At 63.0% G+C, this 56235-nt stretch carries 52 protein-coding genes, 2 tRNA genes and 1 pseudogene (2 of these 55 running past the window's edge); 21 read left to right on the top strand and 34 right to left on the bottom strand.

From position 1 onward, the window contains the following. On the top strand, window positions 1-383 hold the 3' portion of the coding sequence (locus tag HHL08_RS11990; RefSeq protein WP_169573405.1) for an SPOR domain-containing protein. It extends 979 nt beyond the left edge of the window; only the last 383 of its 1362 coding nucleotides appear in the window; the start codon falls outside the window, past its left edge; its stop codon occupies window positions 381-383. A gap of 132 nt (window positions 384-515) precedes the next feature. On the opposite strand, the gene HHL08_RS11985 is transcribed toward HHL08_RS11990, so the two are convergent. The 4 genes from HHL08_RS11985 to moaA form a co-directional block, all read right to left on the bottom strand. Then, a tRNA-Asn gene (locus tag HHL08_RS11985) sits at window positions 516-590 on the bottom strand. A 188-nt stretch (window positions 591-778) separates the two neighbouring features. Beyond that, a tRNA-Asn gene (locus HHL08_RS11980) sits at window positions 779-853 on the bottom strand. Window positions 854-929: 76 nt separating this feature from the next. Further along, window positions 930-1706 carry an NAD kinase gene (locus tag HHL08_RS11975; protein ID WP_169573404.1) on the bottom strand — a complete coding sequence of 259 codons (777 nt, stop codon included), beginning with the start codon at window positions 1704-1706 and terminating at the stop codon, window positions 930-932. Beyond that, window positions 1703-2713, bottom strand: a complete 1011-nt coding sequence (gene moaA / locus HHL08_RS11970) for a GTP 3',8-cyclase MoaA (RefSeq protein WP_169573403.1) — start codon at window positions 2711-2713, stop codon at window positions 1703-1705. Before moaA ends, HHL08_RS11975 begins: the two co-directional genes overlap by 4 nt. Before the next feature lie 130 nt (window positions 2714-2843). Between moaA and HHL08_RS11965 the strand changes: the two genes are divergently transcribed. After that, window positions 2844-4859, top strand: coding sequence for a putative bifunctional diguanylate cyclase/phosphodiesterase (locus HHL08_RS11965; RefSeq protein WP_408021774.1), 2016 nt, complete (start codon window positions 2844-2846; stop codon window positions 4857-4859). Here HHL08_RS11965 and HHL08_RS11960 read toward each other — a convergent pair. The 4 genes and pseudogenes from HHL08_RS11960 to HHL08_RS11945 form a co-directional block, all read right to left on the bottom strand. Next, window positions 4856-5251: an MAPEG family protein gene (locus tag HHL08_RS11960; RefSeq protein WP_169573401.1), complete on the bottom strand. Its 396-nt coding sequence runs from the start codon at window positions 5249-5251 to the stop codon at window positions 4856-4858. The two genes, HHL08_RS11965 and HHL08_RS11960, sit on opposite strands and share 4 nt — an antisense overlap. 471 nt (window positions 5252-5722) lie before the next feature. Then, window positions 5723-5986, bottom strand: a pseudogene (locus HHL08_RS25630) (GIY-YIG nuclease family protein). A gap of 99 nt (window positions 5987-6085) precedes the next feature. Further along, window positions 6086-9559, bottom strand: coding sequence for a transcription-repair coupling factor (mfd, locus tag HHL08_RS11950; RefSeq protein ID WP_169573400.1), 3474 nt, complete (start codon window positions 9557-9559; stop codon window positions 6086-6088). 153 nt (window positions 9560-9712) lie between these two features. Next, the gene (locus HHL08_RS11945) at window positions 9713-9979 is read right to left on the bottom strand and encodes a succinate dehydrogenase assembly factor 2 (RefSeq protein WP_169573399.1); all 267 of its coding nucleotides are present in this window, start codon (window positions 9977-9979) and stop codon (window positions 9713-9715) included. A 146-nt stretch (window positions 9980-10125) separates the two neighbouring features. Between HHL08_RS11945 and recG the strand changes: the two genes are divergently transcribed. From recG to HHL08_RS11930, 3 genes are all read left to right on the top strand, one after another. After that, window positions 10126-12186, top strand: coding sequence for an ATP-dependent DNA helicase RecG (recG, locus tag HHL08_RS11940; protein WP_169573398.1), 2061 nt, complete (start codon window positions 10126-10128; stop codon window positions 12184-12186). A 114-nt stretch (window positions 12187-12300) separates the two neighbouring features. Beyond that, the gene (locus HHL08_RS11935; protein ID WP_169573397.1) at window positions 12301-12864 is read left to right on the top strand and encodes a hypothetical protein; all 564 of its coding nucleotides are present in this window, start codon (window positions 12301-12303) and stop codon (window positions 12862-12864) included. Between the two features lie 241 nt (window positions 12865-13105). Next, complete coding sequence (locus HHL08_RS11930) at window positions 13106-14209, top strand: mechanosensitive ion channel family protein (protein WP_169573396.1); 1104 nt, start codon at window positions 13106-13108, stop codon at window positions 14207-14209. On the opposite strand, the gene HHL08_RS11925 is transcribed toward HHL08_RS11930, so the two are convergent. Next, the gene (locus tag HHL08_RS11925) at window positions 14181-14537 is read right to left on the bottom strand and encodes a PilZ domain-containing protein (RefSeq protein ID WP_169573395.1); all 357 of its coding nucleotides are present in this window, start codon (window positions 14535-14537) and stop codon (window positions 14181-14183) included. The two genes, HHL08_RS11930 and HHL08_RS11925, sit on opposite strands and share 29 nt — an antisense overlap. A 168-nt stretch (window positions 14538-14705) precedes the next feature. After that, entirely contained in the window at window positions 14706-15923 is a 1218-nt protein-coding gene (gene tyrS / locus HHL08_RS11920) for a tyrosine--tRNA ligase (RefSeq protein WP_169573394.1), read from the bottom strand. 55 nt (window positions 15924-15978) lie between these two features. Between tyrS and HHL08_RS11915 the strand changes: the two genes are divergently transcribed. Then, window positions 15979-17064, top strand: a complete 1086-nt coding sequence (locus tag HHL08_RS11915) for an anhydro-N-acetylmuramic acid kinase (protein ID WP_169573393.1) — start codon at window positions 15979-15981, stop codon at window positions 17062-17064. 139 nt (window positions 17065-17203) lie between these two features. Here the strand turns inward: HHL08_RS11915 and HHL08_RS11910 are convergent, their stop codons facing one another. Continuing rightward, the gene (locus tag HHL08_RS11910) at window positions 17204-18379 is read right to left on the bottom strand and encodes a vWA domain-containing protein (RefSeq protein WP_169573392.1); all 1176 of its coding nucleotides are present in this window, start codon (window positions 18377-18379) and stop codon (window positions 17204-17206) included. A 145-nt stretch (window positions 18380-18524) separates the two neighbouring features. Between HHL08_RS11910 and HHL08_RS11905 the strand changes: the two genes are divergently transcribed. Continuing rightward, window positions 18525-19889, top strand: coding sequence for a methyl-accepting chemotaxis protein (locus HHL08_RS11905; protein ID WP_206377840.1), 1365 nt, complete (start codon window positions 18525-18527; stop codon window positions 19887-19889). A gap of 106 nt (window positions 19890-19995) precedes the next feature. On the opposite strand, the gene HHL08_RS11900 is transcribed toward HHL08_RS11905, so the two are convergent. The 8 genes from HHL08_RS11900 to HHL08_RS11865 form a co-directional block, all read right to left on the bottom strand. Beyond that, a complete protein-coding gene (locus tag HHL08_RS11900; RefSeq protein ID WP_408021776.1) occupies window positions 19996-21063 on the bottom strand; it encodes a hypothetical protein in 1068 nt (355 codons plus the stop codon). 92 nt (window positions 21064-21155) lie between these two features. After that, window positions 21156-21569, bottom strand: coding sequence for a GFA family protein (locus HHL08_RS11895; protein ID WP_169573389.1), 414 nt, complete (start codon window positions 21567-21569; stop codon window positions 21156-21158). 112 nt (window positions 21570-21681) lie between these two features. Further along, on the bottom strand, window positions 21682-22527 hold the full coding sequence (locus HHL08_RS11890) for an AAA family ATPase (RefSeq protein ID WP_169573388.1): 846 nt from the start codon (window positions 22525-22527) through the stop codon (window positions 21682-21684). Window positions 22528-22621: 94 nt separating this feature from the next. Beyond that, the gene (locus HHL08_RS11885; RefSeq protein ID WP_169573387.1) at window positions 22622-23302 is read right to left on the bottom strand and encodes a DUF6975 family protein; all 681 of its coding nucleotides are present in this window, start codon (window positions 23300-23302) and stop codon (window positions 22622-22624) included. A 156-nt stretch (window positions 23303-23458) separates the two neighbouring features. Continuing rightward, the gene (gene rpoD / locus HHL08_RS11880; protein ID WP_169573386.1) at window positions 23459-25513 is read right to left on the bottom strand and encodes an RNA polymerase sigma factor RpoD; all 2055 of its coding nucleotides are present in this window, start codon (window positions 25511-25513) and stop codon (window positions 23459-23461) included. Window positions 25514-25554: 41 nt separating this feature from the next. Next, on the bottom strand, window positions 25555-27453 hold the full coding sequence (gene dnaG, locus HHL08_RS11875) for a DNA primase (protein ID WP_169573385.1): 1899 nt from the start codon (window positions 27451-27453) through the stop codon (window positions 25555-25557). Further along, complete coding sequence (locus HHL08_RS11870) at window positions 27450-27833, bottom strand: endonuclease domain-containing protein (RefSeq protein WP_169573384.1); 384 nt, start codon at window positions 27831-27833, stop codon at window positions 27450-27452. The genes dnaG and HHL08_RS11870 overlap by 4 nt, the downstream gene beginning before the upstream one ends. Before the next feature lie 63 nt (window positions 27834-27896). Further along, window positions 27897-28349, bottom strand: a complete 453-nt coding sequence (locus HHL08_RS11865) for a GatB/YqeY domain-containing protein (protein ID WP_169573383.1) — start codon at window positions 28347-28349, stop codon at window positions 27897-27899. A gap of 156 nt (window positions 28350-28505) precedes the next feature. On the opposite strand from HHL08_RS11865, the gene carA reads away from it, so the two are divergent. The 6 genes from carA to HHL08_RS11835 all read left to right on the top strand — a co-directional run bounded on the left by carA (window position 28506) and on the right by HHL08_RS11835 (window position 35018). Beyond that, window positions 28506-29771 (top strand): glutamine-hydrolyzing carbamoyl-phosphate synthase small subunit, encoded by a 1266-nt coding sequence (gene carA, locus HHL08_RS11860; RefSeq protein ID WP_169573382.1) that lies wholly within the window; start codon window positions 28506-28508, stop codon window positions 29769-29771. Next, on the top strand, window positions 29768-30136 hold the full coding sequence (locus HHL08_RS11855; RefSeq protein ID WP_169573381.1) for a ribonuclease E inhibitor RraB: 369 nt from the start codon (window positions 29768-29770) through the stop codon (window positions 30134-30136). Before carA ends, HHL08_RS11855 begins: the two co-directional genes overlap by 4 nt. After that, window positions 30136-30456 carry a hypothetical protein gene (locus tag HHL08_RS11850; RefSeq protein ID WP_169573380.1) on the top strand — a complete coding sequence of 107 codons (321 nt, stop codon included), beginning with the start codon at window positions 30136-30138 and terminating at the stop codon, window positions 30454-30456. The genes HHL08_RS11855 and HHL08_RS11850 overlap by 1 nt, the downstream gene beginning before the upstream one ends. Window positions 30457-30465: 9 nt before the next feature. Beyond that, a complete protein-coding gene (gene carB / locus HHL08_RS11845) occupies window positions 30466-33801 on the top strand; it encodes a carbamoyl-phosphate synthase large subunit (protein WP_169573379.1) in 3336 nt (1111 codons plus the stop codon). 78 nt (window positions 33802-33879) lie between these two features. Beyond that, window positions 33880-34356, top strand: a complete 477-nt coding sequence (greA, locus tag HHL08_RS11840; RefSeq protein WP_169573378.1) for a transcription elongation factor GreA — start codon at window positions 33880-33882, stop codon at window positions 34354-34356. 2 nt (window positions 34357-34358) lie between these two features. Further along, a complete protein-coding gene (locus HHL08_RS11835; RefSeq protein ID WP_169573377.1) occupies window positions 34359-35018 on the top strand; it encodes a rhomboid family intramembrane serine protease in 660 nt (219 codons plus the stop codon). Between the two features lie 102 nt (window positions 35019-35120). Here HHL08_RS11835 and HHL08_RS11830 read toward each other — a convergent pair whose 3' ends face one another. The 5 genes from HHL08_RS11830 to HHL08_RS11810 form a co-directional block, all read right to left on the bottom strand. Beyond that, the gene (locus HHL08_RS11830; protein ID WP_169573376.1) at window positions 35121-35342 is read right to left on the bottom strand and encodes a DUF4170 domain-containing protein; all 222 of its coding nucleotides are present in this window, start codon (window positions 35340-35342) and stop codon (window positions 35121-35123) included. A gap of 105 nt (window positions 35343-35447) precedes the next feature. Then, on the bottom strand, window positions 35448-36023 hold the full coding sequence (locus HHL08_RS11825; protein ID WP_169573375.1) for a DUF883 family protein: 576 nt from the start codon (window positions 36021-36023) through the stop codon (window positions 35448-35450). Continuing rightward, window positions 36016-36339 carry a hypothetical protein gene (locus tag HHL08_RS11820; protein WP_169573374.1) on the bottom strand — a complete coding sequence of 108 codons (324 nt, stop codon included), beginning with the start codon at window positions 36337-36339 and terminating at the stop codon, window positions 36016-36018. The genes HHL08_RS11825 and HHL08_RS11820 overlap by 8 nt, the downstream gene beginning before the upstream one ends. Next, entirely contained in the window at window positions 36336-36725 is a 390-nt protein-coding gene (locus HHL08_RS11815) for a hypothetical protein (RefSeq protein WP_169573373.1), read from the bottom strand. Before HHL08_RS11815 ends, HHL08_RS11820 begins: the two co-directional genes overlap by 4 nt. Window positions 36726-36782: 57 nt before the next feature. Next, window positions 36783-37412, bottom strand: a complete 630-nt coding sequence (locus tag HHL08_RS11810) for a hypothetical protein (protein WP_169573372.1) — start codon at window positions 37410-37412, stop codon at window positions 36783-36785. Window positions 37413-37641: 229 nt separating this feature from the next. Here HHL08_RS11810 and eno point away from each other — a divergent pair, with 229 nt between their 5' ends. The 4 genes from eno (at window position 37642) to HHL08_RS11790 (ending at window position 41986) form a co-directional block, all read left to right on the top strand. Then, window positions 37642-38916: a phosphopyruvate hydratase gene (eno, locus tag HHL08_RS11805; RefSeq protein ID WP_169573371.1), complete on the top strand. Its 1275-nt coding sequence runs from the start codon at window positions 37642-37644 to the stop codon at window positions 38914-38916. Between the two features lie 77 nt (window positions 38917-38993). Next, entirely contained in the window at window positions 38994-39305 is a 312-nt protein-coding gene (locus HHL08_RS11800) for an FtsB family cell division protein (RefSeq protein ID WP_169573370.1), read from the top strand. A 234-nt stretch (window positions 39306-39539) separates the two neighbouring features. Next, on the top strand, window positions 39540-40616 hold the full coding sequence (gene pdhA / locus HHL08_RS11795) for a pyruvate dehydrogenase (acetyl-transferring) E1 component subunit alpha (protein WP_169573369.1): 1077 nt from the start codon (window positions 39540-39542) through the stop codon (window positions 40614-40616). Beyond that, window positions 40616-41986, top strand: coding sequence for a pyruvate dehydrogenase complex E1 component subunit beta (locus tag HHL08_RS11790; protein ID WP_169573368.1), 1371 nt, complete (start codon window positions 40616-40618; stop codon window positions 41984-41986). The genes pdhA and HHL08_RS11790 overlap by 1 nt, the downstream gene beginning before the upstream one ends. Before the next feature lie 36 nt (window positions 41987-42022). On the opposite strand, the gene HHL08_RS11785 is transcribed toward HHL08_RS11790, so the two are convergent. From HHL08_RS11785 to HHL08_RS11775, 3 genes are read right to left on the bottom strand one after another with little or no spacing between them, the layout of a single operon-like run. Beyond that, complete coding sequence (locus HHL08_RS11785) at window positions 42023-42688, bottom strand: TadE/TadG family type IV pilus assembly protein (RefSeq protein ID WP_169573367.1); 666 nt, start codon at window positions 42686-42688, stop codon at window positions 42023-42025. Then, complete coding sequence (locus tag HHL08_RS11780; RefSeq protein WP_169573366.1) at window positions 42685-43281, bottom strand: TadE/TadG family type IV pilus assembly protein; 597 nt, start codon at window positions 43279-43281, stop codon at window positions 42685-42687. The genes HHL08_RS11785 and HHL08_RS11780 overlap by 4 nt, the downstream gene beginning before the upstream one ends. Next, window positions 43278-45218, bottom strand: a complete 1941-nt coding sequence (locus HHL08_RS11775; protein ID WP_169573365.1) for a TadE/TadG family type IV pilus assembly protein — start codon at window positions 45216-45218, stop codon at window positions 43278-43280. Before HHL08_RS11775 ends, HHL08_RS11780 begins: the two co-directional genes overlap by 4 nt. A gap of 153 nt (window positions 45219-45371) precedes the next feature. Between HHL08_RS11775 and HHL08_RS11770 the strand changes: the two genes are divergently transcribed. Both HHL08_RS11770 and HHL08_RS11765 read left to right on the top strand, forming a co-directional pair. Next, the gene (locus HHL08_RS11770; RefSeq protein ID WP_206377839.1) at window positions 45372-46034 is read left to right on the top strand and encodes a hypothetical protein; all 663 of its coding nucleotides are present in this window, start codon (window positions 45372-45374) and stop codon (window positions 46032-46034) included. Window positions 46035-46078: 44 nt separating this feature from the next. Further along, the gene (locus HHL08_RS11765) at window positions 46079-46543 is read left to right on the top strand and encodes an EF-hand domain-containing protein (protein WP_169573364.1); all 465 of its coding nucleotides are present in this window, start codon (window positions 46079-46081) and stop codon (window positions 46541-46543) included. 124 nt (window positions 46544-46667) lie between these two features. On the opposite strand, the gene trmFO is transcribed toward HHL08_RS11765, so the two are convergent. Beyond that, window positions 46668-48011: a methylenetetrahydrofolate--tRNA-(uracil(54)-C(5))-methyltransferase (FADH(2)-oxidizing) TrmFO gene (trmFO, locus tag HHL08_RS11760; protein WP_169573363.1), complete on the bottom strand. Its 1344-nt coding sequence runs from the start codon at window positions 48009-48011 to the stop codon at window positions 46668-46670. A 496-nt stretch (window positions 48012-48507) separates the two neighbouring features. Here trmFO and HHL08_RS11755 point away from each other — a divergent pair, with 496 nt between their 5' ends. Then, entirely contained in the window at window positions 48508-49575 is a 1068-nt protein-coding gene (locus HHL08_RS11755) for a PD-(D/E)XK nuclease family protein (RefSeq protein WP_169573362.1), read from the top strand. Between the two features lie 266 nt (window positions 49576-49841). On the opposite strand, the gene HHL08_RS11750 is transcribed toward HHL08_RS11755, so the two are convergent. Genes HHL08_RS11750 through HHL08_RS11740 form a run of 3 tightly spaced genes read right to left on the bottom strand, consistent with a single transcriptional unit; the run spans window position 49842 to window position 51773 of the window. Continuing rightward, window positions 49842-50129, bottom strand: a complete 288-nt coding sequence (locus HHL08_RS11750; RefSeq protein ID WP_206377838.1) for a HigA family addiction module antitoxin — start codon at window positions 50127-50129, stop codon at window positions 49842-49844. 7 nt (window positions 50130-50136) lie between these two features. Further along, the gene (locus HHL08_RS11745) at window positions 50137-50415 is read right to left on the bottom strand and encodes a type II toxin-antitoxin system RelE/ParE family toxin (RefSeq protein ID WP_169573361.1); all 279 of its coding nucleotides are present in this window, start codon (window positions 50413-50415) and stop codon (window positions 50137-50139) included. 56 nt (window positions 50416-50471) lie between these two features. Further along, entirely contained in the window at window positions 50472-51773 is a 1302-nt protein-coding gene (locus HHL08_RS11740; protein WP_169573360.1) for a dicarboxylate/amino acid:cation symporter, read from the bottom strand. Between the two features lie 187 nt (window positions 51774-51960). Between HHL08_RS11740 and HHL08_RS11735 the strand changes: the two genes are divergently transcribed. After that, the gene (locus HHL08_RS11735) at window positions 51961-53328 is read left to right on the top strand and encodes a M20/M25/M40 family metallo-hydrolase (RefSeq protein ID WP_408021773.1); all 1368 of its coding nucleotides are present in this window, start codon (window positions 51961-51963) and stop codon (window positions 53326-53328) included. 147 nt (window positions 53329-53475) lie between these two features. On the opposite strand, the gene leuA is transcribed toward HHL08_RS11735, so the two are convergent. The 3 genes from leuA to ilvC all read right to left on the bottom strand — a co-directional run. Next, window positions 53476-55149 carry a 2-isopropylmalate synthase gene (gene leuA / locus HHL08_RS11730; protein ID WP_169573359.1) on the bottom strand — a complete coding sequence of 558 codons (1674 nt, stop codon included), beginning with the start codon at window positions 55147-55149 and terminating at the stop codon, window positions 53476-53478. Between the two features lie 262 nt (window positions 55150-55411). Beyond that, a complete protein-coding gene (locus HHL08_RS11725; RefSeq protein ID WP_169573358.1) occupies window positions 55412-56032 on the bottom strand; it encodes a YceI family protein in 621 nt (206 codons plus the stop codon). Between the two features lie 173 nt (window positions 56033-56205). Then, window positions 56206-56235, bottom strand: the 3' end of a protein-coding gene (gene ilvC, locus HHL08_RS11720; RefSeq protein WP_088183528.1) for a ketol-acid reductoisomerase. 990 nt of this gene lie beyond the right edge of the window; the window shows 30 of its 1020 coding nt (coding positions 991-1020); the start codon falls outside the window, past its right edge; it ends in the stop codon at window positions 56206-56208.

Here is a 56235-nt window from a genome sequence, read left to right as displayed (position 1 = left end):
AGGCACAGCCAGCCATCGCCATGCCGGTCGCACGGATGCAGCAGGCCGCCTTCATCAAGCCGGTCGCCAATGGCGCCAGCAACTGGGTGGTGCAGCTGGGCGCTTATGACAATGCCGCGATCGCCAAGGAAAAATGGATGAGCATGGCCGGGCGCAGCAATGCTCTGGCCGCCTTCCCGGTGCTGACCAGCCAGGCGACCGTCAAGGGCAAGCCCTATTATCGCCTTGCCATCAGTGGCTTTGGCAGCCGGGCGGACGCCATGACGGCGTGCCGGACGATCCGCGCAAAGAGCGGCCAGTGTTTTGTGCGCGAAGGCGCGCCGGGCGCGACGCCGCAGCGTTGGGCGATCGCCACTAAGGGCCGCCAATACGCATCGCGCTGAACCGTTTCTTCCCCCAAGCGTGACCTTGAACGCGCGAAGCTTACCGGCTTCGCGCGTTTTTTCCTGGGCGAAGCAGGGCGCGGCGCGACGGAGCATCGAGCTGGACGAAGGTGCTGAAGATGTTGGTAAAAATGGCTCCCCGAGTAGGATTCGAACCTACGGCCATTCGATTAACAGTCGAATGCTCTACCGCTGAGCTATCGGGGAACGACCGGCTTTCGCCAGGCAGGCCGCGCCTATGCATCGGCGAAATGGAAATGGCAAGAGCGTCGATCGCCTGACAACCGAAAAATCAGGTCAATTCATGTCAGACATTCGCGACTAGGCAGGAGGCCTGTGAGGCGGCGCGAAAACGCTATTTCTGAGAAAATTCCGGGCCTGCCGGCCTGAAAATGTGGCTCCCCGAGTAGGATTCGAACCTACGGCCATTCGATTAACAGTCGAATGCTCTACCGCTGAGCTATCGGGGAGCAACCCGCTTTCGCTGGGCAGGACGCGCCTATAGCAGCGGCTTTCACGCCATGGCAAGCGCCAAATGACGGAAATTTATGCGATGAATTGTTCGGCGGCGATGCGGTCGTCCAGCGTATGTTCGGGGTCGAACAACAATGTCAGTGGGGTCGCACGGTCGATGCCGATCTCCACCTGCGCAATGTCGCGGACTTCGCGCTGATCGGCGACGGCGCTGACCGGGCGCTTGACGGGATCGAGGACGATGAAACGGATGACCGTGTTTTCAGGCAGGATGGCGCCGCGCCAGCGCCGGGGACGGAATGGACTGATCGGGGTCAGGGCGACGAGCGCGGACCCCAGCGGCAGGATGGGACCATGGGCGGACAGATTATAGGCGGTCGAGCCGGCCGGGGTCGCCACCAGTACGCCATCGCACACCAGTTCGGGCAGCACGGTGCGGCCGTTCACCTGCACCTCCAGCTTGGCGGTCTGGCGGGTTTCGCGCAGCAGCGAGACTTCGTTGATGGCGGGGATGGAGAAACGCTCGCCATCGACCGTGTCCACCGTCATGCGCAACGGATTGACCTTGAAGCTCTTGGCCTTCTCCAGCCGCTGGTCGAGCCGTTCCAGCCGCCATTCGTTCATCAGGAAACCGACCGTGCCCAGGTTCATCCCGAAGATCGGGACGATCCGGCGCGCTTCCAGCATGGAATGGAGCGTCTGAAGCATGAAGCCGTCGCCGCCCAGCGCGATGATCATGTCGGCCTGCTCGACGGGCACGAAGTCATAAGCGGCGCGCAGCCGCTCCTCAGCCGCTCGCGCGGCTTGGGTGGGGGACGCGACCAGAGCGCGCCGCGGCTCGCTGCTCATCCGCCGGTGACGCTCATATGGCGGCGTGTGGCCGCGCCTTCGCCCGCGCCGATACGGAAGTCGTGGGCGGCAGGCTTAAGCCGCAGCGCCTGGTCTATCAGCGGCTCAACGGCGGGCAGGCCGCCTTCGCGCAGGGCCGACTTGAAATCGACATGATCCTCATGGCCCAGGCACATGAAAATCTTGCCCTCGCACGTCATGCGGATGCGGTTGCAGTCGGCGCAGAAATTTTGCGTGAGCGGCGTGATGAGGCCCAGCTTGATCCCCATCCCCTCGACCGCATGATAGCGGGCCGGGCCGCCGGTCCGGTGCGAGAGTGGAGTGAGCGCATGATCGGCGCGAATCAGGTCGGCGACATGGGTCAGCGGCAGATAATGATCTGTGCGATCCTCGCCGGTGTCGCCCAGCGGCATGGTTTCGATCAGGGTAAGGTCGAAACCCTCCTCCCCGCACCAGCGCAGCATCGACAGGATTTCATCGTCATTGACGCCCTTGAGCGCCACCATGTTGATCTTGACCGCAAGGCCCGCAGCACGGGCGGTGTCCAGTCCGGCGAAAACCTGCTCGATCTTGCCGCCGCGGGTCACATGGGCGAAGCGTTCGGGATCGCGGCTGTCCAGGCTGACATTGATCCGCCGCACGCCCGCATCCGCCAGCATCTCCGCATGGTCGGCGAGGCGAGTGCCGTTGGTGGTGAGGGTCAGTTCCTCCAGGCCCGCGCCGATATGCCGTCCGATGCGGCGAACCAGATCGCCGATATCGCGCCGCACCAATGGCTCGCCACCGGTCAGGCGGATTTTACGGATGCCGCGGGCAATGAACAGATCGGCCAGCAGGGCGATCTCTTCCAGCGTCAGCACCTGATTTTTGGGCAGGAACTGCATCTTTTCCGCCATGCAATAGCGGCAGCGCAGGTCGCAGCGGTCGGTCACCGAAATGCGCAGATAGCTGATCCGGCGGCCAAGACCGTCGGTCATCAAAGGGCGTGAGGGATCGGCCATGGCCATGCCGACTAGCTAGGCGATGGACATGGCCCGCGCAAGCGAAGTTGCAGGCGGGGCAACAGGTCGGTAACGGCTTGATGCTAAGGCGTGGTAACAGGACGGGGCGATGCGCCATGCCGGGGGACAGATATACGTGAGCGGGGATCATACCGCAGTCGGCCATCGCAGCCTTTTCATCCTGTCGCCGGGCGATCGCGACGGGCTGTGCCATGCCGCGCAAAGGATCGGCTGGCGCGCGATCGGCGCACGGCGGGCCAAGGACGCCCCGCAGCGCTATCTGCATAGCGAGGCGCAGGTCGCGCTGGTCGACCTTCGGGCGGGCGGGCAGGCGCAGCGGTTGCTGTCGCCGCTGGTGCCGCCGATGGAGGCGGGTGGCGGCGCGTTGCTGGTGCTGGTCGATCCGCAGGACCAGGGGCAGTTGCCCGCCCTGATGGCTGCGGGGGCGACCCATTATCTGGTGGGGCCGGTGACCGACGCTGCGCTCAATGCCGCGCTGGCGTCTGCGCACCGACTGGTGGAGCGTGTGGGCGGCGGCGTGGCGCATAACCAGCGCGCCCAGCGGATCAGGCGGGGCGACGCGCTCTATTGGGAACTGGCGCGTGCCGGGTCGCTGCTGCGGTTGAGCGACAGCCTGGCGCAGCATCTGGACCTGGCCGATTCGCATATCGCCCCTTCGGCATTGCTGCGCCGGTTGCCGCGGTCGGAACGACGCGCGGTGCTGGTCGCGTTGAAGGCGATGATCCGCGCCGGACGCCCCGCTGCGCTGGCGCATAGCTTGCCCGGACGCCCTGGCCAGCGGCTGGTGCATCATCTGCGGCTGTCGGACGGCGGGCTGGCCGCCGACGTCGAATGGCTGTCCGAAGGGCATGAACGGGAAGGCGAGATGCGCGATTTCCTGACCGGCCTGCGATCGCGGCAGGCGGCGCTGGACTGGCTGGACCGGCGGGCGGGCTTGGCCACCAGTATCTTGTTACTGTCGATCAGCCAGTTCGACCGCATGAACGCCGCCTATGGTCAGGTGGTCGGCGACGCGCTGTTGGGCCGCATCGCCCGGCGGATCGAGCGGATGGTGGACGATGTTGCGCCCGGCGCAATGGTCGCGCGCATTGCGGGCACCGAATTTCTGGTCGGTCTGACCGGCGAGGCGGCGGGGAGCGACCGGGCGACCTTCCTGGCGCGCCAATTGATCGGTGCGGTCGGGCAACCGTTCAGCGCGGGCGATCACCTGATCCGCCTGACGGCGCGGTGCGGCATTGCGCAGGCGCGGGCGGAGGATGACGTGACCCATCTGCTGCGCCGCGCGGGCACGGCGCTGGCCGATGCGCGGCAGGGGGGCGGTGAGGGCATCCGCATCCTTTCGGCCGAAAAGCACAGCCGCCAGGTGGATGCCGACCGGTTGGAGACGGACCTGCGCCTGGCGCTGGACCGGGGCGAGATCGGCATTGTGTTCCAGCCGCAATATCCGGTCGACAGCGACAAGATCAGCGGCGTGGAGGCGCTGGCGCGGTGGAATCACCCCCATTATGGCCCGCTGGGCGCGGGCATATTGTTCGCCACGGCGGAGCGATCCGACTATATGCTGCCGCTGTCGGCGCATATCCAGGCAGAGGCGTTGCGGCAGGCGGCTGCCTGGCCGCGGGCCTTGTCCGACTTGCGCCTGTCGATCAACGTCACCGCGGCGGACATCGCCCAACCCGGTTTCATGCCCGGCCTGCTGGGGCTGGTCGATCGCAGCGGCTTTCCGCGGTCCCGGCTGACGGTGGAGATCACCGAGAGCGGCTTGATCGAGGATGTGGACGCCGCCGCCGCGCTGTTGACGGCGCTGCGGACCGAAGGACTGGCGGTCGCGATCGACGATTTCGGCACGGGCTATTCCAGCCTCGCCTATCTCAAGAGCCTGCCGCTCGATTTCCTGAAGATCGACAGTGGTCTGGCACAGGATATTGCGGGCACGGCGCGGGACCGGATCATCGTGCGTGGGGTCATCCACATGGCCAAGTCGCTGGGGTTGAAGGTCATCGCCGAGGGGGTAGAGACGGAGGAGCAACTGGGCCTGCTCGCTCGTGAGGGCTGCGATTATTATCAGGGCTTCCTGCGGTCGGCGGGAGTGTCGTCCGCCGACCTTATCAATCTGGTGCTGAAGGGTTAAACAGTCAGCAGCGGCCAGAGGACGATCAATATGCCAACCAGGCTGGCCAGGAAGATGATGGTGCGGACCACCGGGATGCCGGCCGCATAGAGCGGCAGATAGACGATCCGCGCGCCCAGCCAAATCCAGCCGCCCATGGCGGTCCATTCGCTGGTCTTCCCCGCCACGACCACGCCGATCAGCGCGACGATGGCGATGGGCAGAGTTTCCTTGAAATTGGCCTCCGCCCGGACCAGGCGCCCGGCGAGCGGATGGAGCGGCGGCAGTTTTTCGTCGCGCGCGCCCATATTCCATTTGGGGCCATATTGCTTCGTCTTCACATGCGCCGCGGCAAAGATGTGGACCAGCAGCAGGACCATGGACCAGGCGAGGATCGTGATTTCGACGGGCATGATAATATTCTCCCCTTTTGTCGGACCGTTTTAGCGCATCTGGATCAGGTAGGACAGAGTGCGCATGGGTCACAGCAACGCGCCACAGCGAAGTTCACACCGTCATGGCAAAAATTATCGCCCGATTTCGGGGCTTTTGTGTGGGCAAAGTGCGTCTTAGGTAACAACTGCGTATCTTTGACGCGACACCAGGGTCATCGTGACGCGCCGGTTACGCGCCATCCGGGTCACTAGAGCGGTTTGCGATCCGATTGTATCGGATCGACCGCTCTAGATTATTGGCTTTACGCGATTTCCGAGTCATCAGATGATTCCATCTGATTAGAAATCGCTCTCGTGACGGATTGCGGGCGGCGCGTCGGTCGGGCTGTTCCATCCCGCAGGATAGACCAGAAATGCGCCGAGTAGGAAAGGGCGAGCATATGTTCTCCCATCGTCACCCCGGCCTTGAGCCGGGGTCCCGCTGTTGTTTCAAGCCAGCGCGCCGAACATGTCTCGCCATTCGGGATTGTCATTCTCGATCAGTTCGAATTTCCATTGCCGCCGCCAACGCTTGAGCCGCTTTTCGCGCTCGATGCAGGTGACGATGTCGTCACCGCGTTCGGCCCAGACGAGGCGGTGGAGTTGATAAAGCGCGCAAAAATCAGAGCCTTCATTTGAACGATGCTAATGGACGCGCTGGGTCAGGTTTGACGTAACGCCGACATAGAGCGTGCCGCGATAGCGATCCGCCATGATGTAGACCCATCCGCCTTGTCGCGCTTTTTCCGTCGAGGGAGGATCGAAAAAGCGGGACCCCGGGTCAAGCCCGGGGTGACGATCATGTAATGCCTCCTACCCCGCCGCCTTCGCCAGGCCTTTCGACAATTGCAGCGCGCCGTTCAGGCGGGCCTGGGGATCGGGCCAGGCGCGGTTGACGACGATCTTGCTGTCGGGGCGCAGGCGGGCGACGCCATCCAGGCGCTGGACATAGGCGATGAGGCCCGCGGGATTGGGGAAGCTGTCTTCGAAGAAGCTGACCAATGCGCCTTTCGCGCCCATGTCGATTTTCGAGATATTCGCGGTCACGCAATTTTGCTTGATCTCGATGATCTTGAGCAGGTTTTGCGTGGGGAGCGGCAGCTTGCCGAAACGGTCGATCAGTTCGGCGGCGAAGGATTCCAGGCCATTGCGGTCCTCCAACTCATTGATGCGGCGATAGAGGCCCATGCGGAGGTCAAGGTCGAGCACATAGTCGTCGGGGATGAGGATGGGCGCATCGACGCTGATCTGGGGGGAGAAGCTGTCGCTGCGCTTTTCGATGCCGACCCCGCCCGCCTTGGCGTCCATGATCGCCTCTTCCAGCATCGACTGGTAGAGTTCGAAGCCGACTTCCTTGATATGGCCCGACTGTTCGTCGCCGACCAGATTGCCCGCGCCGCGAATGTCGAGATCGTGGGAGGCGAGCTGGAAGCCTGCGCCCAGCGTGTCGAGGTCGGACAAGACCTTCAATCGCTTTTCCGCCGTTTCAGTGATGATGCGGTTGGCGGGCGTCGTCATATAGGCATAAGCGCGCGTCTTGGATCGGCCGACGCGGCCGCGTAGCTGGTAGAGTTGCGCGAGGCCGAAACGGTCGGCGCGGTGGATGATGAGCGTGTTTGCGCTGGGGATGTCGAGGCCCGATTCCACGATGGTCGTGGAGAGCAGCACGTCGTAGCGCTTGTCGTAGAAGGCGGACATGCGTTCCTCGACATCGGTGGCGCTCATCTGGCCATGGGCGACGATGGCCTTGATTTCCGGCACTTCGTTGCGCAGGAACTCCTCGATTTCGGTCAGGTCCGCGATGCGGGGCACGACGAAGAAGCTCTGGCCGCCGCGATAATGTTCGCGCAGCAGGGCTTCGCGGATGACGACGCCGTCCCAGGGCATGATGTAGGTGCGGACCGCCAGGCGATCGACCGGCGGCGTCTGGATGACCGACAGTTCGCGCAGGCCCGACATCGCCATTTGCAGCGTGCGCGGGATCGGCGTGGCGGTGAGCGTCAGGACATGGACGTCGGTCTTGAGCGACTTCAGCCGTTCCTTGTGGGTGACGCCGAACCGCTGTTCCTCATCCACGATGACGAGGCCGAGGCGCTTGAATTCCAGCCCCTTGGCCAGCAGCGCATGAGTGCCCACGACGATGTCGATCGTGCCGTCGGCCAGGCCCGCCTTGGTCGCCTTCGCCTCCTTGTCGGGGACCAGCCGGGACAGGCGGCCGATATTGACGGGGAAGCCGCGGAAGCGTTCCTCGAACTGCATGTGGTGCTGGCGCGCAAGGAGCGTGGTGGGGCAGATCACGACAACCTGCATGCCCGCCATCGCCGCGACGAAGGCGGCGCGCAGGGCCACTTCGGTCTTGCCGAAGCCGACGTCGCCGCAGACGAGGCGGTCCATCGGCTTGCCCGACCCCAAATCCTCGACCACATCGCTGATCGCGCGATCCTGATCCTCTGTTTCCTGATAGGGGAAGCGGTCGACGAAGGCGGGGTAGCCGGCCTGATCCGGTTCGGCCACGGTGGCCGTCCGCAACGCTCGCACGGCAGCGGTCTTGAGCAGTTCGCCCGCGATTTCGCGGATGCGATCCTTCATCTTGGCCTTGCGCCGCTGCCACGCTTCGCCGCCCAGCCTGTCGAGGCTGACGCCTTCATTCTCGCTGCCGTAGCGGGAGAGGACTTCGAGATTTTCGACGGGGACATAAAGCTTGTCGCCGCCTGCATAGGTCAGCGCGACGCAATCATGCGCGGCCTTGCTGACCGGGATTTGCGTCAACCCTTCGTAGCGGCCGATGCCATGGTCCATATGGACGACGAGATCGCCGGGGGAGAGGGTGGCGAGTTCCTGAAGGAAGGCGTCGGCGCTCTTCTTGCGCTTGGCCCGGCGGACGAGGCGGTCGCCCAGCATATCCTGTTCGGTGAGGACGGCGACGTCGGGCGCGGTGAAGCCGTGGTCTAGCGGCAGGACGGTGAGCGTGACGCTGCCATTGGCGGCGGTGCCCAGCGCTTCCTGCCAGTTGTCGGCGGTAGCGAGGCGGGTGACGTCATGATCGGCGAGCAGGCCCGACAGGCGCTCGCGCGCGCCGACCGAATAGCTGGCGATGATGACTTTCTTTTTCTCACGGCGCAGGGCGGCGATGTGCTTGCCGACGGCTTCGTAGATGTTGCTATTCTGCGCGCGTTCGGGGGCGAAATCGCGCGGGCCATCGACCGCGAAGTCGAGGACGGTCGCGCTTGCCGGTTCATGGAAAGGCGTGGTGCCGTGCATCGGCATCGTCGCGACGGCGGCGTCCCATTCGGCCGTGTCAAGATAGAGGGATTCGGGTTTGAGCGGGCGGTAGGCGCCGGGGTCGGACGTCTTCGCCTGGATGCGGTTGGCGTGATAGTCACGGATCGATTCGAACCGGCTTTCCGCCGCGCCTGCGACGCCGGGGTCGCGGATCAGGACGGCATCGTCGCCAAGGTGATCGGCGAGGGGGACCAGCTTCTCCTCGAACAGCGGGAGCCAATGTTCCATGCCGGCGAGGCGGCGACCGTCGCTGACCGCCTGATAGAGCGGGTCGCCGGTCGCGGTCGCGCCGAAGGTTTCGCGGTAGCGGCCGCGGAAGCGCTTGATCGTTTCCTCATCCAGCAAGGCTTCGGACGCGGGGAGAAGGGTGAAGCCATCGACATTTTCGATCGTGCGCTGGTCGGACGGATCGAAGCGGCGGACCGTCTCGATCTCGTCGCCGAAAAAGTCGAGGCGTAGCGGCATATCCTCACCGCCGGGGAAGAGATCGACGATACCGCCGCGGATCGCAAATTCGCCGCGGTCGTGGACCGTGTCGGTGCGGACATAGCCGTTCGCCTGGAGCATGGCGGCCAGCGCCTGGATCGCAATCCGTTCCTTGGGCGCGAGTTTGGCGACCAGCTGCCGGACGCGGAAGGGCGTGAGCGTGCGCTGGGTCATGGCGGCCAGCGTGGTGAGGACCAGTTGCGGGCCTTTGGGCTTGGCTTGCAGCGCGTAGAGGCCGGCAAGGCGAGCCGATGCTGCGCGCAGCGAGGGGCTTGCCCGGTCGTAGGGCAGGCAGTCCCAGGCGGGGATTTCGATGATCTCAATCTCTGGCGCGAAATAATGCGCCGTGTCCGCGACCGCGCGCATCAACTGCTCGTCGGAGGCGATGAAGACGGCGCGGCCCCCCGCAGCCCCGGCGGCGCGCGCGATGTCGGCCAGCAGCCAGGGCTGGAACCCCGCAGGGACGCCCGACAGGGTGAGCGGCGCCTTGGCGTTCAGGATTTTTTGGAGATCGGTCATTGTCGTTGTCGTTATCCAATGATCCTCCCCGGTACGGGGAGGTGGCAGGGCGAAGCCCTGACGGAGGGGGGGATCGTCCGGGCGTGGTGCGGGAGGTGCTCCCCCTCCACCACTCGCTTCGCGAACGGTCCCACTCCTCGTGCCGGGAAGGATTTAGTTTTCGATCTTCACGAAATCGAGCTTCAGGAACTTGTCCATCATCGGGCCTTTCCATTCGTCCGGCACGGGGATGGTGCCGAGCGCCCAGCCGATGATGTCAGCGTCCTGCTCGTCCATGAAGCGTTCGAACCAGGCGATCTCTTCGGCATTCCATGTCTCATGATAGCGTTCGAAAAAGCCGCCGACCGTGTAATCCGATTCGCGGGTGCCGCGGTGCCAGGCCCGGAATTTCAGGCGGCGCATCAGGGGATCGTCGTTCACAATTTGTTCCTTTTGCGGGCATGGCAAAAACACCGATAGGGCATTTGTATGGCCGTCGCGGCTGGAGCGTTTTTTGTTCGTCGCATTTTCCAAGCCGCTGGCCGTTCCGGCCGCCTCGAAAATGCTCTAGAGCGCGTCAGATAGACATGCGACCCGATATTCTCAATCCGCTCTTTGCCGAAATATCCCTGTTCAAGGGAATCGGTCCCGCTCTGGCCCGTCCGCTGGAGCGGCTGGGGCTGGCGCGCGCGGTCGATGTGGCCTTTCATCTGCCGGTCAGTTGGGTGGACCGGCATCTGACCGACAGGCTCGACATGGCGGACGCCGGGCGGGTGGTGGGCATCGAACTGACGCCGGTGGACTATCGCGCCAGCGGCAGCGCGCGTGCGCCGTTTCGCGTGGATATGGTGGATCGTTACGGCAATCATGTGGCGCTGGTCTATTTCGGGAAGAATAGCGGATGGCCGCGCAAGCTGCTGCCACTGAACGAGCCGAAATATATCTCCGGCAAGCTGGAGGCCTATGGCGACACGCTCCAGATCGTTCATCCCGACGTGCTGGCTCCCGACGAGGCGAACACGCTACCGGCGCGCGAATCGGTCTATGGCCTGTCCGAAGGGCTGACCAACAACCGGATGCGCGACATCGTGGCGCAGGCGCTGAGCCGCGCGCCGGAGTTGCCGGAGTGGATCGAGCCGAGCCTGCTGGCGCGCAAGGATTGGCCCGCGTGGCGCGAGGCCTTGGCGCGGGTTCATGCCGATCCGTCCGACGCGATGGCCCGCGCGCGGCTGGCCTATGACGAGATTTTTGCAGGGCAGCTGGCGCTGATGCTGGTGCGGCAATCGTCGCGGCGGCGGCGGGGCGTGCCGATCCAGGGGGACGGGCGGCTGCGCGCCATGCTGAAACTGCCCTTTGCCCCTACTGGCGCGCAGCGGCGGGCCTTTGGCGAGATTGAGGGCGACATGGCGCAGGGGACGCCGATGCTGCGGCTGCTCCAGGGCGATGTGGGGTCGGGCAAGACGCTGGTGGCACTGATGGCGCTGCTCAATGCGGTCGAGGCGGGGATGCAGGGCGCGATGCTGGCGCCGACCGAGATATTGGCGCGGCAACATTATGAGACGCTGCGCAAGATGGCGTCGGGCCTGCCCGTCGAAATCGCGATCCTGACCGGGCGCGACAAGGGCAAGGTGCGCGAAGCCACGCTGATGGGGCTGGCGGATGGGAGCATCGACATATTGGTCGGCACCCACGCGATCTTTCAGGAGGCGGTGCAGTATAAGGCGCTGGGGCTGGCGGTGATCGACGAGCAGCATCGCTTCGGCGTGGCGCAGCGGATGATGCTGGCGAGCAAGGCGGAGCGGTCGCCGCATCTGCTGGTGATGACGGCGACGCCGATCCCGCGCACGCTGACTTTGACCTATTATGGCGAAATGGAAGTGTCCCGCCTGGACGAGATGCCGCCGGGGCGTCAGCCGATCCAGACTTTAGTGATGGCGGCGAGCCGGCTGGACGAGGTGGTGGAGGCGCTGGCCCGCCATGTCGAGGGGGGAGGCCAAGCCTATTGGGTGTGCCCGCTGGTCGAGGAAAGCGAGACGAGCGACCAGGCGGCGGCGGAAATGCGGGCGGAGACGCTGCGCGAACGGTTCGGGAACCGGGTGGGGCTGGTCCATGGCCGGATGAAGGGACCGGACAAGGACGCCGCGATGGCAGCCTTTGCCGCCAATCGCACGCAGATATTGGTGGCGACCACGGTGATCGAAGTGGGGGTGGATGTGCCCAACTCCAGCCTCATCATCATCGAGGGGGCGGATCGGTTCGGGTTGGCGCAGTTGCACCAGTTGCGCGGGCGTGTGGGGCGCGGGGACAAGCCGTCGACCTGCCTGCTGCTGCGCGGTAATGCGCTGGGCGAAACGTCGCGGGCGCGGCTGGCGCTGATGCGGGAGACGAATGACGGGTTTCGGATCGCGGAAGAGGATTTGAAGCTAAGGGGGGCGGGCGAAGTGCTGGGCACGCGCCAGTCGGGCGAGGCGGCGTTGAAGGTCGCTAGCCCTGAGCATGTGGCGGCGCTGGTGGACAGCGCGCGGGACGACGCGCATCTGCTGATCGAGCGGGACGGCGGGCTGGATAGCGCGCGCGGGCAGGCAGCGCGGGTGTGCCTGTACCTGTTCGAGAAGGATGCGGCTGTGGGGTTGCTCAGGGGGGGGTAGGTGGAAGCGGATGGTGTCGGGAAACGACCATTTGCACACGTTAACCCGTTTTGATGGGCACCTATTATCTGCCGCCCGCATGTCGGCAAGCTTGAAAAGTGGGAGCACTATGTCTTGAGCATGCCATCGAACAGGTTGCAGTCGTTAGCCACCACTCTTAATTTAAGCCTCTCTGTTAACTGGATCGCATTGCCAATAATTGTTGCGCTTTTCAACGCCGTTATTGCTCCGCAAACCGATGATGCAAATATATATTATATTATAAAAGATACTTCGACGTTCAATGTCCGAGGAACGCTAAATGCCAAGGGATTTAAGCAATATTCACTTGTGATTGCTAATCAGACACAAAAATATGGCGTTGCTTGCAACTTATTCCGGCGCAATTATTCCTGCGTTACAAATAACTTGAAACTTCCTGCGAACGTCGAAGTAGGACTATATCATTATAAATCTCGATACATAGTTGCCTATGTCAAGGATATTTCAGGCAATATATTGATATCTAAAGATAAAAGACTAAGTGAAATAAAATATCACGGCGAAGCTTTAAAGAGAATGGATGCTCTATACTGGGCTAAATATGGTTTGGCGGTTGGATTTTTGATATCATTCATCAGGTGGGCGTTTTACCTTCGTAGGATTAGGAACAAAGAGCGGCACTATCATCAGTCGTAACCGTGACAGCTTTTTTGCAAAGTTCTGCCCAAACGTGACAGTCCCCTTCCCACCCTTTTCTGTCATTCCCGCGAAGGTGGGAATCCATCTCCTGATCTCGCGCCAATCACCAAGCTGGTGAGATGGATCCCCGCCTGCGCGGGGATGACGGTGCGGAGGGGGAGGCGCTAAGCGCCTTACAAGACCTTCAGATCATCTCGCACCTGCGAAACAAATGCCCGCGCCGTCGCGTTGCCCCCGCATGACTGACATCAGCCTGACCCATATCACATCGACCGCCGCGTTCTCGATCATCGCGGCGGTGCTGTCCGCGTTCCTGATCCACTGGGCGCTCTATGCCATTGCGCTGCGGGTCGTGCGGCGGCGGATGGACCCGGTTTTGCTGCCGGCGATCTTTCAGCCGACGCGGTGGCTGGTGGTGTTGCTGGCGCTGGGGGCGGGGTTGCAGCCGCTGGATATGGGGGCGCGGATCGAAGGTCTTTGGTCGATCGGGTCGAAGATGGTCTTTGCGCTGCTGTTCGGCTGGCTGTTGCTGCGGCTGATGCGCGCGACGCGGGTGATGATCGAGCGCGGCGCGGACATCAGTGCGGAAGATAATCTCAAGGCGCGCAAACGGCATACGCGGGTGCGCATCCTTTATCGCATCGCGCAGAGCATCGTCGCGGTGCTGGTGATCGCGATGATGCTGATGGCGATTCCTGGCGTGCGGGCGATCGGCGTGACGCTGGCGGCGTCGGCGGGTCTGGTCGGCCTGGCGGTCGGTGCGGCGGCGCAACCGGCGCTCAAAAATCTGATCGCGGGCATCCAGATGGCCTTTTCCGAGCCGATCCGGCTGGACGATGTGGTGATCGTGGAGGGGGAATGGGGGCGTATCGAGGATATCACGCTGACCTATGTGATCGTGCGGATCTGGGACGACCGGCGGATGGTGGTGCCGGTATCCTATTTTCTGGAAAAGCCGTTCCAGAACTGGACCACCAAAACGTCCGACCTGCTGGGCACGGTGTTCCTCTATGTCGATCCGACCGCCGACGTGACGCGCATCCGTGAGAGACTGGTCGAGGTGACGACCGCGAACGCGCGTTGGGATGGGCGGGTGGTGCTGTTGCAGGTGACCGATCATCGCGCCGATGCGTTGGAATTGCGGTGCCTCTTGTCGGCGCGTAATGCGGGCGTGGCGTTCGACCTGCGGTGCGACGTGCGGGAGGCTATGCTGGATTTCCTGCGCACGGAGATGCCTGAAGCGCTGGTGCGCGGGCGTCAGCGGGTGGAGGCGGGGGAGGGTTTTACCCCGATGCGGGTCACCGGGCTGGACGTTACCACGCCGTCCGGCGCGGCGGGATGATCGACAGCATCGCGTCGTAGATTTTTGGGGAAATCGGCTCGTAAAATTCCATGCCGACCCGGCCATCCTCCACCCAGCGGATTTCCGCGGGATAGTCTTTCAGGATCGGCAGCCAGATGCTGACCCGTTCGCCCTGCGACAAGGGGCTGTCGCTGCGGCACATGAGGCCCAGCGCGGAGATGTTGATGATCCGCGCGCCATGGCTGCGGCCGTGCGCCGTGATATGGCTGACCATGTCGACCAGTTCGCGTTGCGCACGGCGTTGATCGACCGAAGGGTCGCGTGAGCGCAGCACATGGCCAAGATTGGCGAAGACCGAGGTGGACATGGTCCGCAGCCTAAGCGGCTGAAAATGTACGAGTCGATAGGAAGGAGCGTTAATGATGGGCTAACGCTGTTTTGATTCGCGTAGATGGTGCGTGTTCCCGCGCAGGCGGGAACCCAGTCCCGCCGTTTGAACTGGGTTCCCGCCTGCGCGGGAACACATGGGTATGACCTACACGACGACCAGCCCGTGCTTTTTCGCGCCGAAGCTCAGCTTGTCGCCGGGCGCGAGCGTGACGGCGGGGTCGGTAACGACGTCGCCATTCACCCGGATCGCACCTTCGGTCAGCTTGCGGCGCACTTCCTTGTTGGAGGTGGCGAAGCCGAGGCCGGTTATGGCCTGCACGACGGTCAGGCCGTCCGCGCCGAGGCGGACGGTCGGCAGGTTGGCGTCCGACGCGCCTTCCTCGAAAGTTTTGCGCGCAGTTTCGGCGGCAGCGGTCGCAGCCTCCTCGCCATGGGCCATGGCGGTGGCGGCATGGGCCAGGATCTTCTTCGCCTCGTTGATCTCCGCGCCTTCCAGCGCTTCCAGCCGGGCGATCTCGTCCAGCGGCAGGTCGGTGAACAGCGCCAAGAAGCGGCCGACATCGGCATCCTGCGTGTTGCGCCAGAATTGCCAATAATCATAGGGCGGCAGCGCGTCGGCGTTCAGCCATACCGCGCCGTTCATGGTCTTGCCCATCTTGCCGCCATCGGCGGTGGTGATGAGGGGGCTGGTCAGGCCGAAGACCTGCGTGCCGTCCACGCGCCGCGAGAGTTCGATGCCGTTGACGATATTGCCCCACTGGTCGGAGCCGCCCATTTGCAGGCGACAGGCCGATCGGCGCGACAGTTCGAGAAAGTCGTAGGCCTGCAAGATCATGTAATTAAATTCGAGGAAGCTGAGCGACTGTTCGCGGTCGAGGCGGGTCTTCACCGAATCGAAGCTGAGCATCCGGTTGACCGAAAAATGCTGGCCGATGTCGCGCAGGAACGGGATATATTCCAGAGCGTCGAGCCAATCGGCATTATCGACCATCACCGCGTCGGTCGGGCCGTCCCCGAAGGTCAGGAAGCGTTCGAACACCCGCTTGATGCTGGCGACGTTGGACGCGATCGTGTCGCCGGTCATCAGCTTGCGGGCTTCATCCTTGAAGCTGGGGTCGCCGATCTTGCCGGTGCCCCCGCCCATCAGCACGATCGGCTTGTGGCCCGCCTGCTGCATCCGGCGTAGCATCATGATCTGCACCAGGCTGCCGACGTGGAGCGACGGGGCGGTCGGATCGAACCCGATATAGCCGGGCACCACCTGGCTTTTGGCCAAGGCGTCCAGCCCCTCCGCATCGGTCAGCTGGTGGATGTAGCCGCGCGTGTCGAGCAGGCGCAAGAGATCGGACTGATAGTTGCTCATGGCGCGCGCCTGTAGCATTGCGGGTGCGACTGTTAAAGAGGCGGAGTTTTCGATCATGTTGGCAATCGGCCTGATGTCCGGCACATCGCGCGACGGAATCGACGCGGCGCTGATCGAAACGGACGGCGAGGGGCTGAGCCAGCCGATCGAATTTCACGCCATGGCCTATGATGACGGCTTTCGGGTGCGGCTCGCCGAAGCGTGCCAGCGGGCGATGGCGATGGAGAAGCCTGGCTTCGAACCGTTGATCGCATCGGTCGAGGCGGAATTGACCGAGCGGCATGTGCAGGCGATCGCTGACATGCTGGGGCGCAGCGGGCATATCGCCGAGGATGTGGCGGTGATCGGATTTCACGGCCATACCGTCGCGCATCAGCCCGACCGGGGCTGGACCTGGCAGATTGGCGACGGCGCGGGTCTGGCGGGGGCGTTCGGCATAGCGGTGGTCGCCGACCTGCGCCAAGCCGATGTGGCGGCGGGCGGGCAAGGCGCGCCGCTGATGCCGGTCTATCACCGGGCGCTGGCCGCGGGGCTGGACAAGCCGGCGGCGGTGCTGAACCTGGGCGGGGTGGCGAACATCACCTTCATCGGGTCGGACGGGACGTTGATCGCGTTTGACACCGGCATGGCGAGCGGGCTGATCGACAATTGGATGCAGACACATGAAGACGCCGCCTATGATGCGGGCGGGGCCTGCGCCGCGCGCGGGCGGGTGGATGACGCGCGGCTGGCGGCGATGATGGCCGACCCCTGGTTCGACGCGCCGCCGCCCAAGAGCATCGATCGCGAGCAGTTCAGCATCGATGCGGTGCGGGGGCTTTCATTGGAGGATGGCGCGGCGACGCTGACGGCGTTCACGGCGGCGGCGGTCGCGCGCGCGGTCGATCATCTGCCGGAGCGGCCGACGGCGATCCATGTCGCGGGCGGCGGACGGCATAATGATACATTGATGGCGATGCTGGCCGAGCGGACCGGCGCGACTGTGTTGTCGGTCGATGGATTGGGATGGGATGGCGACGCGCTGGAGGCGCAGGGTTTCGCCTATATGGCGGTGCGGCACCTGAAAGGGCTGCCGATCAGCTTTCCGGGTACGACGGGAGTGGCGGAGGCGATGACGGGCGGGGTGTTGTTCCAAGTGTGAGGGGCGCATTTACGGGAATGGGGAAGAGGGGGGAATTGGGGACCAGCCGCTTCCAAGCAATGAGGCACCATATTCTGAGAGCAAGTTCTGCTGGATTCCAGATCATGATCCGGCTCCCCGCAAAACTGCGACCGATGGATCACCGCTTGCGCGTCAGTTCGCGCATCGCCGTATCAATGCCCTGGATCGTCAGTGGGTACATGCGATCGTTCATCAGGTCGCGGATCATCTTGGTCGATTGGCTATAGCCCCAATGGGCTTCCGCCGCCGGATTGAGCCACACGCAGGCGGGATAGGTATGGGCGACGCGGTGGAGCCAGACGGCACCGGCTTCCGCATTCATATGTTCGACCGACCCGCCCGGCTGGGCGATCTCATAAGGGCTCATCGCCGCGTCGCCGACGAAGATGACCTTATAATCATGGCCATATTTGTGGAGGATATCCCAGGTCGGAATCCGCTCGGCAAAGCGGCGGCGATTATCCTTCCACACGCCTTCGTAGAGGCAGTTATGGAAGTAGAAAAATTCCATATTCTTAAATTCGCCGGTCGCGGCGGAGAACAGCTCCTCGCACAGCGTCACGAACGGGTCCATCGATCCGCCCACGTCCAGAAACAGCAGCAGCTTGACCGCATTATGCCGTTCGGGCCGCATCCGAATGTCGAGCCAACCCTGGCGCGCGGTGCCGCGGATGGTTTCATCCAGGTCCAGTTCGTCTGCCGCCCCTTCCCGCGCGAAGCGGCGCAGGCGGCGCAGCGCGACCTTGATATTGCGGGTACCCAATTGCTTGGCGTTATCGAGATTGGCGAATTCGCGCTTTTCCCACACCTTGATCGCGCGCTTGTGCCGGGATTCGCCGCCGATGCGCACGCCTTCCGGGTTATAGCCGCCATTGCCGAAGGGGGATGTGCCGCCGGTGCCGATCCACTTGCTGCCGCCCTGATGCCGGCCCTGCTGTTCCTCCAGCCGCTCTTTCAGCGTCTTCATGATGGCGTCCCAGTCGCCCAGGGATTTGATCTTCTCCATCTCCTCGGCACTAAGATATTTTTCGGCGACCAAGCGCAGCCAGTCCTCCGGTATCTCCGCTTCGACCCCGTCCTGCCCCAACACACCCTTGAAGACCTTGGCGAACACCTGGTCGAACCGGTCGAGCAGCCCTTCGTCCTTCACATAGGTCGCGCGGGCGAGATAATAGAAATCCTCCGGCCGCCGCGCGATGACGTCGCGGTCGAGCGCTTCGAGCAGCAGAAGATGCTCCTTGATGCTGGCCTTGATGCCGGCGGCGCGGAGTGCGTCGAGAAAGTTGAGCAACATGGCCATGCTTGTCGGCCAGTGCGCGCGACGATGCAAGCTGCCGTCACCACCCGGATTGTCCGAATATTAAGTGTTGCGGTGCATGGTTAATCCGTCACTATCCACAACACATATTGGACGCGGGGCGCGCTTGGAAAACAGGGATTTGTTGGCTGACCTGGGGGAACGGTCGGGCGACATTGCATTGCAGTGCAGCGAGACGGCTGGATATTTGAGCGAGTTGAACCGCCGTATCCAGGGCGATTCAGCGCATCTGGCGAACCTGCAGGCCAATATGGAAACACTGGCCGCCAGTCAGAATGAGAGCGTCGCTGCGGCGCAGGAATTGAGCCTGACCGCACGACGCGCCGGCCGGATCATCGCCGACGGGCATGAGGTGATCGGCCTGTCGCTGGGCGAGGTGGCGGCGCTGGTGGAGCATGTCACCGGGCTGGAGGGGCATTTGCGCCAGTTCCTGACCGTGATCGAGGCGGTAGGCGATATCAGCGAGGAATTGGGCGCGATCGCGCGCCAGACCCGGATGCTGGGGATCAATGCCGCGATCGAGGCGGCGCGCGGCGGCGCGGCGACCCAGGGCTTTGCCGTGGTCGCGGACGAGATCAGACGGTTGGCAGGGCAGGCGGGGGAATCCGCCGCGTCGGCCGGCGACAAGCTGACCCAGTTGGACCGTGACGCGCGCCACCTGATCGGTGGGGTGGAAGCCAACATCGTGCGCGGCCGGGGGGCGGGCGCGCATATCGACCGGCTGCGGTTGAGCATGGCGGAGATCGCTTCGCTGGTCACTCAGTTTGGCGAACGGTCGGGCGCCATCGTCACCTGCACCGACGCGGCCGATGGCGACGTCAATGCGCTGCGTCATGGGCTGGCGGCGTTCAGCCGGTCGGCGAGCGACAGCGCGGCGCGGGTCGATGTCGCGCGCGAGCAGTTGGAAGGGTTGGAGGGCATGGCCAACGCCATGCTTAATACCGCGGCGCATGGGCCGCAGAAGACGCGCAACAGCCGCTATATCGCTTTGGCCGAGGATGGTGCGGAAGAGGTCGGCGCGCTGATCGAGCGGGCGCTGGAGAAGGGGGATATCAGCCTGTCCCAACTGTTCGACACCGATTACCGCCCGATCGGCGGCTCCGCGCCAGTCCAATATCTCAACGGCTTCACCAATTTTGCGGACGGCATATTGCGGCCGGTGCTGGACCGCCGCACCAGCGAAGACAGCGCGATCGTCGGCTGTTGCCTGCTCGACATGAATGGCTATCTTCCGACCCATATCAGCGCGCGTTGCCAGCTGCAGCGGCGCGGCGCGCATGATTGGAACATGGAGAACGCCCGCAACCGGCAGATTTTCATGGATAGCCAGACCCGTCGCGCCTTGCAGGAGGAAGGCGATTTCTTCCTCTACACCTATCGGCAGGATCTGGGCGAGGGTCGCTATCGCGCGCTGCGCAGCGTGTTCGTGCCGCTGGTGTTCGGCGGGCGGCGCTGGGGGCTATATGAGGTGGGTTATCTGATCTGAGGATTGAACAGCGTGTCCCCGCGTGGGCGGGAGCCCAGTTCATATGGCGGGACTAGGCTCCCGCCTTCGCGGGAGCACGTGACGTTTTAGTCGATAGGGTGCGCCTTCAGCGCCCCTTTTGCGCCAGACGGCTGACCGTCACCTCGCCATTGGCGGCATAGGTGGCGACGGCCTGTGCTTCGGCGGTCTGGGTGTCCTTGCCGTCGATAATCGCGGCTATCTGATGCGGGCTTGGCACTTTGTCATAGACCCCATAGAGGTCGGTTTGACCGACCATGTGGATCGACAACTTATAGCCTGCGCCGTTGGCGGCGGGATCGAAGGCCAGCACGGTGCCGCTGTCGTCCACCGGCACGATGATCGCGCCGTCGCTGCGCCCAGCCTGTTGCAGCATGTCGTAGTGGCCCTCGGCGGTGGCCACGGTGCCGCGGATGCAAAGTGCATCCTTGCCATCGCGCGGGATGCGAACATCCTGCGGCGCGGCTTCCTGTGCGGGTTTGGCCGGGGTCAGCCGGGCGTCGGCGGTCGGCGCGGCGGGACAGGCGGCGAAGCTGGCGGGAGCGGTGGCGTGCAGGCTGGCGGTATCATCGACCGACAGGTTGGCGAGCATGCCGTCCAGGCCGGCCAGCACTTCGCCGCGACGCTCGGTCGGGCCGGTCACGCGGATCTTGACGATCCAGCGCCCGGCATGGACGAACCCGGCGGCCGTGGTCAGCGCGCCGTCGGCGGCATCGTCATAGACGGCGCGGATCGCGCTGTCCGCTCGGCCGGCGACGGGGGCGCTGGCATAGGCGGTGCGGCGGGTCTTCGCGCCGAACCGCTCCATCACCGCCTTGTCGGTCATATAGGCGGCGAGCGAGGCGTCGGCATAGGTCGGCAGATAGACGTAGAGGGTCGCCTGGATGGCGCCATCTTCCGACAGATATTGCGCATAATTATCGACTGCGCGGCCACCATTGGAGGCTTCGCCGCTCTTGCTGAGCGAAAGACCGGCGACGGTCTGGGGCAGGGCGATGCCTGCGGATACGGCGCGGATGGCGCTGTCGGTCGGGGTCCAGGCTTCGGCGTCGGCGGCGTGGGCGATCGACGGGATGGCAATGCACAGCGCCGCGGCAGAAAGAAGCGCCGTGGCGGAGGCTATGGTGGCCATGAGTCCTTGGGCGCGCTTCGGCATCGTCATCACTCTCCAGGTCGATACCGTCTTTGCGCGGCATTGAACTATGACAGGGAGGCTACAGACTAAACCGGGGTACGCAAGCGCCGATTTCAGGCAATAGGCGGGATTTGCGCCGGATAGTGGGGCAGATCGGGATCATGATGCGCCCAGTCGGGTGCGGCATCGGTCCAGATCACCGCCTGCGGGCCGATCAGCGAAGGATCGTCAAGCGCGCCGGCACGGATGAAGGTCAGATGCGGGCGCGATTCGGCCAGGCTGAACAGCGGCGTGCCGCAGTTCGGGCAGAAGCCGCGCTTCATCGCGTTGCCGCTGTCGGCGACGCTGTCATGCCAACGGACGTCGCCGGTCGTGACAATATGGTCGGTCGGGAAGCAGACGTTCACGGTCGCCGATCCGCCGCCCAGATATTGGCACAGGCGGCACCAGCACATGCGCGCGGCGATGGGGTCTGCGTCGATGGTAATGCGGACAGCGCCGCAGAGGCATCCGGCGGAATGGGGCATAGATATTCCTTAGAACAAGATCCGTTCGTTTCGAGCGACGTCGAGAAACGCTGGCAACGCTCTGCCCGCTTCTCGACACGCTCGAAGCGAACGGATGTAGGGTTATCCTGCCCTACCGCCCCTGTCGCCGCGCCATGAAGGCGAGGCGTTCGAACATCATGATGTCCTGCTCGTTTTTGAGCAGCGCGCCGTGGAGCGGCGGGATCGCCTTTGTCGGGTCGCTATTCTGGAGCACATCAAGCGGCATATCCTCGTTCAGCAGCAGCTTGAGCCAGTCGAGCAGTTCGGAGGTCGAAGGCTTTTTCTTGAGGCCGGGCACGTCGCGTATCTCGTAAAAGATATCCATTGCCTTGCTGACCAGGATTTTCTGGATGCCGGGAAAATGTACATCAACGATTTTCGCCAGTGTGTCGCGGTCGGGGAATTTAATATAGTGGAAGAAACAACGGCGCAGGAAGGCGTCGGGCAGTTCCTTCTCGTTGTTGGACGTGATGATGACGACCGGGCGATCGACCGCAGCGACGGTTTGCCCCGTTTCATAGACGTGGAAAGCCATGCGATCGAGTTCCTGCAACAGGTCGTTGGGAAATTCGATGTCGGCCTTGTCGATCTCGTCGATCAGCAGGACGGGCAGCTTGGGCGAGGTGAAGGCCTCCCACAGCTTGCCCTTGCGGATATAATTGGCGATGTCGTGGACGCGCTCATCGCCCAACTGGCCATCGCGCAGGCGGGCGACGGCGTCATATTCATACAGGCCCTGATGTGCCTTGGTCGTGGACTTGACGTTCCATTCGATGAGTGGCGCGTCCAGCGCCTTGGCGATTTCCTGGGCCAGGACGGTCTTGCCGGTGCCCGGTTCGCCCTTCACCAGCAGCGGACGGCGCAGCAATACGGCGGCGTTGACCGCGACCTTCAGGTCGTCGGTGGCGACATAATCCTGCGTGCCTTCAAAGCGCATCTTGCTGGTCCATTCCGTTGCCTATGGCAACCGGACTAGGCAAAGCCGCGTGCAGGCGCAATCTCGAAAGGGGAATTAGGCGTTAAAGGGCTGGTCAGGCTTGCCGCGCGCGCACGTCGGCGCGGGCGGCGAGCAGATCCCACAGGCCGCGATGCTGGTTCAGTAACTGGCGCGCGCCGAATTGAATCGCCCGGTCGATGCCATCGTCGCCGCCAATGGCGCGGGCAACGTCCAGCGTCACATTGCGATCGGGCAGGGTGCAGGCATGGGGTTCCAGCCCTGCGCGCAGCGCCGCCATGTCGAGCACATGACGCACGGCGCGCCAGTCGAGCACCAGCGCCATCGCCGCGCCCATGGCGCAGCCGCGCCGGTCGGACTGGGCCAGCATGTCGAGTGCGTGGCGTTGCTGGCTGACGGCGGTTTCGCAATCGGCCTGGCCCGCCGTGCTGGGGGCGGGGCCGACGGCGACCGTGACCTGGGCGAGGTAGGCGCGTTCGCGGGCGAAGGCGTCGCCGGTTTCGATCAACCACTGGCGTGCCGCATTGTCGGCGGAGCGGGTCGCGGCATGATCGATCACGCCGGGATGACGGCCGTGGAGCATGCAGAGATAATAGGCAGCGTCGGCGAGGTCGGAGAGCGAGGGCAGGGCATCGCGCGCGACGCCGGTGCTGGCGCGGTGGGCATAGGCGTGAGCGGCCGTTCCATCGGCGGCGACCAGCGCCTCCAGGACTCGCGCTATGTCGCCAAATTGATAGCGCGGTGCCGCTTCGCTCATGCCCAAATCCCTGTGATGCCCCGCATGCGCAGGCTGTAATCCCAAGGCATAGTGCGCCGGAGTAAACGTCCGGTTTACGGAATCAGAAAGGGCGACCGTGAAAGCCGCCCTTTTCCGTCAACGATGGTTAATTTACATTTACCGATGCGTTTTAATTTACTGGTCCAGGAACGACCGCATTTTGCGCGAGCGCGATGGATGCTTGAGCTTGCGCAGCGCCTTCGCCTCGATCTGGCGGATGCGTTCGCGGGTCACGCTGAACTGCTGGCCCACTTCCTCCAGCGTATGATCGGTGTTCATGCCGATGCCAAAGCGCATGCGCAGCACGCGCTCCTCACGCGGGGTGAGCGAGGCAAGGACGCGGGTGACCGTTTCCTTGAGGTTCGCTTGGATCGCGGCGTCGACCGGGATGATCGCATTCTTGTCCTCGATGAAGTCGCCCAGATGGCTGTCTTCCTCGTCGCCGATCGGCGTTTCAAGGGAGATCGGCTCCTTGGCGATCTTCATCACCTTGCGGACCTTTTCGAGCGGCATCGACAGACGCTCGGCCATTTCTTCCGGCGTGGGCTCGCGGCCCTGCTCGTGCAGGAACTGGCGGCTGGTGCGGACCAGCTTGTTGATCGTTTCGATCATGTGGACCGGAATACGGATGGTCCGCGCCTGATCCGCGATCGAACGGGTGATCGCCTGCCTGATCCACCAAGTCGCATAGGTGCTGAACTTGTAGCCGCGGCGATATTCGAACTTATCGACCGCCTTCATCAAGCCGATATTGCCTTCCTGAATAAGATCAAGGAATTGCAGGCCACGGTTCGTATATTTTTTAGCGATGGAGATGACGAGGCGAAGATTCGCCTCGACCATTTCCTTCTTGGCGAGGCGCGCTTCGCGTTCGCCCTTTTGCACCATGTTGACGATGCGGCGGAACTCGCTGAGCGACATGCCGGTCGCCTGGGCGATTTCGCCGACCTCGTTACGGATGCGGTCGACCGCGCGCCCTTCGGCGGCGACGAAGGCGGTCCATTTCTTGTCCAGACCGCCGACCTTGTCGAGCCAGCCATCGTCCAACTCATGATTCACATAACGGTCGAGGAAATCCTTGCGCGGAACCTTGTGCCGTTCGGCCAGGCGCAGCATCTGGCCGCCCAGCGCGGTCAGCCGCCGGTTATAGGCATAGAGCTGATCGACCAGATATTCGATCTTCTGCTGGTGGAACTGCACGCTTTCGACCTGCGCGGTGAGTTGTTCGCGCAGATCATGATAATCATCCTCGGCCTTCTGGCTCAGCACTTCGCCGACCGCCATGGCGACCATGCGAGCTGACTGGGCAGCGGAGAAGGCGCGGAAGATTTCGGTGATGGTCGCAAACTTCTCAAGCGCCATTGGCTTGAGCGTTTCCTCCATCTGGGCGAGGGACAGGGTGTTGTCCTCTTCCTCTTCTTCCTCAACGCGGCGAGCGCGGGGCGCGCCGTCCTCATCCTCGTCGGCGTCGGCGGATTCCTCCTCCGGCTCTTCTTCTTCCTTGAAGCTGGGGCCAGCGGTCTTCTCGCTGATCTCGCCATCGTCATCCTCGGCGCCTTCCTCCAGGCTTTCCGGAGCAGGGTCTTTCGAGAGCATGGCGTCGAGATCGAGAATCTCGCGCAGCTGCATTTCGCCGTTGTTGAGCGCGGTCGACCATTCGATGATCGCGTTGAAGGTCGTCGGGCTTTCGCACAGGCCTAGGATCATCGTGTCGCGGCCAGCCTCGATCCGTTTGGCGATGGCGATTTCGCCCTCACGGCTGAGCAGTTCCACTGCGCCCATTTCGCGCAGGTACATGCGAACGGGATCGTCGGTGCGATCGACCGTTTCCTTCTTCTTTTCGGTGATGAGCTTTGGGCCGCCATCGTCGTCGCCCGAATCATCTTCGGCGTCGTCGGCATCCTCGCGCTCGCGCTGCTCGTCGCCGTCTTCGCTGGCTTCTTCGTTTTCGACGATGTTGACGCCCATGTCGTTGAGCGCGGACATGACGTCCTCGATCTGCTCGGAGGACATCTGGTCCTGCGGCAGGGCGTTGTTCAACTCGTCATAGGTGATGTAGCCGCGCTTCTTCGCGCGAGCGAGCAGCTTCTTGACCGAGGCTTCGTTGAGGTCGAGCAGAGGGGCATCGCCGCCTTCATCCCCACCATCACCTGCACCCGCCGCACTTTTGCTGTTCGCCTTGGTCGCCATGTATTCGCCTTAACTCCGCCGCCCTCGCAAGGGCGATCTCATCAAACAATGTCTTCGGACTGGCCTAGTTCCGCCAAGCGGATAAGATGGTTGCGATGAGCCACCAGCGCATGATTTTGCGCCAGCAAATTCTCTTCGCTTACATCTGCCTTCACCCGCTCGGTCGCCACGGCCAAATTCCGCTCAAGCTCTGGTCCCTGCGTCATCACCCGAACGGCCTCCTCAAGATCGCGTGCGACGCGATCAGGATCGGTGGTCGTCCTGTCGGGAGTGAGTTTGAACGCATCGGCCCGGAGCATCCCCTTAGCCATATTATACAACTCACCTTGCCCCAATATGGTAAGGAGGGCCTGCGTTTCAACTGTTTCTTTGCGGAAGGACGCGCCGATCATCACGTCCAGCAGCTGCGCCAGCAGCGAATCGGCGATTTGCAGCGCCGACAGCATCTCGCGATGGGGCAGAATCTGTTCGGGATGGCGCAGCAGGCTGGCCAGGACGGCGCGCAGCAGCCGCTGTTCCAGGCCATTTGTGCCGATGGCACGGGCTTCGAAGCCGGCCGCGGGAATCGGCGCTTTCCAATTGCCGCGCTTGTCGCGCTGCCAACGGCCGCCATCGCCGCCGCCACGCGCCTGCCTTTGCGCCGGGGCGTTATCGCGCCGGGCGAAGAAGCGCGCATCATAGCGTTCGCGAAATTCATGGGCATAATGGGCGCGGACGTCGGGATGGGTGATCGCATCCGTTATGGCGCGCAGCCGCTGCTTGAGCGCGGCCTTCTGTTCGGGTGTGTCGAGCGGCATGGCGCTCAGTTCATGGCTCCACAGCCGTTCGATCAGCGGCTCGGCAGCCTTGAGCACCGCTTCCATCGCCTGCGGGCCGCTCTCGCGGATCAGATCGTCGGGGTCTTTGCCCGGCGGCAGGGTGGCAAAACACAGGCTATGGCCGGGGCGCAGCAGGGGCAGGGCGCGGTTGGCGGCGCGGATCGCGGCCTTCTGCCCCGCCGAATCGCCGTCGAAGCAGAGGATCGGCACTTCGACCATTTTCCACAGCCGTTCGATCTGATGTTCGGTCAGGGCGGTGCCGAGCGGGGCGACGGCGTCGCCGAACCCGGCCTGCGCCAGCGCGATCACGTCCATATAGCCTTCGACCACGATCACGCGCTCGGTCTGGCGGCTGGCGGGGGAAGCGCGGTCGATATTGTAGAGGGTGCGGCCTTTGTCGAACAGCGGCGTGTCGGGCGAGTTCAGATATTTAGGCTCGCCAGCGCCCAATATGCGACCGCCAAAGGCGATCACCCTCCCGCGAATATCGCGAATGGGCAGCATCAGTCGGCCGCGGAAACGATCATAGCTTTCGCGCTTCTTGGCATTGCCCTGTTCCAGCGCTTCGGGATCGATCAGCAGCCCGGCCTCGACCAGCATCGGTTCGCCGAAATCCTTGAGCGCGGTCTTGAGGCGGCCGCGTCCGTCGGGGGAAAAGCCGAAGCCGAAGGTGCGGCGGGTCGTGTCGCTGATGCCGCGCTTTTGCAGATAGGCGCGCGCTTCGCCGCCGTCGATGCCGCCCAACTGCTCCTCGAAAAAGCCCTGCGCCGCGGCCATGGCGTCATGCAGTCCCTTGGCCTGCTCGGCGCGCTTGGCGGCGCGCGGGTCGGGGGCGGGCACGTCCATGCTGGCCGCCTGCGCCAGTTCCTTCACCGCCTCCATGAAGGGCAGGCCGCGCTGGTCCGTCATCCAGCGGATCGCATCGCCATGCGCGCCGCAGCCGAAACAATGGTAGAAGCCCTTTTCATCGTTAATCGTGAAGCTGGGCGTCTTTTCATTATGGAAGGGGCAGCAGGCCTTATATTCGCGGCCGGCCTTGGTAACCTTGATCGTGCGGCCGATCAGGGTGGACAACGACGTGCGCATCCGCAGTTCGTCGAGAAAGGCGGGGGAGAGGCTCAATCTCTCCCCTCCCGCTTGCGGGAGGGGTCGGGGGAGGGCATGTTTGCAATCACCCGTTCGATTTCCTCAATCACGCCTTCGATATTGCCCAGAACATCATTGTTCCAGAAACGGATCACGCGAAAGCCCTGTGCTTCGATATAGCGCGTCCGTTCCGCATCAACCTCATCATTATGCTGTCCGCCGTCGACTTCGATCACCAGGCCGATGGATCGCGCCACGAAATCGCAGATGAATTGGCCGATGGGAACCTGACGGTTGAAACGGATGCCGGAGATTTTTCGAGCGCTGATCGCGCGCCACAGGATGCGTTCGGCTTCCGTGGCATTGTTGCGCAGTGCGCGCGCTTTCGCGGTGGGGCGGGCGTAACCTTTGTCCATTGATGTGGAACATGCCCTCCCCTAACCCCTCCCGCAAGCGGGAGGGGAACTATCAATGATAGCTTAGCCCAGCGCCGCTTTCACAAGCCCGCTCGCCTTGCTCATGTCGATCACGCTGCCATGGCGTTCCTTCAGCACGGCCATCACCTTGCCCATGTCCTTGACGCTCTCCGCGCCGACCTCCGCCTTGATCCCCTCGATCGCCGCCTTCGTTTCGTCTTCGCTGAGCTGCGCGGGCAGGAAGCCTTCGATCACGGCCAGTTCGGCCTGTTCCTTGGCGGCCAGTTCGTCGCGCCCACCCTTGGTGAACATATCGATCGATTCGCGGCGCTGCTTGACCATCTTTTGCAACACTTCGACCACCACGGCGTCGTCGTCCGGCACGGTGGAGGCGGTGCGCAGTTCGATGTCGCGGTCCTTCAGCTTCGCCAGGATCAGGCGCACGGCCGCCAGCTTTTCCTTCTCGCCGGCCTTCATGGCGGTGATCTGGGCGCTCTTGATGGTATCGCGAATCATCGACGAATGAATCCTGTTTCTTGCGGAAAGGAGCAGATATAGCGGCAAAAGAGATTTTTAACAGACGTTGACCTTGCGGGCGTGGGGGCATAGGTGACCGGCCGTTTAACCCGCTGTAGACGGGTTCTTAGCAAAAGCATAAAGGACGCTGACACCATGGCTGACGCCAAGACCCTCATTGTGCCCAAAGGAGCGACAGGGGTCGTGGTTTTTGCCGATGGCAGCGCGGTGTTCGGCCGTGGTTTCGGTGCGGTCGGCGATGCGGTAGGCGAACTCTGCTTCAACACCTCCATCACCGGTTATCAGGAGATCATGACCGATCCCTCTTACGCCGGGCAGATCGTCAACTTCACCTTCCCCCACATCGGTAACGTCGGCACCAACCTGGACGATGTCGAGGCGACATCGCCTCACACGCTGGGCTGCATCGTGCGCGAAAACGTCACCGCGCCGAGCAATTTCCGCAATGTCGAACCGTTCGATCAGTGGATGGCGGAAAACGGCCGTATTGGCCTCGCCGGTGTCGATACCCGCGCGCTGACCCGGCTGATCCGGGTGAAGGGCGCGCCCAATGTCGTCATCGCGCATGATCCCGATGGCGGGTTCGACATCGCCGCGCTGGCCGCCAAGGCGGCGGGCTGGCCGGGGCTGGAGGGCATGGACCTGGCCATCGAAGTCACGGGCAAGGAAACGCGCCTGTGGAAGGATGGCGGCTGGACGCTGGGCAAGGGCTATGACGTCGACGCCACCGACGCGCTGGTCACGGTTGCTGCTGGCTATCCGGCGGTGGGCGAGGATGGCGAGCCGCTGTTGTTTGCGGAAAAGGATCTGCCGACCCCCGCGCCGCGCCCGCATGTCGTGGCGATCGATTATGGCGCGAAGAACAATATCTTCCGCAATCTGGTGCAGGCCGGCGCGCGCGTCACCGTGCTGCCCGCGACCGCGACGTTCGAACAGGTGATGGACTTGCAGCCCGACGGCGTGTTTCTGTCCAACGGTCCGGGCGATCCGGCGGCGACCGGCGCCTATGCCGTGCCGGTGATCGCCGCGCTGCTGACCGAGAATGTGCCGATCTTCGGCATTTGCCTGGGCCATCAGCTGCTGGGGTTGGCCGTGGGCGCGAAAACGATCAAGATGCATCAGGGCCATCGCGGCGCGAACCATCCGGTCAAGCGGCTGGACGATGGCCTGGTCGAGATCACCAGCATGAACCATGGCTTTGCGGTGGATGCCGCCACGCTGCCCGCCAATGTCCGCGCGACCCATGTGTCGCTGTTCGACGGCAGTAATTGCGGGATCGAACTGACCGACAGGAACGCCTTTTCCGTGCAATATCACCCCGAAGCATCGCCGGGGCCGCAGGACAGCTTCTACCTGTTCAAGCGCTTCGTGGCGGGCCTGAAAGGGCCGGTCGCGGCATGAGCATCAACCTCCCTCCCGTCGATGAAGCCCGCCTCGCCGCCGAGTGGGAGGCGGACAAGGACGTTCTCGCCAACCTCGCCGCCAATGGCGACGTGGCCCGGATCGCGCGGCCGGTGGACGTGTCATTCCGCGGCAGCGAAAAGGATTTCGATCGGCTGCTCACCATCGCCAGCCAGTTCGGCATGGTCGAACTGGACCGGGAAGAGGATGAAGAGGGCGACCTGTTCCTGTTCCTGGAATGTGTGCAGCCGGTCGATGAAGCGTCGATCCGCGCGCTGACCCGCAAATGCCTCCAGATCGAAATCCTCTGCGGCGTCGAATATGACGGCTGGGGGTGCGAGGCGCAGGCGGGGGCGGTGCATTGATGAGCTTTGCGATTTTTGGGCTGATGGTAGCTGGGGCAAATGGTTTGTCTGAATCTTTGTCCGATATGCGTATTCTTGACCAAGCTGCGGTCAAATGCGGGGTAGCCGATGTGCGATTCCAAGCCATATCTGCTCAGAAAAGGCATTATCGTTTCTGGGAAACGAGAGTGAACGGGTCAACTTTTGGCCCACGCTCACTTTCAGATATTGAGGCCGAAAAGCGTCAGAGGAAGATGGAAAAAGCCTTGCCATGTGTGCAAGCTGAGGTTCGAGCATTCGGGCTGACCGTCTCCTATCCCATCACCATACACGCGAATTGATCGAGACTTATGCCCAAACGCACCGACATCACCTCCATCCTCATCATCGGCGCTGGCCCGATCATCATCGGGCAGGCGTGCGAGTTCGATTATTCGGGCACGCAGGCGGTAAAGGCGCTCAAGGAAGAGGGCTATCGCATCGTTCTGGTCAATTCCAACCCGGCCACGATCATGACCGACCCGGAATTTGCCGACGCGACCTATGTCGAGCCGATCACGCCAGAGATCGTGGCGAAGATCATCGAGAAGGAGCGGCCGGACGCGGTGTTGCCGACCATGGGCGGGCAGACGGCGCTGAACACGGCGCTGGCGTTGTTCAATGACGGCACGCTGGAGAAATATGGCGTCCAGATGATCGGCGCGGATGCCGAGGCGATCGACAAGGCGGAGGACCGGATCAAGTTCCGCGACGCGATGGACAAGATCGGGCTGGAAAGCGCCCGCTCGCGCATCGCGCATACGATGGAAGAGGCGCTGGAGGGGCTGGAGTTTACCGGCCTGCCATCGATCATCCGGCCTAGCTTCACCATGGGCGGCACCGGCGGCGGCATCGCCTATAATCGCGACGAGTTCATGACCATCGTGCGCGGCGGGCTGGATGCGTCGCCCACGACCGAGGTGCTTATCGAGGAGTCCCTTCTCGGCTGGAAAGAATATGAGATGGAAGTCGTGCGCGACCGCAACGACAATTGCATCATCATCTGTTCGATCGAGAATGTCGACCCGATGGGCGTCCATACCGGCGACAGCATCACCGTTGCCCCGGCGCTGACGCTGACCGACAAGGAATATCAGATCATGCGCAACGCATCGATCGCGGTATTGCGGGAAATCGGCGTCGAAACAGGCGGTTCCAACGTACAATTCGCAGTCAATCCGAAGGACGGCCGCCTGGTCGTGATCGAGATGAACCCGCGCGTGTCGCGCTCGTCCGCGCTGGCGTCCAAGGCGACCGGCTTCCCGATCGCCAAGGTCGCGGCGAAACTGGCGGTGGGTTACACGCTGGACGAGATCACCAACGACATCACCGGCGCGACGCCCGCGTCGTTCGAACCGACGATCGACTATGTCGTGACGAAGATTCCGCGCTTCGCCTTCGAGAAGTTCAAGGGCGCAGAGCCGCTGCTGGGCACCGCGATGAAGTCCGTCGGCGAAGTCATGGCGATCGGCCGCAACATCCATGAATCGATGCAGAAGGCGCTGCGCGGGCTGGAAACGGGCCTGTCGGGCTTCAACACGGTCGATCATCTGGTCGGCGCTCCCAAGGACGACATCATCGCCGCGCTCGCCCAGCCGACGCCGGACCGGCTGCTGGTCGCCGCGCAGGCTTTGCGCGAAGGGTTGAGCGTTCAGGAAATCCATAACATCGCCAAATTCGATCCCTGGTTTCTGGACCGGATCAAGGAAATCGTGGACGCGGAAGGCGAAGTGCTGGCCAATGGCCTGCCGCGCGATGCGGACGGGATGCGGCGTCTGAAATCCATGGGTTTTTCCGACAAGCGGCTCGCCTATCTGGCGCTCAAGTCGGCCAATCTGGCGGGCAATGAGCGCGGCATTGCGCGGGGATCGGGCCTGATCCACGAGGCGGTCGTCGCCATGACCGGCGGCGTGACGGAGGATGAAGTCCGCAAGCTGCGTCATAAACTGGGCGTGCGTCCGGTGTTCAAGCGCATCGACACCTGCGCGGCCGAGTTCGAGGCGAAGACGCCGTACATGTATTCGACCTATGAAGCGCCGATCTTTGGCGAGGCCGAGAATGAATCCGCGCCGACGGACCGGGAGAAGGTCGTGATCCTGGGCGGCGGGCCGAACCGGATCGGGCAGGGTATCGAGTTCGACTATTGCTGCGTCCATGCCTGCTTCGCGCTCAGCGAAGTCGGCTATGAAACCATCATGATAAACTGCAATCCTGAGACGGTTTCGACCGACTATGACACGTCGGACCGGCTCTATTTCGAGCCATTGACGGCCGAGGATGTGCTGGAAATCCTGCATGTCGAAATGTCTAACGGGACGCTGAAGGGCGTGATCGTTCAATTTGGCGGCCAGACGCCGCTCAAGCTGGCGCAGGCGCTGGAGGATGCGGGCATCCCGATCCTGGGCACTAGCCCGGACGCGATCGACCTAGCCGAAGATCGCGAGCGGTTCGCCGCGCTGATCGATAAGCTGAAACTGCGCCAGCCCGCCAACGGCATCGCCCGCAGCCGGGAGGAAGCGATCGCGGTCGCCAACCGAATCGGCTATCCCGTGCTGATGCGCCCCAGCTACGTGCTGGGTGGCCGCGCGATGGAGATCGTCGACGGCCAGGCGCAGTTGGAGGAATATATTACCACGGCCGTCAAGGTGTCGGGCGACTCGCCGGTGCTGATCGACCAATATCTGCGCGACGCGATCGAGGTGGATGTCGATGCGCTGTGCGATGGCGAGGATGTCGTGGTCGCGGGCGTATTGCAGCATATCGAGGAGGCCGGCGTCCATTCGGGCGACAGCGCCTGTTCGCTGCCGCCCTACAGCCTGTCGGACGACATCATTGCGGAGATCGAACGCCAGACCGAAGTGCTGGCCCATGCGCTGTCCGTGCGCGGCCTGATGAACATCCAGTTCGCGGTCAAGGACGGGGTGGTTTACCTGATAGAGGTCAATCCGCGCGCCAGCCGGACCGTGCCCTTCGTCGCCAAGGCGATCGGCACCCCCATCGCCAAGATCGCGTCCCGCGTAATGGCGGGGGAAAAGATCAAGGATCTGCCCAAGATTGACCGCAACGCGATCAACCATGTCGCGGTCAAGGAAGCGGTCTTCCCCTTCGGCCGCTTCCCCGGCGTCGATCCCGTCCTTTCGCCGGAAATGAAAAGCACTGGCGAAGTCATGGGAATCGATAGCAATTTCGCGACCGCCTTCGCCAAGGCGCAGATCGGCGCGGGCACCATGTTGCCGACGCAGGGCATGGTGTTCATCTCGCTCAAGGACAGCGACAAGCCGGTCATCCTGCCTGCCGCGCGCAAGCTGGTGGACATGGGCTTCAAACTGATCGCGACCGGCGGCACCGCCCAATATCTGGAAGAACAGGGTATCGCCGTACAGCGGGTCAACAAGGTAGCCGAGGGCCGGCCGCATATCGTGGACAAGATCACCGATGGCGATGTGCAACTGATCTTCAACACCACCGAAGGCTGGCAGTCCCTGAAAGACAGCAAGGCGATCCGTATCAGCGCGCTGCGCCACAAGGTCGCCAGCTTCACTACGGCCGCCGCCAGCGTCGCTGCGGCCGATGCGATCGAGGCTTTACGGGGTCATGCCCTTGAAGTGCGCTCGCTCCAGTCCTATTATCCCCTGTCGCAAGCCTGATCCCCTGCATAAGGAAGCATGCTGCGGGCGGCCCGACGTTCGGGTCGCCAAAGGGAAGTTTTGACGAAGGATTTGCAAATGGCGACCGTCGAGAAGATGCCGATGCTGCAGATGGGCTATGACAAGCTCAATACGCAGCTCCGCGAACTGAAGGCCGAACGGCCGCTGATCGTGGACGCCATCGAAGAAGCGCGCGCACACGGCGATTTGTCCGAAAACGCCGAATATCACGCCGCCAAGGAGCGGCAGGGCCAGGTCGAGGCAACGATCAACGACCTGGAGGACAAGCTGTCCCGCGCCCAGGTGATCGACCCCAAGACGCTGTCGGGTAACAAGATCGTATTCGGTGCGACCGTGACGTTGCTGGACGAAGACGACAAGCCGGTGAAATATCAGATTGTCGGCCAGGCCGAAGCGGACGCCAAGCAGGGCATGATCAGCTATAACAGCCCGCTGGGCCGCGCGCTGATCGGCCGCACGGTGGGCGAGGATGTGGAAGTGTCCGTGCCGTCGGGCGACAAATTCTATTCGGTCGACAAGATCGAATTCATCTGACCGTGAAGCTGCCGGCTGGCCGACTGACCAATGGGATTGGGGCGATTACGGTCGCCGCTTTCCTGCTGATCTATCTGACCGGACAGGTCGATAACGCCGCGATCGTCGGCGGCTTCATTCCTGCGCGCCTTAGCGATCCGGCGTTGCTCGACGGCATGGCCGCGGTGCCGGCCTGGCTGACGCCGCTCAGTTGCACTTTCATCCATGCCGGATGGCTGCATATCGGCTTCAACATGTTGATGCTGCTCTTTTGCGGGCGGCAGGTGGAGCATGTGTTGGGTTGGGCCGGGACGCTCGCTCTCTATGTCGTTGGCGCATATGGCGCGTGCCTGGCGCAATGGGCGATCGATCCGGGGTCCACCAACCCGATGGTCGGGGCCAGCGGTGCCATTTCCGCCATCATCGCGCCCTATGCCCTGCTGTATAGCCAGCAACAGGTCCGCGCCATCGGGCCGCTATCGGCCAATCTGGTGCGCGTGTTGTGGCTGGCGGGCGCGTGGATCGCGGTGCAATTGATGATCGGGCTGGCAAGCGGCGCGGGGATGAGCGAACTCGGCCAGATCGCGATCGCCGCCCATATCGGCGGCTTCCTGGTGGGGCTGGCACTGACCCGGCCGCTCCTGCGCTGGCGCTTCAGGAAGAAGCCGCGCGCGGCGCATTAAGGCCAAAAAATTTGGCCGTTCGGGCTGAGCCTGTCGAAGCCCTGCTCTTCTTCCTGAGAAAGAAAGGCCCTCCGACAATCTCAGGGCGAACGGAGGCGCGGCTTAGGCGCCCGGCAGTTCCGGTTCCAGTAGGCGATGCAGATGCACGATGACATAACGCATCTCGGCGTCGTCAACCGTGCGCTGCGCCGCGCTGCGCCAGGCCTTTTCGGCTGACGCATAGTCGGGGAACACGCCGACGAGATCGACCTTGCTGAGATCCTGAAATTCGAGGGTCTGCGGATTCGTCACGCGACCACCCAGCACCAGATGCATTTTGCTCATGGCGTTATCTATTCTCCTTATGCGTATCGCGATGCCTTAGCATCGTCACCGCGATACGCCAAGAAGAGCAGGGGATTGGTCCGATTGCGTTTGCCGCAATCGCGATTAGCTTTTGGGCAATCGCGCCTTGATCGCGTCGCTCAGCGCATCGACCTTCGCGGCGACCAGGGCGGTCACCTCGTCGGCGAGTTTCGACGCCCTGGCCGGCAGGTCGGCCGATGCCACGCTGTCGCGCGCATCCGATGCCACATCGCCAGCCGCGTGGAGGGCCTGAGTCGCGCCCTGCTTCACCGTTTCGGCACCCTCGGCAGCGGCGGCGCGTGCGGCGACGGCAGCCTCCAGAAAGCGCGAGCCGGCGGTAACCGCCAGGCCCGGCAGCGCCTTCATGGCGGCGCGGCTCTTGGGGAACATCCAGGCGACTACCGCGCCCACAGCGACAGCGCCGGCGACGGCGACGATCGGATGTTCCTGCACGATCTCATTGGCGCGGGAGGCGACCCGCTGGGTCTTGTCGCGCGCCTCGCCATAGGCTTCGCTCGCCTTGTCGCGGCTCGTCTGGATCAGTTCGCCTGCACTTTCGCGCGCCTTTTCGCCGGTATCCTTGATCCGGTCGGTGGCGGTCGTTGCGGCGTCGTTCGCCGCTTCGCGAACGCGGGTCAGTTGAGCGCGGATATCAGCCATCGTCAGTCTCCGAATTGTCTAACTGGGTGTCTTGGAAGCGAACGTATAGCCGCCGGAAAAGTGCCGCCAGCGGACGCCGCGCCAGAAAAAGTCCGAAGGCGGTGGCGGCTGCGGCGATCGCGGCGGGGCGCTGTTGCGCCTGCGCGGCGGCATTGGCCACGCCATTCAGCAGGGCGTTGCTCGCCTTGTCCTTCACATCCTTTTTGAGCCGGGCGGGCGCGACACGGGCCTTGGCTTCCGCCGCCGTGAGGGACAGGCGTCCGCGCGCGGCATCCGCACGCTCGCAGGCCTGGCGATATCGGGCTTCCAGGTTCATGGCGCGATCGCCTTCTTCATCCGCGTGATGCTGCCCTTGGCTGCCAGCAGCAGCAACACGACCAGCATCAATGCACCGCCAACGACGATCAGGGTGGCCCAGATTGGCGCGATGACCTGCGCCAAAGCGATGGTCAGGCCAACGACCAGTGCGACGATGCTGGCGAAGGCGAGCATCAGCGCCACGACGCCGAACAGTGCGGCGTTGCGCATCCCAACGCCGATGATGCCGGCGCGCAGTTTCTGCTTGTCCGCTTCGGCCGCAGCAAAGGCGCGGCCATCGGCATAGAGCCGCGCGAGGACGTCGCGCACGCTTTCTTCGGGCGCGCCTTCGGGCTGCCCATCGGTGTGCGGCGTCACCGCCGTATCCGCTGGCTCGTCAATCAATTGGGCCTCCGTCCCGCCGTGCAGGATCGTGCGTCGGTCAGGAAATGCGTGGCTGCATCAGGCCTTGTCGTCCGATCCCTTGGCCAGGCGCATCAGCACGAAGCCGACCACGGCGGCCGCGCCGATTGCAACCGCCGGGCTTTTGCGCACGAAATCGCGCGCTTCACCCAGCAACTGATCGACATCCTTGGCATCAAGCGTGTCGGCGGCACCCGCGACCGATTCCGCCGCCTGGCGGGCATAATCACCATATTGGGGACCAAGCTTTGCATCGACCGTGCCGGCGGTGTCGGAAATCAGCTTGGCCAGGCTCTGCATGGCGGTGCCAGTTTTCTCCTTGGCGACGCCGGCGGCCGACTTAGCGGTCTTGCCAGCCTGATCCTTGATGGGGTCGATATGCGCCTTCCAATCGACCGAATTGAATTTGTCGGTTGCGACCTTGGCCGCTTTTTCCGCCTGCGCCTTGATCGGGGCGATTTGCGCGGTCCAGCCATGCGCGGCGGCACCATTGCCTGGCTTTTTCGCGGCAGGCCCCTTGCGCGTGGCGGCCTTCTTGACCGGCGCGGCCTTCACCGCGGGGGCGGAAGGCGTCGCGATCGCCGACTTGGCGGGCTTCGCCTTGACCGGCTTGACGGCTACCGTCTTCTTCACGCGCTTGATGGGCGGGGTTCCCGGTGTGTCGGCCATGGTCCTCTAGTCTCCCTTTCGAATACGGCATCGCGGCCCTGAAAGGCCGTGGCATCACACAACAAATGCATCGCGGCGGAATACAGTTCCGTTGCCGTTACATTTTCGACCATCGGCATTTTTTGCGTCCGCGCAAGCCCTGCATTGCCAATGGCAGAGGCGCTGGCTAAGCGGAGCGCACATTCCCGGCCACCGGCCGCCCGTTACGACGCTAAGTGCAGGAGCGATCATGACCGCTATTCTCGATATTCACGCCCGCCAGATTCTCGACAGCCGTGGCAATCCCACCGTCGAAGTCGACGTCATGCTGGAAGACGGCAGCTTCGGCCGCGCCGCCGTGCCTTCGGGCGCATCGACCGGCGCCTATGAAGCGGTGGAAAAGCGTGACGGCGACATGAGCAAATATCTGGGCAAGGGCGTGCTGGCCGCCGTCGCAGCCGTCAACGACGAGATTGCCGGCGAACTGATCGGCCTGGACGCCGAGGACCAGGGCGAAGTCGATGCTGCGATGATCGCGCTGGACGGCACGGAAAACAAGTCGCGCTTGGGTGCCAACGCGATCCTGGGCGTGTCGCTCGCCGCGGCGAAGGCCGCAGCGGACGCGCGCGGCCTGCCGCTCTATCGCTATGTCGGCGGCGTGTCGGCCCATGTGTTGCCGGTGCCGATGATGAACATCATCAACGGTGGCGAACATGCCGACAACCCGATCGATTTTCAGGAATTCATGATCATGCCGGTCGGTGCGGAAAGCATCGCCGACGCCGTGCGCATCGGTTCGGAAATCTTCCACACGCTCAAAAAGGGTCTGCATGACAAGGGGCTGGCGACGTCTGTAGGCGATGAAGGCGGCTTTGCGCCCAACATCGCGTCCACCCGCGACGCGCTCGACTTCATCATGCTGTCGATCGAAAAGGCCGGCTACAAGCCGGGCGACGACGTCGTGCTGGCGCTGGATTGCGCCGCGACCGAATTTTTCAAGAACGGCAAATATGAGATTTCGGGCGAGGGCTTGTCCCTGTCGCCGGTCGAAATGGCCGATTATCTCGCCGCGCTGTGCGCCGACTATCCGATCAAGTCGATCGAGGACGGCATGAGCGAGGATGATTTCGAAGGCTGGAAGGCGCTGACCGACAAGATCGGGCATCAGGTGCAGTTGGTCGGCGACGACCTGTTCGTCACCAACCCGGCGCGCCTGTCGATGGGCATCGGCAAGGGGCTGGCGAACTCGCTGCTGGTGAAGGTCAACCAGATCGGCACGCTGACCGAGACGCTGGCCGCCGTCGATATGGCTCACCGCGCCCGCTACACCGCCGTCATGTCGCACCGGTCGGGCGAGACCGAGGACGCGACCATCGCCGACCTCGCCGTCGCCACCAATTGCGGACAGATCAAGACCGGGTCGCTGGCCCGTTCGGACCGGCTCGCCAAATATAACCAGCTCATCCGCATCGAGGAAGAACTGGGCGATATCGCGGTTTATGCCGGGCGTTCGATCTTCCGCTAAGCATTGGGAGACTCGGCTGGCCGCAAGCGACGCATTTTTCGCTTGCGGCCAGCCTTTTCCTGTGATTCTTCTGGTCCATGGCGCACATCGCTAAACTTCGTCTTCTCCTCTGGTCGGCCATCGGCCCCGCGATCGCGCTGCTCCTGCTGCTGTTTTTCGCGGGCTATGTCGTGCTGGGGTCTAACGGCGTGCTGGCCTGGGGCGATTATTCGCGTCAGTTGCATGAAGCGAAGACGGAATTGAAGCATGTGCAGGAAGCGCGCGCAGAATTGCGCAATCGGGTCGACCTGCTCAACCCGCGCCGCGTCGATCCCGATCTGTCGGATGAACTCATCCGCCGCCAGCTAGGCGTGATCCACCATGATGAAGTGGTCGTGCCGCTGAATTGAGCCGCATCATCCTATGCCGGCTTTTGAAATGATTTTGCGTTGAAAATGCCGTCTCGGTAATTTTGCTGCGAGGCGTTGCAAGCCGCCTTCGGATGCATTCCCTCCCGCCATCAATTTTCGGCCGCAGCTATTGGTTATGCCCGGATTCCGTGGGGTCCGCCGTTGCAATATATGCAACTCTGCCGCTATATCGGCCTTCCTTCCATCCTACCCCCACGCAAAAGGATAAGAGCCTTGGCGAAACCAACGACGCCGCGTGCTTCGACTGCAAAGGCGAAAGCGGCTGCACCCGCTGCCGGCGCGGACCACAATCGGCCTCGCCCGCAAACTCCGACCGATTACAAGGCCAGCAAGGAAGAATTGCTGGAATTTTATCGGCAGATGGTCCTCATCCGCCGCTTCGAGGAAAAGGCCGGGCAGCTTTATGGCCTGGGCCTGATCGGCGGCTTCTGCCATCTCTATATCGGCCAGGAAGCAGTCGCAGTCGGCATCCAGTCCGCGCTCGTACCCGGCAAGGACAGCGTTATCACCGGCTATCGCGACCATGGCCACATGCTCGCTTATGGTATCGACCCCAACCTGATCATGGCCGAACTGACCGGCCGCGAAGCCGGCATTTCGCGCGGCAAGGGCGGTTCGATGCACATGTTCAGCGTCGAACATAAATTCTTCGGCGGCCATGGCATCGTCGGTGCACAGGTGTCGCTGGGCGCGGGTCTGGGCTTTGCACATAAATATAATGGCGATGGCGGCGTGTGCGTCGCCTATTTTGGCGACGGCGCGGCCAACCAGGGCCAGGTCTATGAATCCTTCAACATGGCCGAACTGTGGAAGCTGCCGATCATCTTCGTGATCGAGAATAACCAGTACGCCATGGGCACCAGCGTCAACCGCGCTTCGTCGGAAGATCAGTTGTATCGCCGTGGCGAAAGCTTCCGCATCCCCGGCCTCCAGGTCGATGGCATGGACGTGCTGGCCGTGCGTGGCGCGATTGAGGAAGCGCTGAAATGGGTTCATGATGGCAATGGCCCGATCCTGCTGGAAATGAAGACCTATCGCTATCGCGGCCATTCCATGTCCGACCCGGCCAAATACCGGTCGCGCGAGGAAGTGCAGGCGATGCGCGACAAGTCCGATCCGATCGAAGGCGTGAAGAAATATCTGATCGAGGCCGGCGTCAGCGAGGAAGACATCAAGGGTATCGACCAGGCCATCCGCAAGACCGTCGCCGAGGCGGCCGATTTTGCGGAATCATCGCCCGAGCCGGAACTGCATGAACTCTATACCGACGTGCTGGTGGAGCAATATTGATGGGTATCGTAATCAAGATGCCGGCACTCTCGCCGACGATGGAAGAGGGCACGCTGGCCAAATGGCTTGTGAAGGAAGGCGATGAGGTCAAGTCCGGCGATATCCTGGCCGAGATCGAAACCGACAAGGCGACGATGGAATTTGAAGCCGTAGACGAGGGCAAGATCGGCAAGATCATGATCGCCGAAGGCACCGAAGGCGTAAAGGTCGGCACCGTGATCGCCGAGATGGCGGGCGAAGGCGGCGAAGAAGCGGTGCCCGCACCTAAGGCCGAAGCCCCGAAGGCGGACGCTGAACCCGCGCCGAAGAAGGCGGAGAGCGGCACGTCTAAGCTCGCCTCGGAAGCCAAGGCGACCGTCGCCGACCCGGATCTGCCCGAAGGCACCGAATATGTGAAGACGACGGTGCGCGAAGCGTTGCGCGACGCGATGGCCGAAGAAATGCGCAAGGACGAACGCGTCTTTGTAATGGGTGAGGAAGTTGCCGAATATCAGGGCGCGTACAAGGTCACCCAAGGCCTGCTCGACGAATTTGGCGACAAGCGCGTCATCGACACGCCGATCACCGAATATGGCTTTGCCGGAATCGGCACGGGCGCCGCCATGGGTGGTCTGCGTCCGATCATCGAGTTCATGACGTTCAACTTCGCCATGCAGGCGATCGACCACATCATCAACTCGGCGGCCAAGACCAATTACATGTCCGGCGGCCAGATGCGCTGCCCGATCGTGTTCCGTGGTCCCAATGGCGCCGCCAGCCGCGTGGGCGCGCAGCACAGCCAGAATTACGGTCCCTGGTATGCCGCCGTCCCCGGCCTGATCGTCATCGCGCCCTATGACGCGGCCGACGCGAAGGGCCTGCTGAAGGCTGCGATCCGTTCGACCGATCCGGTCGTATTTCTGGAGAATGAACTTCTCTACGGCCGCAGCTTCGACGTGCCGAAGGTCGATGATTATGTCCTGCCGATCGGCAAGGCCCGCATCATGCGGCCGGGCAAGGATGTAACGCTGGTCAGCTACTCGATCGGCGTCGGCCTGGCGCTCGACGCGGCAGAGACGCTGGCGGCCGAGGGCATCGACGCCGAAGTGATCGATCTGCGCACGCTGCGCCCGCTCGACACCGCGACGGTGCTGGCAAGCCTGAAGAAGACCAACCGCCTGGTGGTGGTGGAAGAAGGTTGGCCGACCTGCTCGATCGCGTCGGAAATCGCCGCTGTGGTCATGGAACAGGGCTTCGACGATCTCGACGCTCCGGTGCTGCGCGTCACCAACGAAGATGTGCCGCTGCCCTATGCCGCGAACCTGGAAAAGGCGGCACTGATCGATGCCAGCCGCGTGGTCGCTGCTGCCAAGAAGGTGTGCTACAGATGAAAAGGAAGGGCGGCTCGAAAGGCCGCCCTTTTTCTATCAGCTACAGGCGGCGGTGGCCGATGTCGCCAGGCCGCCGGCATTCTTGATCGCCTGATCGGTCCGTTCGCGCACGTTGAAGGCGCTGGTGTAGCGGATCACCTTTGCGCCGAAGATCGTATTGGTGATCAGCGGCTGATAATTATAGGCGACCTCCACAAACATGACCGCGGTGCTACTGGCGGCCTTCACCTTCTTGTCGGCGGTCGTGCCCGGTCCCATGCCGAATTTCATGCTGGCATCGGTCTTGCCGTTATTGGCAACGCCATAGGATGACGTGAAACTGCCGCTCCCCCAGCAGCGCTGCCAGCGTATATATTGCCCCTCGTTCGCTCCGGTGAGGCCGTTCGGCTCCAGGTCGGACAGGAATATCCGGCCATTGGCTTTCAGTGCCAGCGAATTGGTCGACAATTCGGCGCCGGTCATGATTTCGTTGACGTCTGCTTCGTCGATCGATGTGCGCACGCGGGCGGCATTGTCGGCGACCAGCATCGCCACCTGACTGACGCGCATATGGGCCAGCGCCAGGTTCGCACATTCCAGTCCCGACATGCACAGCACGAGCAGCACCGGCAACGAGAAGGCGAATTCGATCAGCGCCAGGCCGCGATCGTCGCGGCGCAGGCGGCGCGTCAGTGCGGCAAGGCGGGGGAAGGTCGTCTTCATGTGCATTTGACCGTCGGTGTGCCCTGGTTCGCCCAGGGCTGGTTGCGGACGATGGTGGTGGCGGTGGCGGATTGCGTGGCGCTCCAGCCGAGCAATTTCGCCATCGGGAACAGGCGCGGCATCGACACCGTCACTTCATAATAGACGATGTCGTCGGCGCTGCCGAGGCCGGTCGATCCGCCCGCCGCATCATAGGCGCCATTCCCATTGGCGTCCTCATAGCAGTCGCCTGTATTATAGCTGCCCAGCGGCGCGGTATCCGTGGTGATCTTTTCCGGTTTCCCCACGCGCGAGAAATTATAATAGCTTTTCTTGGTGGTGGAGGTCGTGCCGTTCTTCGAATTGATCGTGGCCATCTGCGCGTCGATATAGGTTTCGATCTGCGTGCTGTTGAGCGTGCCGACCGATGCGGCGCGCGACGCCTTTTCCAGCACGCCCCGCGTTACCGCGCGCAGATAGGATTGATAGCCCAGGTCGCCGATCGCCATGATGGTCAGGATCAGCGGCCCGGCGACCAGGCCGAACTCCAGCAAGGTCGCGCCGCGCGCATGGGCGCGCAGCCGGACGAGGAAGGGGACGATCCGGCCTATCATTGCGACAGCCTCAAGCCGCCGATATTCTTGGCAATATCCTTGAACTTCTGGCGCAGCGTCGACGGATTATAGGCCATGAACCAGTGGTTGCCGCTGTTGGCGCAGGTCTGCAACTCGGTGTCGAGCATCGTCGAATCGAGCGTGCCGGTAGGCGGCTGGTCCTTGAAGCCGACGACCCAGATGGTGACTCCCTGGCCCTTTATGGCGTTGCACATCATTTCCAGCCGTCGTTTGTGGATGGCTATCAGTCCGTCATCGTTCGTGCTGGTAGCTGCGACGCGGCCATCCAACTTCTGATAACCATAGGCGCCATAGACCGCATCATAGGCGGTCAGATCGCCATCAGTCATGAAAATGATGTGCCGCGAGATGTTGAAGCCGTTGGGCGCGTTGGCATTTTCGCTCGCGAAGATGCCGGTAGGCGACAGGAAGCGCGCGCCCCACATCATGCCGATGTCGTGATAGGTGCCGCCGATCGCGATCAGCCCATCGACATAGGTGTTGAAACTGCTTGCCATGCCTGAAGGTGTGGCCGATCGGCTGGTATAGCTGGCCAGCTTGCGCGCCTTGCTCGGACAAGCGTTCCAGCCCCCGCTTATTCGCGATGCGGAGTTCAGGTTGTTGCCACTGCGATCGAACTCGATTTCTGGCCAGTGCGGCCGCCACCTTGTCGCGGCGTTGGTTGGCGCCGTATCGATTTGCAGGTCGAATGCGCCCGATGGAATGGACGAGGTCGATGTCGTGGAGGTGATGCTGCTGTCGGTGTCGCGTTCCTCGATGCAGCCCGACCAGGTAGCGGTGGTGCCGTCTATATAGGCTGGATTGACGGTCGACGCGCCGGTGATAAAGTTTGAGACGTCGGCGGCGAAATCATTGTAGACCCAGACATTGAGCGATGTGTTGCCAGTGCCGCCGGTGATGTTGGTGGTGTGCGTAGTCGTCACTTCCTGACGCACGCATTTCTGATTGCCGCTGCCCGATGAAGGGAAGGGATTGGTCCCGTTCCAGCTATAGGCCGCATAGACGATCTTGGTAACCGTGCCCGGATAGCTGCCGCTTACCGATGTGGAGACATTAGCCCAGGTCTGGCAGTTCGATCGCGACACGTTGCTCGAATCACTTTGTGCGGAGGCCGCACTGGAGACGCAACTGTTAGATCCAGAGCCTTTATAGCCTCGATAGCAAGTGTTCGTGGTCGATGGAGTGTCATTATAATAGGTCATGCGCCGGCTATTATATGTCCATGTGTCCCCCGTGATCCCGCCCACCAGCGCGCTCGACGGCAACGAATAACCTACGTTGACGGTCGAGCTATAGGGCATGAAACCGTAACGAATGCGGCCCGTCGTATCGGACCCCGCGCCCAGCGTGTCGTAGAAATCCTTCACCGCCAGCTTCAGCGCCGCCAGCCGGGTCATCACCGTGCCGTCCGTGTCGGTCATGTTGCTGGACATGGAACCGGTGGTGTCGAGCACCAGCATGACGTCGGTATTGCCGATGTCGAACCGGCTTTCGCACGTCACGGCCAGCGGCAGCGTCGTGTAACCGAAGATCTTCATGATCGTGGTCGGCATGGTCGTTTCCGCGGTCACCTGGACCGTGGTCGTGTCGCTAGGCTTGCTCTGGATGACCGGGGTGAAGGTCGCGGCCTGGAACGTGTTCTGCGGGAAGTTGAAGTCGAAGAACTTGCGCGCTTCTGCGATATCGGTCGTGGACATGGTCGCCCCGGTCATCGCACGGCGGCCCGCCAGCGCGGCGGAATCGCAGGCCTGCTGCATCCGGGCGCGGGCCATATAGGCGCGGCTCATGTCCAGCCCGCCGCCGATCAGCGCCGCGAGCGGGATGATCGCCGCGGCGACCATGGCCATGACATTGCCCGCCTGGTTGCCGGCCAGCCGCTTCAGGAAGCCCATAGGATACTGGTTTACCTTGCCCATTTGCCTGCAATCACCCATGTCGCGCCCCACACCCCCCAATAATGGGTAGGGCAGCCTTTCCGCCTATGCAGGCGCACTCGTTAGAATGTGTATGAGGAAGATGGTTAAAGGACCGATAACCTGCGTATCCCCTGTCAGCACGGGAGTCGCCCGATGAGCCTGGACGAAGACGCCGTGCCGCCGCTGGGCCTGTTGCTCGCCGCTTATGCCGGTAGCGGACAGGTGGCGCGGCACCGCGCGCTCTGGGCGTTCGACGCGCGGCTGGCGAAGGTCGCGCGCACCACCAGCGAGCCGATGATCGGCCAGATGCGGCTGGCATGGTGGAATGACGTCATTGACGATTCCGCAGGCATCAAGGGACAGGGCGAGCCGGTGGTCGACGCGATGCGGGCGACGGGGGCTTGTGGAGCGCCGGGGCTGGTGGCGGTGATCGACGGCTGGGAAGTGCTGGTGGTCGAACCGGACATCGATGTGCAGGGGCTGCGCGATTATGCCGCGGGGCGGGGCGGCGGATTGTTCCGGGCGCTGGCCGATGGGGCGCAAGCGCCGGACTGGCTGGCGGCGGCGGGGCAGGTATGGGCGCTGTGGGATCTGGCCGGGCATGTCGGGGACGATGCGCTGGCGGCGGCGGCGCTGGCTTTGGCGGTCGAGTTGGTGCCGCAGGTTGACGGCGCGCGCTGGCCGCGGGGGTGGAAGCCGTTGCGGATCGCCTTCACTCTGGCGCGGCAGGATGTGCTGGCGGGTCGCGGCGCGCCCAGGGGCATGCCGCGGGCGCTGGCGGGACGGTTGGTGCGGATCGCGCTTGTCGGACGCTAGTGTGTCGGGATAGGCTGGCCTCCGACGGACTTGAGGAGGGCGGCATGGGGCGATTGCTGGCGGGTGGCATGGCGGCGCTGCTGCTGGTCGCGGGCGGCCTGTTCTGGTGGCAGGGGCGGGCGGACACCGCGCCGGTGCCCCAGCTTGCCTCCGCCCCGCCGCCACCGCCGCAGATAGAGCCGCTGCCACAGGGCGATCCGGATGCCGTCGGCGATGCGCCGCCGATGCCCGGCGAGGCCAGCCCGCAGAGCCGGGAGCAGAAGCGTTTTGTCCGTTACGACCGGAACCGCGATGGCGTCATCACGCGGGTCGAGATGCTGGGCAGCCGGACCAAGGCGTTCAAGGCGCTGGACAAGGATGGCGACAATCTGTTGTCCTTCGAGGAATGGGCGGCGGCGACGGCGGACCGGTTCGGCGTGGCGGATGGCGACAAGGACGGCAAGCTGACCCCGGCGGAGTTCGCCGCCACCGCGCCGAAACTGGCGGTGAAGGCGAAGTGCAAATGCTAAAGCGATTTCCGTTCGTTTCGAGCGAAGTCGAGAAACGAGGCAAAGCCGAGTTCAGCGAAGCTAAACGATAGCATCGTCATGGGCGCTTCTCGACTTCGCTCGAAGCGAACGGTGGTTAGTGTTGTCACGCCAACGCCATCTCCCCCATCCACACGCCGAAGGACGCGCGGGCGCGGGAGGTATAGGCTTCCTTGCGCTGCTTCTTCTTGACCTCCTCCAGCGTCGGGAAAAGGCCGAAATTGACGTTCATCGGCTGATAGTCGGCGCTCACCACATTGCCCGTCACATGGCCGAGCAGCGCGCCCAGCGCCGTGTCGGCGGGGGGCGGCGTCAGGGCGCGGCCCAGCAGTTCGGCCGCAGCGAAACGCCCGGCGATCAGGCCGATCGCGGCGCTCTCCACATAGCCTTCGCAGCCGGTCATCTGCCCGGCGAAGCGGATGTGCGGCGCGCTTTTGAGGCGCAGGGTTTCATCGAGCAGCTTGGGCGACTGGATGAAGGTGTTGCGGTGCAGCCCCCCCAGCCGCGCAAATTCGGCATTTTGCAGGCCAGGAATGGTGCGGAACAGCTCAACCTGCGCGCCATGTTTCAGCTTGGTCTGGAAACCGACCATGTTCCATAGCGTGCCGCTGGCATTGTCCTGCCGCAACTGCACCACGGCATAGGGCCAGCGGCCGGTGCGGGGATTGTCCAGCCCCATCGGCTTCATCGGGCCGTGACGGAGGGTTTCCGGCCCGCGCGACGCCATCACCTCGATCGGCATACAGCCCTCGAAATAGGGGGTGCTGGCCTCCCATTCCTTGAACACGGTCTTTTCGCCGTCGAGCAATCCCTGGACGAAAGCCTGATACTGGTCCTTGTCCATCGGGCAGTTGATATAATCCTTCCCCTCGCCGCCGCCGGGGCCGATCTTGTCCCAGCGGTTCGCCATCCAGCACTGGTCCATGTCGATGCTGTCATGGTGGATCACCGGCGCGATTGCGTCGAAGAACGCCAGATGCTCCATCCCCGCCGCCTGGCCGATGCTGGTGGCGAGCGCGGGCGCGGTCAGCGGGCCGGTGGCGATGATGGTCATGCCCTCGGTCGGCACCGTGTCGATCCGTTCGCGGACGATCTCCACATTGGGATGATCGGCCAGCGCGCGGGTGACGGCGCCCGAAAAGACATGGCGGTCGACCGCCAGCGCGGAGCCGGCGGGCACCTTGGCCGGTTCGGCGCTGGCCATGATGAGCGAGTCCAGCCGCCGCATTTCCTGATGCAGCAGCCCCACGGCATTTTTGTCCGCGTCGTCGGAGCGAAAGCTATTGGAGCAGACCAGTTCGGCTAGCCCCTCCGTCTGATGCGCGGGCGTCATGTCGCCGCTCCCGCGCATTTCCGACAGGCGCACGCGGATGCCGGCCTGCGCCAACTGCCACGCCGCCTCCGTTCCGGCGAGGCCGCCGCCGATGATATGGACCTGATGATGGGACATGATGCGTGTGACTTTATAGCTGTGCGTGGGTGGTTGATCGTGCGGGCGTCCGTGCGACATATCGCTGCTTTGGGCAAGGGCTATAGCCGATGGCGGGCGAGTAGGACAGGGCGGGGTGAGGCGCTTTTGGAGCGGCGGGCGATTAGCGAAAGCTGCGAAGTACACACCGTCGCAGGGTGCGCGTTTGTGCGGGTGCGGGTATGCAGAACGGACTTCGCAATAGGAGGGTTTTTGCGAAGTGGGGTGGTTGGGATTGGCCGTGATGCGCCAGTTATGGCCACTCAACAGGGCACTTTCATTTCCTCAAAGCCGCCGTTCGCTTCGTCGTACCAATTCACGACAAACCTGAAACGACTAGGAAGGCTTGTACGCTGCGGCTTGACTGGCCAGCTCCTGCATGTCGAAAGGAACGGACGTAAGCATACCATACAGGCGAAGGGGCAAAGAAGAAAATGCGCAGTGGTAACGCCCATCCGTTCGCCCAAGGATGGCAGGTATGAGCGAAGAGTTCGTTCCCACGCTGACCCATGCGACCGAGCGAGACATCGACCTGCTGCTGGTGGAGGAGCTTTTCGCCTCCCCTGACTTCGTTGCATGGCTACTGGTCAGGGCGGGTTTGCCGGTACAGGTCGGTCGGTCAACCGTTCTTCATAGCAAACGTCGCACCCGTAGCCGCCGCGAGATTGACATCTTCGTTGAGGCGAAGACGGCGAGCGGCGAAGATATAGCCCTGTTGATCGAGAATAAGCTCGATGCAACCGAGCAGCCGGATCAGGCTGAAAGCTATCGCGAAGAACTCGATGTCTTGGCCGAGCGTTTTTCGCATCGCGCTGTGCTCATCGTGTGCCCATCTGCCTATTCGGCGCAACATTCAGACTTCACGGGCAGGTTTGATGCGATAGTCACTTACGAAGCGTTGGCCGAATATTTTGCGGAACGGATATCGCATCCGATACCAGAAGGCGCGCGGATGCAATTCCGCGCCGATCTTCTTCAACAAGCGATCACGAAGGCACGGCGGGGCTATACACCGGTTCCTAATCCCGTAATTGGCACATTCAACGAGAAATATGTCGCATTGCTGGCGCAGCTTGCACCCGAGATCATGCCCGGCCCGACGATGTTGAAACCCGCCAACCCAGACGAGAGCGTCTCAATGATCTTTGACGCCAAGCGGACTTTGGCCTTCATGCCCGATACGATCCGCCCATCCCGGTTTGCCCATGAATTGGGCAAAGGCAGCGCCACGCGCGCAAACTATGTTGCGGTGGTGTTTGCCAAGTGGGGGCCAGCGCTGGCTGTTGTGCGTGATGCACTGGAACACGATTCCGCTGGACTAGGCGTGAGCTTCTCCGCCAACGCAGCGACGAAAACTCGCCCAACACCTGGATTGGTAATGTCTTGGCCGACCCATATGGTGAACAACCAGGGCAGCTTTGAGGATCAGGAAGCCGTGATTGCCCAAGGTATTGAACGGGCGCTAGAGGTCTGCAAGTGGCTAAGTGAAAACCAAGATACTCTCTTGCGGTGGAAGAGCCTGGTTGAGAATGAGCTTAACCAATGAAAGGCTGGCTAGCTAGATGAAAGATGGCCGCTCTCGGAGCAAATGGATCGGATCGAACGGCAGAAAGGTCGGCTGCAGCGGAATGTCAGAATCTGGCTACTACGATGGAAAACCGCCCTCCATGCCTCGGTGTCCGACAAAAAGATGTTTGCCGACAGCCCACGGGAATGTCCGCTTTCCTACTCTTACTCCCCATAACCCGCCTTTCCGCTATCGGCCAACGTCTACAAAAACGCTTGCCTAAACTTCGACCCTACACCTTTTCTTTAGGCCGCTTCCTGCAACCGACGCACCACAGGTTGCGCATGCTGGCGCGCGCGCCAGAGGTCGTAGTTGGCCTGCATGGCGAGCCAGGCGCGGGCCGTGCTGGTGCCTGCCTGTTCGAGCCGCAGCGCAAGGTCGGGGCTGATCGCAGCCTTGCCGTTCAGCACGCGCGACAGGGCGACCCGCGACATGGCGAGCCGACTGGCCGCTTCGGTCACCGACAGCTTGAGTGCCACGATGACTTCATCGCGGAGCAGTTCGCCGGGATGGGGCGGATTGTGCATCATCATGATAGCCTCAATGATAGTCCTGATAATCGACGAGTTCTACGTCTGTACCGACAAAGCGGAAGGTGATGCGCCAGTTGCCGTTGACCCACACCGACCAATGGCCCTTCAGATCGCCCTTCAACAGGTGCAGTTTGAAGGACGGTAAATTCATGTCATCCGGTCCGCCCGCCACGTCGAGCAATCCCAGGATGTTGCGGATTTTCTTCCCATGGGACGCCTGAATACCCCGTGTCGTGCCGAAGGTGTAGAAGGCTTCAAGCCCCTTGTGCCGGAATCCGATTATCATGAGCGACCGTATCGCGTATCGTTACGCGATGCAAGCATCGGGGCGTCGCGTTGTCCTCAAACCACCACCAATTCCCCATCCCCATAATAAGCCGCCTCGTCCAATATCCCCTCCCGCTTCGCCACGATCACGCCCACCAGCACTTGCCCCGCAACATTCACCGCTGTCCGGCCCATATCCAGAATCGGGTCGATCGCCAGCAACAGGCCCACGCCCTCCAGCGGCAGGCCCAGCGTCGAGAGCGTCAGCGTCAGCATCACGATCGCGCCGGTCAGGCCGGCGGTCGCGGCCGATCCGATGACCGATACGAAGACGATCAGCGCATAATCCACGAAATGCAGCGGGATGCCGTAGAAGCCCGCGACGAAGATCGCAGCCAGCGCGGGGTAGATCGATGCGCAGCCGTCCATCTTGGTCGTGGACGCCAGCGGAATGGCGAAGGCGGCATAGCCCTTGTCCACGCCCAGCCGCTCGGTCACGGCTTCAGTGACGGGCAGGGTGCCGACCGAGGAGCGCGAGACGAAACCCAACTGGATTGCGGGCCACGCCTTGGCGAAGAAGGGGCCGGGTTTCAGGCCATTGGCGATCAGCAGCGCCGGATAGACGACCAGCAGCACCAGCGCGAGGCCGAGATAGATGGTGGCGGTGAAGGTACCAAGCTGGGCCAGCGCGCTCCAGCCATAGGTGGCGATCGCGGTGCCGATGAGGGCCGCCGAACCGATCGGCGTCAGGCGGATGACCCAGCCAAGCAGCGCGCGCACGACCGCGAGCAACGAGCGGACGAAGCCCAGGAAAGCGTCGGCCTTTTCGCCCACTTTCAACGTCGCGAGGCCGACCGCGATCGAAATGACCAGCAATTGCAGGATGTTGAAGCTGATGCTGGTGGACGCGCTGCCGTCGGTAATCTTGGTGCTGCCCGACAGGGCCAGGCTGTTGGCCGGCACCAGGCCTTTGAGGAAATCGAGCCAGCCGCCCATGTTCTCGTTCTTGCCCATGGCCAGCGCGGTGCCTTGCAGGCCTGCGCCCGGCTGAACGATGACGCCGATGGCGATGCCGATCGCGACCGCGATCAGCGCGGTGATGGCGAACCACAGCAATGTCTGCCCCGCCAGCCGCGCGGCATTGTCCAGCGCGCGCAGGTTGGCGATGGACGCGACGATGGCGGCGAAGACCAGGGGCGGCACGATCGCTTTCAGCAACGAGACGAAGATCGAGCCGACCGTCTTGAGCGCTGTCGCCAGTCCGTTGAGGTCGCCATCCGGCCCCGCGCCGATCTGGCGCGCAACCAGGCCCAACAGAAGGCCCACGACCATGCCGGCCAAAACCTGAAATCCGAAACTGCGATAATGGAGGGCCATGTCTTTTTCCTCTGGGCGACCGGCTGCCTATATCGGGTGACGGTCGGCCGATTGCGCGCAAGCAATTCTTGACGTGTGTATAACAGGGATAAGGTGGCCCTCTTTCCGCTGTGGTGGATCAACGCATTGGCGGGACCGATCCGCTATGCCAGATATGGGATATCGATCCATCGGGGAGTTGCAACATATGATGATGCGCGGCGCATATTCGGCTTTGGCGCTGCTGGCGCTGCCGCAGGGCGCGATGGCGGCGGCGGATGCCGGGGCGGCCAAGGATATTTTGATGCGCTCCGTCGCGATGAAGACGGTGCAGGGCGCGGGGCAGGTGCCCAAACTGGCGGCCTATTATGCGGGCGTGTTGAAGGCCGCGGGATTTGCCGACGCGGACATCGTCGTCACGCCGATGGGCGAGACGGCGACTTTTGCCGCGACGATGAAGGGTAGCGACCTGACGCTGAAACCCATGGCGCTGATCGGCCATATGGATGTGGTGGCGGCGGACCGGGCGGACTGGACCCGCGACCCCTTCGTGCCGGTGGAGGAAGATGGCTATATTTTCGGGCGCGGCGCGGAGGATAATAAATATGACGTCGCGATGATGGTCGCGACAATGGCGCAGCTGAAGAAGGAAGGCTGGAAACCGCGTCGAACCGTCATCCTGCTCCTGTCGGGGGACGAGGAAACCGATATGGTGACGACCAAGGCTTTGGCGGCGCAGTATAAGGATATTGCGCTGTTGCTGAACGGCGATGGCGGCGGCGGGTTGCTGAATGACGAAGGCAAGCCGGTGCTGTACCAGTTGCAGGCGGGCGAGAAGAGCTATGCCGATTTTGAGTTCGCCTTCACCGATGCGGGCGGCCATTCGAGCGCGCCGACGCCGGGCAATCCCATCTATCGCATGGCCAGGGCGATCGACGCGATTGCGGCCTATCAATTCCCGCCGATGCGCAATGAACTGACCAAGGCGTCGCTGGCGCTGTCTGCCGACCGGATCGGTGGGGAAGTGGGGCAGGCGATGCGGCGCTATGCGGAGACGGGCGACGCGGCGGCGGCGGACCTGCTGTCGACCCGGCCGGAGTTCATCGGGCAGGTGCGCACCACCTGCGTCGCGACGATGGCGAGCGCGGGTCATGCGCTTAACGCGCTGCCGCAGAGCGCAAAGGTCAGCGTCAATTGCCGCATCTTTCCGGGCATCCCCATTGAGGATGTGAAGGCGCAACTGGTGAAGGTGGTGAACGATCCGACCGCCACGGTGAAGACCTTGGGCGATCCGCTGGCCAGCGACGCCTCGCCCCTGCGCGCCGACGTGATGAAGGTGGTGCGCGATGCGGTGACGGTGCGGGCGGCGGACATTACGGTGATGCCGGGCATGTCGGCGGGGGCGACCGACAGCCTCTATTTCCGCGCGCTGGGGGTGCCGAGCTACGGCGTGTCCAGCCTGTTCATGAAGGCGCAGGACGGCTTTGCTCATGGGCTGAACGAGCGGGTGCCGGTGGCTGGCATCAGGGAATCGTTGGAGCAGTGGGACGCGGTGGTGCGCGGGTTGGCGAAGTAACAGGCTGTCGTTTCCCAGACCGTTCGTCCTGAGTAGCCATTGAGCGAAGTCGAAATGGCGTATCGAGGGTTATGCGCAATGCTTCGATACGGGACTTCGACAAGCTCAGCCCCTACTCAGCACGAACGGTTTTTGTTCGCGTGCGCCTTACCCTCGCGCCGCGATCCCATTCGCCGCCGACAGCACCGCCTGGACCGAAGCGGTCGCGACGTCGGCATCGGTGCCCACGCCGAACACGGTGCGGCCATCGGGGGTGCGGCATTCGACATAGGCGGCAGCGTTGACGTCGCTGCCGGCGCCGATCGCATGTTCGCTATAGTCGGCGATGTCGAGCTGCACGCCAAATTCGTCGCGCAACGCGGCCAGCACCGACGACAGCAGGCCGTTGCCGCGCCCCGAAATCGAGCGCTCCACCCCTTCATGCGCAATCTTGCCGGTGAAGATGCGGTCGCCCGCCACGCCGCTTTCATGATAGTCGATCAGGCTGTATGCCTGCTCGCCCGACAGGCGGTAATGGCCCTGGAACGCGCTCCAGATGTCGGCGGCGTTGAGTTCGCGGCTGCTTTCGTCGGCCATGGCCTGCACAACCTTGGAAAATTCGGCCTGCATCCGCTTGGGCATCTTGTAGCCCTTATCCTGTTGCAGCACCCAGGCGACGCCGCCCTTGCCCGATTGCGAATTGACGCGGATCACCGCTTCATAGTCGCGGCCCAGATCCTTGGGGTCGATCGGCAGATAGGGCACATCCCAGATCAGGTCGTTGCGCGCTTCCTGCGCGGCGAAGCCCTTCTTGATGGCGTCCTGATGCGACCCGGAGAAGGCCGTGAACACCAGTTCGCCGGCATAGGGATGGCGCGGGTGGACCGGCAGCTGGTTGCAATATTCGACCGTCTGGATGACGGTGTCGATGTCGCTGAAGTCCAGCAGCGGGTTGATCCCCTGCGTGTACATGTTGAGCGCGACGGTCACCAGGTCGCAATTGCCGGTACGCTCGCCATTGCCGAACAGGCAGCCCTCGACCCGGTCCGCGCCCGCCATCAGGCCCAGTTCCGCCGCCGCGACGCCGGTGCCGCGGTCGTTATGCGGATGCAGCGAGATGACCACGCTGTCGCGCTTGGAAATGTGGCGGCACATCCATTCGATCTGGTCGGCATAGATGTTGGGCGTGGCGCATTCGACCGTCGCGGGCAGGTTCAGGATCAGCGGGCGGTCGGGCGTGGGCTGGAGAATGTCCATCACCGCCTCGCAACATTCCAGGCTGAAATCCAGCTCCGCGGTGGAGAAGGTTTCGGGCGAATATTCGAAATGCCAGTCGGTGTCGGGCTGCTTGGCGGCATTGTCGCGCAGCAGCTTGGCGGCATTGACGGCGATCTCCTTGATCTCCGGCCGGGACATCTGGAACACGATGTTGCGCCAGGCGGGCGACACGGCGTTGTAGACATGGACGATGGCTTTTGGTGCGCCGCGCAGCGATTCGAAGGTGGTGGCGATCAGGTCGGCGCGCGCCTGCGTCAGCACCTGCACGATCACGTCGTCGGGGATCGCACCGTCGCGGACCAGCCCGGAAATGAAGTCGAATTCGGTCGCGCCCGCGCTGGGGAAGCCGACCTCGATCTCCTTGACGCCTACCTTGATCAGCAGGTCGAAGAAGCGACGCTTCTTTTCCGCGTTCATCGGGTCGATCAGCGACTGGTTGCCATCGCGCATGTCGGTCGACAGCCAGCGGGGCGGCGCGGTGATGACGTTGGAGGGCCATTGGCGATTGGGCAGGTCCACCTGCGGAAAGGCGCGGTACTTCTGCGAGGGATCGGTCAGCATCATGGGATTACACTACTTCTTTGCCTGCGGCGCGCGCATCGATGATTTTCGGGGGCGCTTTCCGGTATACGACTTGACTGCGATGGATGCCCTTAGGCGGATCGGTGCTGCCCATAGTCGAAAGGCAGCATAAAAACCACGCCTAAGGGCGTGTAAGTCGTAGCAGGGTAAGAAGCGTGACGCGCTGCATGATGGGAAGCGCCTTAACGCGAAACGGGGCCGACATGCAAGCCGGCCCCGTCTCTTTTGCGTCCTGTGCGTGTAATTACGGCTTCTGGAAGCCGGCGATGATCTTGAGTTCCACCGCGTCGCCGACCACGGGCACATAGGCGCCCAGGCCGAAATCGCTGCGCTTGATCGTGCCGGTCGCGACGAAGCCGATATTTTCCTTCTTGCTCATCGGGTTGGCGCCAACGCCATAAAATTCGGCGTCTAGCGTCACGGGCTTGGTCACGCCCTTGATCGTCAGGTTGCCGGTGATCGTCGCGCCGGTGCCTTCGGCCTTCACGCCGGTCGACACGAAGGTCGCGGTCGGGAATTTGGCGCCATCGAAGAAATCGGGCTTGAGCAGATGTTCGTCCAGCTTGGCGACGCCGGTGCGCAGGTTGGCGATCGGCAGTTCGATGCTGACCTTCGACGCGGCCGGATTGGCCTTGTCCAGCGTTAGCGTGCCGGTGGGTTCGGCGATGACGCCGACATTGTTGGTGAAGCCCATATGGTCATAGGCGAAGACGACCTGGGTGTGGCCGGGGTCGACGGCATAGGTGCCGCCGCTTATCTTGGCGACGTCCTTCGTGCCGGGCGCGGACGTCGGCATCTGGGCGACGACGACGGTGCCGCCAGCAATAGCGATGAGGGCGGCGGCGGGGATGAGGAATTTACGCATGATGTTGGGACTCCAGAAACGGTCAAGGGGCGCAGCCTGAATAAGCCACGCCCCTCGATTGTTCCAGAGCCGTAACCGGAAACGGATCGTTCCTGGTTAAGTAATCTCAAAGCCTCGCATCGTGCCGCCATGGACCCCGGCCTTCGCCGGGGTGACGGCCAAATGCGTAGCCGTCAGTTCTTTTCCTGATCCACCAGCTTGTT

Source organism: Sphingobium psychrophilum (assembly GCF_012927105.1).
In the GTDB taxonomy this organism is placed as follows: domain Bacteria; phylum Pseudomonadota; class Alphaproteobacteria; order Sphingomonadales; family Sphingomonadaceae; genus Sphingobium; species Sphingobium psychrophilum.
The sequence above is the reverse complement of the archived record's forward strand: the minus strand, read 5'-3'. Positions and strand labels throughout refer to the sequence as shown.

What these genes read in the sequence shown, in the direction of transcription:
- HHL08_RS11975 (WP_169573404.1), bottom strand. Translation starts at nt 1,706, where the DNA reads ATGAGCAGCGAGCCGCGGCGCGCTCTGGTCGCGTCCCCCACCCAAGCC.
- moaA (WP_169573403.1), bottom strand. Translation starts at nt 2,713, where the DNA reads ATGGCCATGGCCGATCCCTCACGCCCTTTGATGACCGACGGTCTTGGC.
- HHL08_RS11960 (WP_169573401.1), bottom strand. Translation starts at nt 5,251, where the DNA reads ATGCCCGTCGAAATCACGATCCTCGCCTGGTCCATGGTCCTGCTGCTG.
- mfd (WP_169573400.1), bottom strand. Translation starts at nt 9,559, where the DNA reads ATGACCGATCTCCAAAAAATCCTGAACGCCAAGGCGCCGCTCACCCTG.
- recG (WP_169573398.1), top strand. Translation starts at nt 10,126, where the DNA reads ATGCGACCCGATATTCTCAATCCGCTCTTTGCCGAAATATCCCTGTTC.
- HHL08_RS11930 (WP_169573396.1), top strand. Translation starts at nt 13,106, where the DNA reads ATGACTGACATCAGCCTGACCCATATCACATCGACCGCCGCGTTCTCG.
- HHL08_RS11925 (WP_169573395.1), bottom strand. Translation starts at nt 14,537, where the DNA reads ATGTCCACCTCGGTCTTCGCCAATCTTGGCCATGTGCTGCGCTCACGC.
- tyrS (WP_169573394.1), bottom strand. Translation starts at nt 15,923, where the DNA reads ATGAGCAACTATCAGTCCGATCTCTTGCGCCTGCTCGACACGCGCGGC.
- HHL08_RS11915 (WP_169573393.1), top strand. Translation starts at nt 15,979, where the DNA reads ATGTTGGCAATCGGCCTGATGTCCGGCACATCGCGCGACGGAATCGAC.
- HHL08_RS11910 (WP_169573392.1), bottom strand. Translation starts at nt 18,379, where the DNA reads ATGTTGCTCAACTTTCTCGACGCACTCCGCGCCGCCGGCATCAAGGCC.
- HHL08_RS11900 (WP_408021776.1), bottom strand. Translation starts at nt 21,063, where the DNA reads ATGCCGAAGCGCGCCCAAGGACTCATGGCCACCATAGCCTCCGCCACG.
- HHL08_RS11895 (WP_169573389.1), bottom strand. Translation starts at nt 21,569, where the DNA reads ATGCCCCATTCCGCCGGATGCCTCTGCGGCGCTGTCCGCATTACCATC.
- HHL08_RS11890 (WP_169573388.1), bottom strand. Translation starts at nt 22,527, where the DNA reads ATGCGCTTTGAAGGCACGCAGGATTATGTCGCCACCGACGACCTGAAG.
- HHL08_RS11885 (WP_169573387.1), bottom strand. Translation starts at nt 23,302, where the DNA reads ATGAGCGAAGCGGCACCGCGCTATCAATTTGGCGACATAGCGCGAGTC.
- rpoD (WP_169573386.1), bottom strand. Translation starts at nt 25,513, where the DNA reads ATGGCGACCAAGGCGAACAGCAAAAGTGCGGCGGGTGCAGGTGATGGT.
- HHL08_RS11870 (WP_169573384.1), bottom strand. Translation starts at nt 27,833, where the DNA reads ATGGACAAAGGTTACGCCCGCCCCACCGCGAAAGCGCGCGCACTGCGC.
- HHL08_RS11865 (WP_169573383.1), bottom strand. Translation starts at nt 28,349, where the DNA reads ATGATTCGCGATACCATCAAGAGCGCCCAGATCACCGCCATGAAGGCC.
- carA (WP_169573382.1), top strand. Translation starts at nt 28,506, where the DNA reads ATGGCTGACGCCAAGACCCTCATTGTGCCCAAAGGAGCGACAGGGGTC.
- HHL08_RS11855 (WP_169573381.1), top strand. Translation starts at nt 29,768, where the DNA reads ATGAGCATCAACCTCCCTCCCGTCGATGAAGCCCGCCTCGCCGCCGAG.
- HHL08_RS11850 (WP_169573380.1), top strand. Translation starts at nt 30,136, where the DNA reads ATGAGCTTTGCGATTTTTGGGCTGATGGTAGCTGGGGCAAATGGTTTG.
- carB (WP_169573379.1), top strand. Translation starts at nt 30,466, where the DNA reads ATGCCCAAACGCACCGACATCACCTCCATCCTCATCATCGGCGCTGGC.
- greA (WP_169573378.1), top strand. Translation starts at nt 33,880, where the DNA reads ATGGCGACCGTCGAGAAGATGCCGATGCTGCAGATGGGCTATGACAAG.
- HHL08_RS11830 (WP_169573376.1), bottom strand. Translation starts at nt 35,342, where the DNA reads ATGAGCAAAATGCATCTGGTGCTGGGTGGTCGCGTGACGAATCCGCAG.
- HHL08_RS11825 (WP_169573375.1), bottom strand. Translation starts at nt 36,023, where the DNA reads ATGGCTGATATCCGCGCTCAACTGACCCGCGTTCGCGAAGCGGCGAAC.
- HHL08_RS11820 (WP_169573374.1), bottom strand. Translation starts at nt 36,339, where the DNA reads ATGAACCTGGAAGCCCGATATCGCCAGGCCTGCGAGCGTGCGGATGCC.
- HHL08_RS11810 (WP_169573372.1), bottom strand. Translation starts at nt 37,412, where the DNA reads ATGGCCGACACACCGGGAACCCCGCCCATCAAGCGCGTGAAGAAGACG.
- eno (WP_169573371.1), top strand. Translation starts at nt 37,642, where the DNA reads ATGACCGCTATTCTCGATATTCACGCCCGCCAGATTCTCGACAGCCGT.
- HHL08_RS11800 (WP_169573370.1), top strand. Translation starts at nt 38,994, where the DNA reads ATGGCGCACATCGCTAAACTTCGTCTTCTCCTCTGGTCGGCCATCGGC.
- HHL08_RS11790 (WP_169573368.1), top strand. Translation starts at nt 40,616, where the DNA reads ATGGGTATCGTAATCAAGATGCCGGCACTCTCGCCGACGATGGAAGAG.
- HHL08_RS11785 (WP_169573367.1), bottom strand. Translation starts at nt 42,688, where the DNA reads ATGAAGACGACCTTCCCCCGCCTTGCCGCACTGACGCGCCGCCTGCGC.
- HHL08_RS11780 (WP_169573366.1), bottom strand. Translation starts at nt 43,281, where the DNA reads ATGATAGGCCGGATCGTCCCCTTCCTCGTCCGGCTGCGCGCCCATGCG.
- HHL08_RS11775 (WP_169573365.1), bottom strand. Translation starts at nt 45,218, where the DNA reads ATGGGCAAGGTAAACCAGTATCCTATGGGCTTCCTGAAGCGGCTGGCC.
- HHL08_RS11770 (WP_206377839.1), top strand. Translation starts at nt 45,372, where the DNA reads ATGAGCCTGGACGAAGACGCCGTGCCGCCGCTGGGCCTGTTGCTCGCC.
- HHL08_RS11765 (WP_169573364.1), top strand. Translation starts at nt 46,079, where the DNA reads ATGGGGCGATTGCTGGCGGGTGGCATGGCGGCGCTGCTGCTGGTCGCG.
- trmFO (WP_169573363.1), bottom strand. Translation starts at nt 48,011, where the DNA reads ATGTCCCATCATCAGGTCCATATCATCGGCGGCGGCCTCGCCGGAACG.
- HHL08_RS11755 (WP_169573362.1), top strand. Translation starts at nt 48,508, where the DNA reads ATGAGCGAAGAGTTCGTTCCCACGCTGACCCATGCGACCGAGCGAGAC.
- HHL08_RS11750 (WP_206377838.1), bottom strand. Translation starts at nt 50,129, where the DNA reads ATGATGATGCACAATCCGCCCCATCCCGGCGAACTGCTCCGCGATGAA.
- HHL08_RS11745 (WP_169573361.1), bottom strand. Translation starts at nt 50,415, where the DNA reads ATGATAATCGGATTCCGGCACAAGGGGCTTGAAGCCTTCTACACCTTC.
- HHL08_RS11740 (WP_169573360.1), bottom strand. Translation starts at nt 51,773, where the DNA reads ATGGCCCTCCATTATCGCAGTTTCGGATTTCAGGTTTTGGCCGGCATG.
- HHL08_RS11735 (WP_408021773.1), top strand. Translation starts at nt 51,961, where the DNA reads ATGATGATGCGCGGCGCATATTCGGCTTTGGCGCTGCTGGCGCTGCCG.
- leuA (WP_169573359.1), bottom strand. Translation starts at nt 55,149, where the DNA reads ATGATGCTGACCGATCCCTCGCAGAAGTACCGCGCCTTTCCGCAGGTG.
- HHL08_RS11725 (WP_169573358.1), bottom strand. Translation starts at nt 56,032, where the DNA reads ATGCGTAAATTCCTCATCCCCGCCGCCGCCCTCATCGCTATTGCTGGC.